Source organism: Marinomonas sp. GJ51-14 (genome assembly GCF_055808695.1).
This window is the reverse complement of sequence record NZ_CM147879.1, coordinates 3,031,787-3,089,457: the sequence shown is the minus strand read 5'-3', so window position 1 is coordinate 3,089,457 and position 57,671 is coordinate 3,031,787. Positions and strand designations below refer to the sequence as shown.

Genomic DNA, 57,671 nt, shown 5'->3' with positions numbered 1-57,671 from the left:
GCATATTATTTGGTGCTGTAACTAGCACAAGACCAGCGTCAAGTGTTCTTGCAATGGCTTTGTTTAATCTGGTTGCATAGGGGTGACCTGCTATTTGTGCTAGGCCTTCTACGATAACGGTTGAATCAGGCTCTACGCTAGCTTGGAAACGGCCGACGATTTCTTCCATCAATTCATCAATGTTGTCGTTGTAAAGGTAGCGTTCAGCTTCATGTAAAGGAATTGGTTCGGCAGGTGTTAGTGTAGAGCCCTGAGCGACCATGGCTGTTGATTTGTCTGGCCCTTTATCTCCCGGCTGAGGTTGAGCAATTGGCTTGAAAAAACTGGCTTTTAAACCTTGCTGTTCTAGCGCTCGAACTAGGCCGACTGAAACAGATGTCAAGCCAACACCGGGTCCTGTAGGGACAGTCATGAGTACATTAATTGACATATTTTATAAATCCTAAATTAGTCCGTTATAGGTTTTCAGTTTCGATTAATGTTGAATTAAGCTAATGGTGTCTAGGGCAATCATTAGCTCTTCGTTTGTTGGAATGATCCAAACATTTGTATTGCTGGTTGTTGCACTAATATTAGATATTACACCACGAGGTGCGCTTTCATTTAATGTCGCATCTATGTGAATATTAAATGCTTTCAAATTATTACAAATGACTTGGCGTAGATACTTAGAGTTTTCTCCGATACCGCCAGTAAAAACTAAATGATCAATACTTTCTAGTGTCGTCGCCACGCTAGCTAAATATTTAGCAGTACGAGCGGCAAACATATCAAGGGCTAGCTTGGCTCTTTGATCACCTGATGCCATTGCTTCTTCTAATGTACGACAATCATTTGAAATTTCAGATACGCCTAATAGCCCGCTTTTTTTAATTAAAATATCAAGGGCTTCGTCAGCTGAAATGTTTTCAGCTTGACTGATAAAGGATATTAAACTCGGATCTAAGCTGCCGGAACGGGTTCCCATCATTAGACCTTCTAATGGTGTAATTCCCATGCTGGTGTCAGATGATTGGCCTTTATTTATAGCACAAGTGCTTGCACCATTTCCTAAATGGGCAACAAGAACGCCTTGCTGATCACTATCTTTTGAAATCTCAGCTAAACGTTGGCTAATAAATCGATAGCTGGTGCCATGAAAGCCATATTTACGAAAATTATGATCTCTGTAGAGGCTCATTGGAATAGGGTACAGGAACTGTTCTGGAGCCAGAGTTTGATGAAATGCAGTATCAAAAATAGCGGCTTGAGGTAATCCTGGGAAAAGTTCGAAAGCCACTTCAATCCCTTTTATATGTGCTGGGTTGTGAAGAGGAGCAAATCTTGAACAATCTTTTATTCCTTCAAGTACTTCTTGGTTTATTAGGACTGATTCAGTAAATGTTTCTCCGCCATGTACAACTCTGTGGCCGATGCCAACTAAAGCATTTTCTATAGAAGGATGAGCACTTAGCCAATGTTTGATTTGATCAACAGCATTCTTGTGACTGCCATCGTCAAGTAGGATCTCTTGCTTTTTACCATCATATTTGAATGTAATGGTACTTTCAGTTGAGTTAGATCCAAGCCTATCTGCAATCCCTTCAACAAGTATTTCCTGTCCAGCATTGGCTAATATGGCAAACTTTAAAGAAGAGCTTCCGCAATTAATAACTAAGATACTATCTTTCATGAAATTTCCTGAGATACCCGTAAAGACAGGTCTATTGCTTGAATATGTTTTGTTAAAGCACCAATAGAGACAAAATCTACGCCTGTTTTAGCAACTCTTAATAGTTTTTCTTTGTCCATGTTGCCGGATGCTTCAAATTTCACTTGTCCTTTAAAATCTGAGACTGCTTTGGCCATATCTTCATAAGAAAAATTATCTAACATAATAATATCTGCGCCAGCGTTAACTGCCATAGCTACTTCGGCCAGGTTTTCAGTTTCAACTTCTATCGTTTTACCAGGAGCAATGCTTTGAGCCATTGAAACGGCGTTGGAAATTGATCCTGCTGCCATTATATGGTTTTCTTTTATTAAAAAAGCATCGTACAGACCCATTCGATGATTTTGTCCGCCGCCAATCGTGACTGCATATTTTTGAGCTTGACGCATTCCTGGTAAAGTTTTTCGTGTGTCAAGAATGGTTAATTGGGTACCTGCAACAATTTGACTATATTGATGAGTGATGGTGGCAGTATAGGATAGAGTTTGTAAGAAGTTTAAAGCAGTTCGTTCGCCCGTTAAAATAGTTCTTGCGTTGCCTTTAATAGTTAAAAAGGGCTTGTTAGGTTCTAGTGAGTCCCCTTCATTATTATGCCACTCAAGTTTTACTTGGCTGTCAAGTTGGGAAAAAACCTCATTGACCCAAGGTTGCCCGCATAAAATAGTTGGTTCACGACTGATCACCCGCGCGATAATTTCTTGATCTTGAGGGATTAGTTGAGCCGTTATGTCTCCAGCACCTAAGTCTTCTTCTAGTGCGAAAGCAACTTGTAATTTAATGTGCTCGATTAAAAGAGCGCTCAAAGGTGTCATGTACTATCCTATTTGCTACACAATAAAAGTCGCTATTGTAACGTTATATTATAGACTCGTCAGTGTTGTTTTTTTGATATTCATTGATTTACATTGTCCTTTTTGTGCTCTTTAGTTTCGGTTTTCAACTTTAATAGGACTGGGCGAAGGTAATGGATGTTATTAGGAAAGAAGGCTGAAGAGGCGTTTTCTCCCTCTTTGATTTGCTAAATAAAAGTATTTGGGGGGATGTATCTGACAATAATAGAAGTATAGTGTTTGATTTTTAATATTTAGGTTTTTAGCATTTTTTGATGGGGAAAAGCATTTTTTTGAAGAATTAATAGATTAAATTCTTCTTATTCTATAATTCATGAGATTTGTTGTTTTTTTACGATTCCCATCGTATTTCAATGGATGTACGTAGTTTTTTTACTGATTTTTAGATAGGATTCACGGCGTTTTAATATTTATGAAGTGTATACATCACTTCAAACTTGATGTGGATGGCTAGGCGATTCACTGATTAGGTGTTAATCTTACGCCCGAAATCGATGACTCTTAGGTGAAAATAAACCTTATTATTTGTAAGTGTTTTGTAAAAAAACACCAAGATTAGATTTAGAAAAAGATCGTTTTATATACATATAAACAAACAGTTTTGAATTTTTATGTGCAGTTGGTAACAGCAATTGCATGTAAAAACTTAATGTTGGGTTTGATGAACCAAACCCAAATTGGAAGCGAACCGACTAGATATATTAGTGGTCGATGCAATGGAAAAAATATAAAAACAACAAGAATTACCATTGGAACGGATAAAACGACGCTTTAAAAATGAATAGTAGGGTGTCGTTTTATCTTAGGTCGGCTGGAACTCATATGATTATGTATATGAGTTTCAGTGGTTCGTTTAAGTAGCCTCCAAGGCTTAAACACACGTAATGTCCTTGGTAGGTTAAGTATCTGTTCTAATAGCGGGAGTTATTAACACGATGACTGAGCAGCATATTCTCGAAGACATCGATCCAATTGAAACCAAAGAGTGGGTCGATGCGCTTGAGTCTGTCCTTCGCGAAGAAGGTCCTGATCGCGCGCAATACATTTTAAATCGTTTGACGAATGAAGCTTCAAAAGCTGGTACGTCAATGCCGTCGTCCATTACGACACCATACCGGAATACCATTGCTCCTGAAAATGAGAAGCCATTACCGGGTGATGTATTTATGGAGCGTCGTATACGTTCTATAATTCGTTGGAACGCATTGGCTATGGTAATGAAGGCGAACCGTGTTGACTCAACACTCGGTGGCCACATTACAAGCTTTTCTTCTGCAGCAACGCTTTATGATATCGGTTTCAACCACTTTTTTCGTGGTAATGATGGTAAACAACAAGCTGATATGGTTTTTTTCCAAGGCCATATTTCTCCAGGTATTTACGCTCGTTCATATATTGAAGGTCGTTTGACTGAAGAGCAGTTAGATAACTTCCGTCGTGAAGTAGATGGTAAAGGTATCTCATCTTACCCACATCCTTGGTTAATGCCTGATTACTGGCAGTTCCCAACGGTATCTATGGGGTTAGGCCCGTTACAAGCTATCTATCAAGCACATGTAATGAAATACCAGCATAGCCGTGGTCTTATTGATCAAGGTGATCGTAAGGTATGGGCGTTCCTTGGTGATGGTGAGTGTGATGAGCCAGAATCTTTAGGCGCCATTGCGCTTGCTGGACGTGAAAATCTTGATAACCTTATTTTCGTGATCAACTGTAACCTACAGCGCCTTGATGGTCCTGTGCGTGGTAATAGTAAAATTGTTCAGGAACTTGAAGGTGTATTCCGTGGTGCTGGCTGGAATGTAGTCAAATGTCTATGGGGTCGTCATTGGGATCCTCTTTTTGCGAAAGATCACAACGGTTTGCTTGTTAAACGTATGAACGAAGTTTGTGATGGTGAACTTCAGAACTACAAAGCAAACGGTGGTGCTTATACTCGTGAACATTTCTTTGGCAAATATCCAGAATTGCTAGAAATGGTTAAAGACATGACCGACGATGAGATTATGAATCTTAATCGTGGTGGACATGATCCTTATAAAGTTTACGCAGCGTATTCCGAAGCAACTTCTCATAAAGGTCAACCGACTGTTATCTTGGCGCAAACCGTTAAAGGTTACGGCATGTTTAAAGCGGCTGAAGCACAAAATACAGCGCACCAAACTAAGAAGTTAGATGAAGAGTCACTTGCTCAGTTCCGTGATAAATTTGGCATCCCTATTAGCGATGAAGAGCTAAAAGATTTGCCTTATTACAAACCAGCTGATGATAGTCCAGAAATGCAATATATGCGCTCACGTCGTAAAGAATTGCATGGAGCTTTTCCGATTCGGAATCACGATTGTGAAGCGCTTGAAGTTCCTTCTTTAGAAGCCTTTAAAGCTCAGATCGCTGGAACTAAAGGTCGCGAAATCTCTACTACTATGGCGTTCGTGCGTGCATTAAACGTGATGGTGAAAGATAAAAATATTGGTGAGCGCGTTGTACCGATTGTTGCTGATGAGGCTCGTACATTCGGTATGGAAGGCATGTTCCGTCAATTAGGTATTTACTCATCTGAAGGTCAGCGTTATACGCCTCATGACCATACTCAGATTATGTATTACAAAGAGTCTTCTGATGGTCAAATTCTTCAAGAAGGCATCAATGAGCCAGGTGCATTTTCTGCATGGTTAGCATTGGCTACATCTTATGCTAACAGTGCTCTCCCTATGATCCCTGTTTACATCTACTACTCAATGTTTGGTTTCCAGCGCATTGGTGACTTAGCTTGGGCTGCAGGTGACTCACAAGCACGCGGTTTCTTGATTGGTGCCACTGCTGGTCGTACTACGCTAAATGGTGAAGGCTTGCAACATGAGGATGGTCATTCTCATATTCAGGCTGGTCTTATCCCTAACTGTATATCTTATGATCCGACTTACTCTTATGAAGTAGCTGTTATTGTTCAAGATGGCTTGCGTCGTATGTATAAGGATAAAGAGAGCGTTTTCTATTACCTAACCGTAATGAATGAAAACTACACTCATGAAGATATGCCTGAAGGTGTTGAAGACGGCATCATTAAAGGGATGTATAAACTTAAATCTCATCAGAAGAAAACCAATAAGAAACAAGTTCAATTACTTGGTTCTGGCGTTATTCTTCGTGAAGTCGAAGCGGCTGCAGAGATTCTCTTTAATGACTATGGTGTGAATTCTGATATTTGGAGCGTCACATCGTTCAATGAGTTGCGCCGAGAAGGTCTTGATGCAAGTCGTTGGAGTATGCTTCACCCAGAACAAGAAGCTCGTCAATCTTATGTCGAGTCTTGTTTAGATGGCAAAGGCCCAGTGATTGCATCTACCGATCATATTAAATTGTTCGCAGATCAAATTCGTCCATTTGTAAAAGGTACTTATAACGTACTTGGTACTGATGGTTTTGGCCGCAGTGATACTCGAGCTCAACTACGTCACTTCTTTGAAGTTAACCGTTATTGGGTTGTGGTTTCTGCCTTGAATGCGCTGGCGAAAGACGGTGTGATCGATGCATCTGTAGTTAGTGGGGCGATTGCAAAGTTTGGTTTAGACCCTGAAAAACCAAATCCAGTTACTTGCTAATTACCTGACAAGCTAGGTATTTGGCTTGGGATTCCCTAAGCCAAATAAGTTTTTAAGTTTGATGCGTCTATACAACAAAGGAGATTTCTGTGAGTACTGAAATCATTCGAGTACCTGATATTGGTGGTGCGACTGATGTCGAAGTTATCGAGATCAGCATTAAGGTTGGCGACATTATTGAAGTTGACCAATCTGTTATTGTTCTAGAAACGGATAAAGCTTCCATGGATGTTCCATCTTCTATGGCAGGTAAAGTAAAAAGTATATCTGTTAAAGAAGGTGATAAGGTTTCTGAAGGTGACGAAGTTCTTGTCATTGAAGTGGAAGGTGTTGAAGCTTCTGCTCCTGAAGCGGTAAAAGAAACACCAGCAGTAGCTCCAGTTCCGGCTGCAGCACCTGTAGCTGCTACATCTTCTAGCGAAGCAAAAGTTTCTGTGCCTGATATTGGTGGCGCAACGGATGTAGAAGTCATTGAAATTTGTGTATCAGAAGGCGATATGGTTGAAGAGGGTGACTCTATAATCGTATTGGAAACTGATAAAGCTTCAATGGATATACCTTCTCCATTTACTGGTAAGATAGGTAAAATTTCTATCAAAGTTGGCGATACTGTTTCTGAGGGTGCAGACATCCTTATGATATCAACGGAATCGTCTGAAGTGCCTGCAACAGTAGAAACCACTGCTCATGTAGAGGCGGCTGCTCCAGCAGCTGAGCCTGTTGCGGCACCAGTTTCTGGTGGTGTTGAGTCTGTTAATGTTCCTGATATTGGTGGTGCTGAAGGTGTAGAAGTTATCGAAGTGGCTGTTGCTGCTGGCGATAAAGTGAAAGAGGGCGATTCTATTATCGTTCTTGAAACTGATAAAGCTTCTATGGAAATTCCTGCACCTAAGTCTGGGACAGTGAAATCTGTTTCGATTAATGTCGGTGATAAAGTTTCTGAAGGGCATCCTGTTCTTGAGCTTGAAGTTGAAGGCTCTGTTGCCGTAGCGGCACCTGTTGCTGAAAAAGCGGCGCCATCAGCATCTGCAGCGCCTCAAGCAAGTGTTGCGAAAGCAGCGGCGCCAGTTGATCAGTCGGCAGTATTGTCTACTCCATCAACGAAAGTTCATGCTGGGCCTGCAGTTCGTATGCTTGCTCGTGAACTAGGTGTGGGTCTTTCTCTTGTTCGTGCTACTGGTCCTCGTGGCCGTATTACAAAAGAAGATTTGCATGCTTATGTTAAAGCTGCTGTTCAAAAAGCAGAATCAACATCGCCAGGTGTTGGTGCTACTGGTGCTGGTTTACCAACAGTTCCTGATCAAGACTTTAGCAAGTTCGGTGATATCGAAGTTGTGAAAATGAGTAAGATTCAGCGACTAACTGCACAAAACATGGTTCGCAACGCACTTGTTGTGCCTCAAGTCACGCAGTTTGATAAAGCGGATATTTCTGATCTTGAAAGCTTCCGTAAAGGCTTGAAAGGAGAAATGGAGAAGCAGGGTATTAAGTTGACGCCTCTTCCTTTCCTAGTTAAAGCAGTTGCTCAAGCAATGGTTGCAAACCCTAGCTTTAACGTATCCCTAATGGCTGATGGCGAAAGCTATGTTCAGAAAGGTTATGTTCATATTGGTATTGCGGTGGATTCACCAATTGGTTTGGTTGTTCCTGTATTGCGTGATGCTGATAAAAAGTCAGTGGTTCAAATTGCTAAAGAAGCAAATGAATTGATTAAGAAGGCGCTTGACAAGCAACTTAAACCTGCAGATATGCAAGGCGGTTGTTTTACCATTTCTAGTTTGGGTGCAATTGGCGGTACAGGATTTACTCCTATCGTTAACTGTCCTGAGGTAGGGATTCTTGGTGTTTCTAAAGCAGACATTGAGCCTCGCTGGAATGGTAAAGAGTTTGAGCCTCGTACTATGTTGCCGTTATGTTTGTCTTATGACCATAGAGCGGTAAATGGTGGTGATGCAGGTCGTTTCATGACGTACTTGAACTCACTGCTAAGTGATGTGCGTCGCCTAACACTCTGATTCGTCTTTGTTAGTTCAATAAAAAAACCGCTTTTATAGCGGTTTTTTTTATTTATTTTCTGGGTGTGAAATCAATATTTGGAAGACTACTAGGTGATGAGGTGTGGGGGTGTGCTTATATAAAAAGGCGTAGTAAAGCAGGCTTCACTTATCTTTATGTGATGTGTGTCAGTTTTTATTGCCCTGCGCTGAGCTAGTATAAAACCAGAATTCCTTTGATGCTCAATGCGTAATTTCCTAGAATTTAAGGTGCTGTAATGAAAACTGCTGATATTCGGGTTATTCCTGGACTCATTTCTATTCTTATTATTCTATTATTCTGGTTTGTGATTCCAAATCCTAGTGGCGTAACTTCAAACGCATGGCATTTATTGTCATTATTTATCGGTACTGTTGTCGCTATTATCGGTAAAGCGATGCCAATAGGGGCTATTGCTATTTTAGCTATTACCTCGGTTGCACTTACTGGTGTTACAAATGATAGTCCGTCTGGCGCAATCAAAGATGCTCTGAGTGGTTTTTCTAATTCATTAATTTGGTTGATTGGCGTGGCAATCGTTATTTCACGTGGGTTGGTGAAAACAGGGTTAGGTAATCGAGTAGGGTATTACTTTATTTCTTTATTCGGACGAAAAACCATCGGTATCGGTTATGCTTTAGCTCTTTCTGAGTTGGTTATCGCGCCTGTAACACCAAGTAATACGGCTCGCGGTGGTGGTATTATTCATCCCATTATGAAATCTATCGCAACCAGTTTTGGTTCTTCTCCAGAAGATGGTACGTCTCGTAAAATTGGTCATTATTTAGCACTGGTTAATTATCATATTAATCCGATTACATCTGCGATGTTTATTACAGCAACGGCGCCCAACCCTCTAATAGTTAAGCTTATTGCGGATGCTACAGGCTCCAGTATTAGTATTACATGGGGGACTTGGGCGCTTGCAGCTTTTCTACCTGGTTTACTTTGTATCGCTCTTGTCCCTTTGGTTGTTTATGCGGTTTATCCGCCTGAAATTAAAAGTACACCGGATGCTAAAATTTATGCAGAGTCGAAGCTTCTTGAGATGGGAGTCATGACTTATGGTGAGAAGGTGATGGTTAGTGTTTTCGCCCTTTTGCTTATTCTTTGGGCGGGTGTTCCCGCAATGATATTTGGTGACGTTTATGTCGTTAATACAACAGCGGTTGCTTTTTTAGGCTTATCTATTTTATTAGTAAGTGGTGTTTTGAGTTGGGAGGATGTACTTAAAGAAAAGTCAGCATGGGATACAGTTGTATGGTTTTCTGCGCTAGTAATGATGGCAACTTTTTTAAATAAGTTGGGGTTAGTTGCTTGGTTTTCTAGTGTTGTTGAAAGCAATATTGAGCAATTAGGTTTTAGCTGGGCTGTTTCTGTAATCATATTGGTGGGGATCTATTTTTATGTTCATTACTTCTTTGCCAGCACAACGGCGCATATTACGGCAATGTTTGCGGCCTTTTATGCTGCCGGTTTAGCGTTAGGTGCGCCTCCTTTATATCTTGGTTTGCTCTTGGCTGGTGCGTCTTCTTTGATGATGTCGCTCACTCATTATGCTACAGGGACATCACCAATTATTTTCGGATCAGGTTATGTATCCATGGAGAACTGGTGGGTTATGGGGTTCATTATGAGTATTGTCAATTTAAGTGTTTGGGGGGTTGTTGGTGGGCTTTGGTGGAAGCTTCTAGGGTACTGGTAATTAGGTTATTTTTAAACGATGGAGTGAAAACTGTATTTGCTTAAACAGAAAGAGGAATCAAAAAAATGGTGCGGATGGAGAGACTCGAACTCTCACGCCGTGAAGCACTGGAACCTAAATCCAGCGTGTCTACCAATTCCACCACATCCGCATGTTGTCTTGACGAGCCGAAACCTTACCGATATTTGGCGTCTATGCAAGTCTTTTTTATCAAATGCTAATTATCTTATAATTTATAAAGAGCGTGAATTTTATAAGAGTAATCAGGGACATATAAAATTAAAAGTGATTTAATGAGGGCTTAATAAACTGTTATTGAAGCAGAGTTAAATTATGGAAAGTCGTTCGGTTTCTTTGTTGTTTAATGCGCTAGATCTTACTACTCTTTTTGTTTTTTTTGCATGCTGGTGGGGGTATGCTATTTATGCTCAGTATAATTCTCGCCGCCGTCCTTGTTTAGTCAGTGTTTTGCATCAGTTTAGATTGGCCTGGATGTCTCGTTTATTGCGTCGAGATAATCGAATTGCGGATGCTTCTGTAATGGCAAATTTAGAGCGAAGTAGCCTATTCTTTGCATCTAGTAGTTTGTTGATTATTGCTGGTTTGTTTACTGCTTTTAATTATTCTGAGAAAGCTCTAGGTATTCTTTCTGATTTTTATCTTCTTGCTCCCATGAGTCAGCAAGAATGGGAATTAAAAATTATCGTATTAGTTGTTATTTTCTCCTATGCTTTTTTTACCTTCACTTGGTCTGTTCGACAGTACAATTTTTGTTCAGTGTTGGTTGGTAGTGCACCTTTGGCAACTGAACGAGGAATAGAAGACAGTGAACGAGAAATGTACGCGAATCACATGGCGCAAATCTGTAGTTTGGCCGCTAATCAGTTTAACTATGGTTTGCGGGCGTATTATTTCGCGATGGCATTTTGTGGTTGGTTTCTTGGTCCGTATTTTTGTATGGCGGCGAGCTTTATGGTTGTCGCTGTTTTGTATCGTCGAGAATTCCGTTCAAAAACCTTTAAAACATTGAGCCGTGGACTCATTATGAAATCTCATGCTTCCTAATTTCCCTAAACCTTTACCAGAAGACGACAAGCCTGTTAATCGAACCGTTAAAGTTGATGATAGGCTGTATCAATACTTGGTGGATGTGTCCGTTCGTGAATCGGATTTGTTAAAAGCATTGCGTCGAGAAACGGCTCAGTACCATATGGCGCGAATGCAGTTATCTCCGGAAGTCGGTCAATTACTTGCTTTGCTCATTAAGCTTCAGTCACCTAAGAAACTTCTCGAAGTTGGTGTTTTTACGGGTTACAGCACTTTATCAATGGCAATGGCAATGTCAGGAGATGCTTCTTTAATTGCCATTGAAAAGAAACAAATGTGGTTGGATATTGCGACACGCTATTTAGACCAAGCTGGTGTGAGTAACAGAGTTAAAACATATTGTGATAAAGCATTACCTGTTATGGAGTCGTTTTTAGATCACCAAGCAGAGTCTTTTGACTTTATTTTTATTGACGCAGATAAACAAAATTTACTGGCTTATTATCATTTGAGTAAAAAACTGCTTCGTGCTGGAGGCTGTATTGTAATTGACAATACACTTTGGTGGGGGAATGTTGCTGATGAGGCGTTTACGGACAAGGATACTTGCATTGTTCGCGAATTGAATAAAACCATTTATCAAGATAATGAAATTGAAATGTCTTTGATACCGATTGGTGATGGCTTGACGATAATTCGTAAAAAATAGCTTATTTTTCTGTCTTTTTTGTAATACCTATAAATTTATTGTGACTTAGCCTCTTGAAATTGCTTCAAGAGGCTTTATTTATTGAGCACAAGCAAAAAGAAATACGTCTTTGAACTTGGTTCAAAGATTCATTCAAATAGGAGCAAGCTATAACATGGCAACTGATACTCAAAAAGAAACGTTAGGATTTCAAACGGAAGTGAAACAACTACTTCATTTGATGATCCATTCTTTGTACTCAAACAAAGAAATCTTTCTAAGAGAGCTTATTTCTAATGCGTCTGACGCAGTAGACAAGCTTCGCTTTGAGTCTGTCGCTAACGCAGACCTTCTCGCAGAAGATCCAAATCTCCGCGTTCGCATTGAATTTGATAAAAAAACAAATACCGTCATTATCGATGATAATGGTGTTGGTATGTCTCGTGAAGAAGCGATTACGAATTTAGGCACGATTGCCAAGTCTGGTACTTCTTCTTTCCTAGAGCAGTTAAGCGGCGACCAGAAAAAAGACAGCCAGTTGATCGGTCAATTTGGTGTGGGTTTCTATTCTGCTTTTATCGTTGCCGATAAAGTGACTGTTGAAACTCGTCGTGCAGGTTCTGCTGAAAATGAAGCGGTTCGGTGGGTGTCTGATGGTTCTGGTGAATTCACTATTGAAAACATCGACAAGGCTACTCGAGGTACTCGCATTACATTGCATTTAAAAGCTGATGAAAGTGAATTTGCTGACAACTTCCGTTTACGTACTTTGGTAACTAAATATTCAGATCACATTTCTATTCCTGTTGAAATGGAAAAGCCGGTTTATCCAGAAATGGACGAAGAGGGCAATCCTAAGCCTGTTGATGAAAGCAAAGCACCAGAATTCGAAGCGGTTAACTCTGCAAAAGCACTTTGGACTCGCCCTCGTAATGAAGTGACTGATGAAGAATATCAAGAATTTTATAAACATATTTCCCATGATTACCAAGAGCCTTTAAAGTGGTCGCACAACAAGGTGGAGGGTAAATTAGAATATGCTAGCTTGCTTTATATTCCTTCTGTTGCACCTTACGACCTTTGGAACCGTGAAATGCAACGTGGTCTAAAACTCTACGTTCAGCGTGTATTTATCATGGATGAAGCTGAGGCATTCTTGCCGCCTTACATGCGTTTCGTAAAAGGTGTAATTGATTCAAACGATTTATCTTTGAATGTTTCTCGTGAAATTTTGCAAAATGACCACGCTGTAGATTCTATGCGTGCGGCATTAACCAAGCGTGTTCTGGACATGTTGAGCAAAATGGCGAAGAACGAGCCAGAGAGCTACCAAAAATTCTGGGATCAGTTTGGTAATGTCATTAAAGAAGGCCCTGCTGATGACATGGGTAACAAAGATAAAATAGCAGCACTATTGCGTTTCAGTACAACCAATACTGATGCGGTAGAGCAAACTGTGTCTTTGGCTCAATACATCGAACGCATGAGCGAAGGTCAAGATAAGATTTACTACATCTATGCGGAAAGCCACAACACGGCGAAAAACAGCCCACATCTAGAAATTCTTCGTAAGAAAGGTTATGAGGTTTTATTGCTAAGTGATCGTATCGACGAATGGATGATGTCTTCTCTACAAGAGTTTGACGGCAAATCTTTCCAGGATGTTACGAAAGGTAAGCTAGATCTAACTGATCAAGAAAACGAAGAAGAGAAAAAAGAGAAAGAAGAAAAAGCTGAGCAAATCAAACCATTGCTTGATCGCATGAAAACAGTATTGTCAGAGAAAGTAGCGAGTGTAAACTCAACCAATCGTTTGACTAACTCACCAGCATGTTTGGTGGTTGGTGAAAATGATATGGGCTTACAGATGCGTCGTCTGCTTGAGCAAGCGGGACAACAACTTCCTGATTCTAAGCCGTCTCTAGAGGTGAATCCAGATCACCCAATTGTAGCTAAGATGAATGATGAATCTGATGAAGAGCGATTTTCAGATATGGCATGGTTGTTGTTTGAACAAGCAACTTTATCTGAAGGCGGTCAGCTAGAGGATCCAGCAACATTTGTTAGTCGTATGAATAAGTTGATTGTGCAGCTAAGCGAGTAATTTGCTAAAAAAACAATCTTGATAGATTGAATATAATAAGAGGCCCATGTCTATTAATAGATATGGGCCTTTTTTTGTTTTATCTTTTGTTCTGTTAGGATGATGTAACGGGGGAATTTACACGAAGCGATAATTGGCTTTGTAGTCTTTGATTGTATGATGCTATCAATTTAGAAGGGAGAAAACCTGATGCAAATGCTTTACATCAGGTTTTTATAGGGGGCTAGCTCTGTGTGATTTTTTGGTTTGCTGTTGCTAACAATGCTTGAATCGAAGCTGAGACAATATCATTATTGATCGCCACGCCGTTGAAACGGTCACCATTGATATTAGCTTGAACATAAGCAATCGCTTGTGAATCACTACCAACTGTCAAGGCATGCTCTTGATATTGGATAATATCAATACGCATATCAAAGTGTTTGCCTAATGCTTCACTAAAAGCAGATAAAGCGCCGTTGCCACTACCGGTAATACTGATTTTGTTGTTATTACTGATAAGCTGAGCATTTACCGTATCTACATCATCTTTGGTTAGGTCATATTTTCCTAACTGGAATGGCGTTGTTCCCGTCATGAAGCTTGCTTCAAATAGTTTCTTCATAGATTCAGCATCAACAACACCACCATCTTGTTCTGCATATTGTTGAACCATAGGGCTAAATTCCACCTGTAGCCAGCGTGGTAGTGCTAAGCCATATTCTTGCTCAAGAGTATAAGCAACACCGCCTTTGCCCGATTGGCTGTTCACACGAATAACTTCTTGGTAGCTACGGCCAACATCGCGAGGATCAATTGGCAAGTAAGCCACATCCCAAGGTTTGTCGTCTGTTTGGTTTGCCAAACATTTCTTAATGGCATCTTGGTGAGAGCCTGAGAAAGCGGTAAAGACCAATTCACCTGCGTATGGGTGGCGCGGATGAACTTGTAATAAGGTGCAGGCTTGAACAACACTGATAATGCGGTCCATGTCGCCTAATGCTAATTTTGGATCAATGCCTTGGCTATACATATTCATAGCGATAGTTACTACGTCCATGTTTCCGGTACGTTCGCCATTACCAAGCAAAGTGCCTTCGATACGATCAGCGCCAGCCATTAAGCCAAGCTCTGCTGCGGCAACACCACAACCACGGTCATTGTGTGTGTGTAAGCTGATAATCATGCTGTCGCGTTGTTTTACATTACGGCAGAAGTATTCGATTTGATCGGCAAAACGATTTGGAGTAGCGACTTCAACGGTAGCTGGCAAGTTAATGATGATTTTGTTGTCAGGTGTTGGTTGCCAAACATCAGCGACAGCGTCCACGACTTCAACAGCGTAATCGATCTCTGTGCCAGTAAAGCTTTCTGGTGAATATTGGAAAACCCATTCTGTTTCAGGGTGTTTTGCTGCATGTTCTTTTACGCATTTTGCACCTTTTATTGCAATGTCTTTAATGCCATCTTTGTCTAGGCGAAAAACTTGTTCGCGCTGTGTTTTAGATGTTGAGTTATAAACATGAACGATGGCTTTTTTTGCCCCCTTCAATGACTCATAAGTACGTGCGATCAATTCTGGACGAGCCTGAGTTAAGACTTGAATGTAAACATCATCTGGCACCTGGTCTTCTTCGATCAACCAACGTACAAAATCAAAATCCAGCTGAGATGCAGCAGGGAAGCCGACTTCAATTTCTTTAAAGCCAACATCTACTAGTAGGGCGAAGAATTGTTTCTTTTGTTCAACTGTCATTGGCTCAACTAAAGCTTGGTTGCCATCACGCAGATCCACACTAGACCAGATGGGGGCCTTAGTAATTTCTTGGTCTGGCCAAGTTCGATTCTTAATATCGACAGATTTAAATGGTGTGTACTTAGTGTGATCAAAAGATGTCATGATCCTTCCCTTTTTAGTATTGGAGCGGATAAGCTCGGTTTTCATTTTTAATGCACTTGGGTAAGTGCTTTGCTATGTCTCTATCATAACTAATTTTTTTGAGTAAAAAATTGCGTTTTTTATGAAAAAAACAATTTATGTGGCATTATATTGCGTAGTATTTACTTTTTGAGGTTGTTATGGGCTACATGTATGGGGTTTGATAAAATTGATTTAAATATATTGCGAGAATTGCAGCAAGATTCTAGCTTAACTAATCAAGAGTTAGCCGATCGTGTTGGGCTTTCTGCTTCGCCTTGCCTGCGGAGGGTTAAAGCATTAGAAGATAGTGGCGTGATTGATCGTCAGGTTACGATTTTGAAACGTTCTAGTCTGGGGTTAAAGCTAACTGCATTTCTTCAAATTAGTATGGATAGACATACACCAGATCGGTTTAGTGTTTTTGAAGACGAGGTGAATGAGTTTCCAGAAGTCAGAAACTGCAATTTAGTGACAGGTCAAAATTGTGACTACTTATTAGAAGTTGTGGTGGAAGATATGGAAACTTATCATGACTTTCTATTGGGAAAGTTGACTCGTATACCTGGTGTGACTGGTGTGCAATCTAGTTTTTTATTGCGGAGTGTAAAAGAAAGTACGGCTTTACCATTGAAGCATTTACTCTGAAATAAATGTTATATTATAACTAGCCATTGAATTATGATTTTATGACCTAATTAATGGACGATCGATTAAATACAAATCCCTATAAAGAGAAATGGTATGAGTGATTTAACAATAAAGCGTCGAGTAATGATTCCCGTGAGGGCGGGAGACGTAATGGCTGAATTTATTTCCTTCAATGGTGATGATTCAGGCAAAGAACATATAGGGATTTACTTTAAAGGTGAAGAATTTAAGGATGAAGAGCGAAAGCAGCCTAAAGTAGAGCAAAGGATACCATTAGTACGATTGCATTCAGAATGTTTGACGGGCGATGTGTTTGGCTCTGGTCGTTGTGATTGTGGTGAGCAATTAGACGAAGCTATTGACCGAATTAATGAAGAGGGTGGTTACATTCTTTATTTGCGTCAAGAAGGTCGTGGTATAGGTTTGTATGCGAAATTAGAGGCCTATGCTTTACAAGATCAAGGCTATGACACTTATCAAGCCAATGAAATGCTTCATTTACCGGAAGATGACCGAGATTTTGGTATCGCTGCAGATATGTTAAAAGCCTTAGGTGTGACTCGTATTCGATTGCTTACCAACAATCCTGATAAAGCAAAGCAGCTTGAAGAGCATGGCATCGATATTGATAAAGTCGTACCAACAAAAGTTCATGTTCATAAATACAATAGGCAATATTTGGAAACAAAGGCGAAACGTAAGTTTCATACTATGACGTTTGATTTAGTGAAAGACTAGATGTTTAGTTAGATTATAAAAATATTAAAAAAGGCGCTTTAGTTTATATTAAAGCGCCTTTTTTAATTGTGACATTAAGTTAAGTGTTGAGGTTATTTCTTTGCTGCTGCTTTTTTCGTTTTGATAGCGCTTGAGATGGTTTTTTTGTCTACTGGTTTTTTCTTTTTGGTTTTCTTAGCGCTCGGTGAGCGTGCTTTCGTTTTCGCTTCTAGACCTTCAATTCGACCAAATTTAATGTTGGCTTGCATAAAACGTTGAATTTTCTCGATCATCGGAAGATCGTTGACATCAATTAACGAGATGCAATCGCCCGGAGCGCCTTCACGAGACGCACGGCCAGCACGGTGAATATAAGAATCTGCTTTGCGAGGTAGGCGTAAATTAATTACTGTGTTGATTTCAGGTAAATCGATACCACGGGACGCGACATCGGTTGCGACAAGTACTTGTAAGCGACCACGTTTCATTTGCTTCATGTGCTCGCTGCGGTCACCTTGTTTCATTTCGCCATGTAAACCATCACACATCAGGTTCATGTTACGAACACGTTGTACCCAAACATCCACGTGCTCACGGTTAGAAACAAATAATACCGCTTGTTGAACACGTTCTTGAGTCAATAGATGCTTTAATACGGCTTCTTTGTGCTCTTCGCTGTCTACACGGTAGGCGACTTGGCGAATTTGGCTTGGCACAGTACGAGACGATTCACCGAGACGAATTTGTTGTGTTTCACTGTTTAATAAAGCACTCGCAAAACGGCCCATTTTCTCGCCTTCTAACGTAGCGGAAAACATAAGTGTTTGATGTTCTTTGGGTAATTCATTTGCTAGATGATTGATGGCACTTACAAAACCCATATCCAGCATGCGATCGGCTTCATCAATGACGAAGTAGGAAACATCGGTTAAATCCAACCATTGTTTTTGATCCAATTCAACGAGTCGACCAGGAGTGGCAACAAGAATGTCGCAGTCTTCACTGAGTTGCTGTTGTTGCATACCGTAAGGCGTGCCACCAATGATTAATTGCGATTGAATACGAGTGTGTTTGGTTAGTTGTTCAACCACATTGAAAATTTGGCGAGCCAGCTCTCGACTCGGTGCCAAAATAAGAACTTTCGGTGCTGTTGTTGATTGCTCGTCACGGTCGAGAATATGCTGAATAGCCGGTGCGCAAAACGCAATGGTTTTTCCTGTGCCAGTTGGCGCTGTTGCGAGAAGGTCTGAACCATCTAAAGCGATTGGAATGGCTTGTTCTTGGATTTCTGTCGCAGTTTCAAAACCAAGGTCACTAATGGCTTGTTCTATGGTGAAATCCAGATCTAAATCGGCAAATGACATGTAAACTCTCTGTAGCGGAATAAATGGTGTGACCAATTAGGGATTTAACGCTCTTGAATTGGCCAGCTAACCACTGTAAATGACTGTATTACAGGCATGATACCTTGTTTTCAGTGGTTTCGAAATCGAAACATCAGATGATAGTGGGATAAGTTAGACCCTGTGTTCGCTTTGCTCTAAAATACCGGAAAATATTGATAAGAAGACTTGTTATGTTGTTATCGGATGAATTGGTGACTATTCAAACAATGAAGTGGGTAAAAGACTTCATTGTTGGGTTCAATGTTTGCCCTTTTGCCAAGCGTGAAGTGGAAAAAGAAAGCGTTCGCGTCGTGGTGTTACGCTCTAAGAAAATAGATGTAGCGTTAGAAGAGTTGATGACAGAAGTTCAATGGTTGGATGAACAACCTGAGACGGAAACCACCTTGCTTGTTTTTCCTACCTTGTTTAATGATTTTCACCGTTATTTGGATTTTGTCGATATGGCGGAAAATCTTATGTTTGAACAAGGTTGTGAAGGTGTTTATCAATTGGCCACGTTTCATCCTGATTATTGTTTTTCAGGTGCAGAGCCTGATGACGTATCGAATTACACAAACCGATCACCTTACCCAATGCTGCATTTATTAAGAGAAGCCAGTGTCGAGAAGGCTATCGAGTTTTATGGTGATACATCAGACATACCAAATGAGAATATTGAAAAAATGGAAACGCTTGGAAGAGCGAAATTAGACGATATGTTTGCTACCTGTATGAAAGCAAATACCGACTAGTTAGTGATTTCTAAGTATCAACGTTGCGCTTATAAATGAAGTGCGTATAGTTCGAAAAAAATTGCTTGCCGGAGAATCCATGGCTACTCAAATTGGGCGCTTAAATACATTAAGAGTCGTAAAAGAAAAAGATTTTGGCGTGTATTTAGACGCTGATGAATTGGGTGAAATTTTATTACCTAAACGTTATGTGCCAGAAGGTCTAACCGTAGATCAAGATGTGGAAGTATTCGTTTATTTAGACTCAGACGATAAATTGATTGCGACAACGGATCTTCCTAAAGCGCAAGTCGGTGAATTTGCTGCGTTAACAGCTATTGCCGTCAATCAGGTCGGTGCTTTTTTTGATTGGGGGCTTCCAAAAGATTTGTTAGTGCCTTTTAGTCAGCAAAAGAACCGTGTAGAAGAGGGCGAAACTCATTTGCTTTTTATCTACTTAGACAATATTACTAATCGTATTGTGGCGACAACGCGAGTTGATGCGCTTTTAAATCGCGAAGAAGCACCTTATAAAGTCGGCGAAAAAGTCTCTATCATTATTGGTGATAAAACCAATATCGGTTTCAAATGCGTTATTGATAATCGCTTTTGGGGGTTTTGTTTTTCGAAGACGCTTTTAGACAGCTTCGTAAAGGCGAGAAAACCGTCGGTTTCATTAAGCAGATGCGTGAAGATGGAAAAATTGATTTAAGTCTTCAAGAAGTTGGCTATAAAAAAGTCCGTAATATCCTAGATGATATTCTTGATTATTTAGATGCTCATGGTGGTGAAACACCATTAACAGATAAGGCGTCACCAGAAGCTATTTATGCTGTTTTTAAAGTGAGTAAAGCGACCTACAAAAAAGCGTTAGGTGCACTTTATAAAGATAAGAAAATATCGCTGACAAAAGAAAAAGTAACGAAGTTATAAACTGACTTAGCTTCGTTACAAAGAGCACTAAAAAGCTGCTAGGTGATACTTAGCAGCTTTTTTTGGTTTCTTCACGATGCTCTGAAAAAGCCACACCTTCATACAGTAAGCGTTGAATAGGAAGTTCTATTGGGCTGTTTTTTAGAAGGAATCCAGATATAAATTCATTTTCAGTTTGTCTTTGAAGTTTGATGTCTTCATACATTGAGGATCGATTCAATCGGGTTAGTTGAGCAATGGTGTTGACTCGGTTTTTAAGGTTGTCTTGTGTGAGGTGTTTGCTCTGTTCAATGTAACTGAATTTCGGGTGAGTAAATACACTTTCTAATTCGGCCAGAGTTGCATCAATCAGAGGCTTAAAGTCTTCATCAAGGATGTCTCCATTGTGAATGTTAAAGATAGCTGTGATAGGGTTGATGACAGCATTAACTGCCAATTTTTCGATTACTCTTTGATGAATGTTAGTTACGGTTAGGTTATCAATTGGAAATTCGCGATTAGACTCTGTTTGTAGCCATCGCCCGAAGTAAGTATCCCCTAAACCTGTATGTTTTATGTGGTTCTTATCAATTTTTAAAACACCCTCACTCGTAATTGCCGCCCATAAAATTTGTGTATCTAATAAAACACTTTGAAGTTCTTCTTGTGCGCCTACACCATTACATAGACAAGCAATTGTTGCATCTTCTGTTACTCGTTCAGATATTTGTAAAAATGCGTCTTTTAAATCAAAGGATTTTGTACAAAGTAACACCTTATCGTATTGTTCTGTTAGCTCAGATGCCATGAAGCTTTTTATCTTGTGCTTAGTTGAAGTGCTTTGCTGTTGACCATTCTCATCTATGAGTGAATCTAGTGTGATTTTCTTCCCTGGGCTTTCTGATCTATATACAAGATGGACAGAATGACCGAGCGTTTGTAGCTTACAAGACCAAAATAGGCCAATCGCTCCAGCGCCAATTACTAGCCAAGGCGTGTTATTCATAATAGGTTTCCTATTAGGTGTTTTATTTCAATACCTGTTATTATCGCGCCAAAATACATTATTGAAAATGCAAAGGAGCAGAAAATGCCATCATTTGATGTAGTATCTGAACTAGATTGGCACGAAGTTAGTAACGCAGTCGACCAAGCTAACCGAGAAATTACAACTCGTTATGACTTTAAAGGCGTAAAAGCAAGTTACGAGATTAAAGATAAAACGAATGTTGTCATGGAAGCTGAGGCAGAACCTCAACTTCGTCAGATGTCCGATATTTTAAATCAAAAATTGGTCAGCCGTGGCATTGATTTGAAAAGTTTAGAAAAAGAATCGATTGTAAAAGGAAATATGCGAGCTTCACAGGCGGTTAAAATGAAAGAAGGCCTTGAAACTGACGAAGCGAAAAAGATTGTGAAAATAATCAAAGAGAGCAAAATCAAGGTTCAGGCGCAAATTCAAGGTGATCAGCTTCGAGTAACAGGTAAAAAGCGTGATGAGTTACAACAAGTAATGGCTTTGTTGCGTGGAGCAGATTTATCTCAGCCAGTTCAATTTACAAATTTTAGGGACTAATATTGAAAGCACAAAAAAATGTGTTTTCAATACAAGACTTAAGATGTAGGTTGTTCGGTGTGAGCCAAATCACAGCAAAGAACACGAAAAGTAGATGTCATAAAACGAACCCAATAGGGTTTATATAAAAAGGGAGGCTGTTTAGTGTTTACTGACGTCTCCCTTTGTTGTTACTGACTTTCGTTTATTGTTAGTTTAGTGCCAACTATGACCCAGCCTTCTTGTTCTAGCTTTTCTTTTTGCCTGAGATAGGCGTCTGTATTTTCTGCGAAGCTTATTCTTCGCTGAGAGTTAACAACTCGATACCAAGGTAATTTTGTATCTTTAGGTAAAAATTTCATTAAACGACCTACTTGTCGTGCATAGCCAGGAAAGCCTGCAAGCTTGGCAAGTTCGCCATATGCAATGCATTCTCCTTGTGGAATTTCGTTTAAAATAAGAAACACTTGAGATTTAAAGTGGTCCATCGCTTGATTAGTCATGGGATCGCCCATAGATATATGTCATTAGTTGAATTCAAGTATAAAACAAAAGAAGGTTACCATGAGATTTGCTCTTTTACTTTTTATCCTAGTGCCCATTATAGAAATGACTGTCCTCATTCAGGTTGGCAGTGAAATTGGAGCGCTAGCAACCGTTGCTTTGGTATTCCTTACCGCTATTGTTGGTGTCACGCTTATTCGTAAGCAAGGTTTGGAAACGTCCTTAAAAGCCCAAGAGAAAATGCGTCGTGGTGAATTGCCCGCTTCGGAAGTTGCTGAAGGCATAATGTTGATGTTTGCTGGTTTGTGCTTGTTGATTCCTGGTTTTGTTACTGATGCGATGGGGGCCTTACTATTGGTGCCACCATTAAGGAAATTATTTGCTGCAGGTCTAATCGTTAAGTTTATTAGCTCGATGATGGCTCGAGGCTCTCAATGGCGTGGTGGGCAGAATTATACCTCACAAGAAAGCGGAGAAATCATTGAGGGTGAATATGTGAATGAAGAAAATGACTTAATTGATAAAAAATAATTTTTTTTCTGGGTTGAAATACAAATTACTAACCGTATATAAAAGCTCGATAGAGATTCTCGTTGATAAACGAGATAAGTCCTGCCAGGGGATTCCTGGTATTGTTTTAAATTGGAGAAAATGATTGATGAATATTCGTCCTTTGCACGATCGTGTCGTTGTTCGCCGTAAAGAAGAAGAGACAACAACCGCATCTGGTATCGTTCTACCTGGATCTGCAACAGAAAAACCTACGCAAGGCGAGGTTTTGGCTGTAGGCACTGGTCGTATTCAATCCAACGGTGACGTAAGAGCTCTTGCTGTTAACGTTGGTGACACCGTGTTGTTTGGTCAGTACTCAGGTCAAACAGTGAAGATCAATGGTGAAGAGCTACTTATTATGAAAGAAGAAGAAATCTACGGCATCGTTGAAGCCTAGTTCATCTTTGTAGTTCATATTTGATTTGTAACATTTTAAAACAGTTAAAAGGTATTACAAAATGTCATCTAAAGAAGTTAAATTTGGAGATAGCGCTCGTCAGCAAATGCTGCGAGGTGTTAATGTTCTAGCAGACGCCGTCAAGGTTACTCTTGGGCCAAAAGGCCGTAACGTTGTTATTGAAAAATCTTTTGGTTCACCATTAGTGACAAAAGATGGCGTAACCGTTGCCAAAGAAATTGAACTAGAGAATAAGTTCGAAAATATGGGCGCGCAAATGGTTAAAGAAGTTGCCTCTCAAGCAAATGATGTTGCTGGTGATGGTACTACAACAGCAACTGTTTTGGCTCAAGCTTTAGTAACAGAAGGTCTTAAATCTGTTGCTGCTGGTCGTAATCCAATGGATCTTAAACGTGGTATCGATCAAGCTGCAGCAGCAGTTGTAAAAGAGCTTGCCGCGTTATCTACACCTTGTACAGATACAAAAGCCATTGAGCAAGTTGGTACTATTTCTGCTAACTCTGATGCATCTGTTGGTCAAATTATTGCGGAAGCAATGGAACGTGTTGGTAAAGAAGGTGTAATCACAGTTGAAGAAGGTTCAGGTTTTGATGATGAACTTGCTGTAGTTGAAGGAATGCAATTTGACCGCGGTTATTTGTCTCCTTATTTCATCAACAACCAGGAAACAATGAGCGCGGAATTAGAAAACCCATTCATTCTTCTTGTTGATAAAAAAATCACTAACATCCGTGATTTGCTACCGGTATTGGAAGGTGTTGCAAAAGCTTCTCGTCCTTTGTTGATTATCGCTGAAGATGTTGAAGGCGAAGCCTTGGCAACTTTAGTTGTAAACAGCATGCGCGGTATTGTTAAAGTAGCAGCGGCTAAAGCGCCAGGTTTTGGTGATCGTCGTAAAGCAATGTTGGAAGATATTGCTGTATTGACTGGTGCCACTGTTATTTCTGAAGAAGTTGGTTTGAGCCTTGATACAACAACTTTAGAGCAACTTGGTACAGCTAAGCGTGTTACCCTTACGAAAGAGAGTACAACGATTGTTGATGGTGCAGGTGTTGCTGCGAACATTACAAGTCGTGTTGATCAAATTCGTGCAGAAATTGCTAATTCTTCTTCTGACTACGATAAAGAAAAACTTCAAGAGCGTGTTGCTAAATTGGCAGGCGGTGTTGCAGTTATTAAGATTGGTGCAGCAACTGAAGTTGCCATGAAAGAGAAAAAAGCTCGTGTAGATGATGCACTTCACGCTACTCGTGCTGCTGTTGAAGAAGGTGTTGTCGCTGGTGGTGGTGTTGCACTGGTTCGCGCTTTGACTAAAGTTGTTGGTCTTGTTGGTGACAACGAAGATCAAAATGTTGGTATTGCTTTGGCTCTACGAGCTATGGAAGCGCCAATGCGTCAAATCGTAGAAAACGCGGGTGATGAAGCTTCTGTTGTCGTTGATAAAGTTAAGCAGGGTGAAGGTAACTACGGTTACAACGCTGCAACTGGTGAATACGGCGATATGTTGGAAATGGGTATCCTAGATCCAGCGAAAGTAACGCGCTCTGCACTTCAAGCAGCGGCCTCTGTTGCAGGTCTTATGATTACAACAGAAGCAATGATTGCTGAATTGCCAAAAGAAGATGCTGGCATGCCTGATATGGGTGGCATGGGCGGAATGGGTGGCATGGGCGGAATGATGTGATGCCTCTCTAACCCTGCGTTAGTAAAAAAGCCTCGTTAAAATAGCGAGGCTTTTTTTATGCTTATTTGTTTTGATATGTAATCTTAAAAAAATTGTAGTGTTGGTTTTTGGCTGGGTTCATAGTGAAGGGAGTATTTTAGGTTGTTTTATAAGAGAGTTTCAATCTTGGTCAAATTATCTAATTTATGATTTGTGTAAATATGACTCTTTTTGTGGTTATTTTTTGAGCGGTTTTGGCTTTAAAGGGCATTTTTTTTATTTCTCTTGCGCTAACTGCAAACCATTGATTCTAAAGCTATTGATAAATCATCACCTGTGTAAGATACTTGGTTATATATTCGCGTCCATATTTTGTAAATAAAGGGAAGATTATGCTCAGAAAAACCCTCATTAGTATTGCTGTATCAGGTGCACTTTATGTATCCAGCAGTTACGCATTGGAACTGGGTGAGTTAACCTCTCAATCAAATTTGGATGAGCCTTATCGCGGAAAGATTGAAATCTCCGATGTGGGCACATTAACAACAGACGATATATTAATTCGTTTGGGTAGTGAGAGTGAATTTCGCCAAGCAGGTTTGACTCCAACAAGAGTTTTATCTCAACTGAAATTTGATGTGACCCGTGAAAATGGAGAATTGATTGTTGCTGTAACTTCCAATGAACCATTGGTAGCAGATGAATTGCATTTTATTTTGGCGGCTCGTTGGCCAAGTGGTCAAGTGGTTAGAGAGTACCAGTCGCCACTTAATCAATCTGCACTTGTGGAAAAGTCTCAAAAAGAAGTGGTTCAATCGGCACCAATAACTTCGGATGTTTCAGCTACAACCACGTCCTCCTCAACGGGGTCTGTTTTTAGACAAGCAACCTCATCCGCAGAGACTATGTCAGTTAAAGGCCAAATGAATGTCGTAAAAGGCAACACTCTTTGGTCTATCGCAGGGCAAAACCGTCCGACGAATCAATTAACTATCTATCAAACAATGATGGCGATCCAAGCGCTTAATAAAGAAGCGTTTTATTCAGATAATATTAATCTTCTAAAAGAAGGTGCTGTTTTACGTTTACCAACACAAGATCAAATTGCACTTTTTAATAAAACAATTTCCCAAGAGGAATTTAAACGCCAACATGATGCCTGGATGGCCCTTAAAGGTTCTAAAGGCTCATCAAATGTTGAAAAAGCACAGTTAAATACACAAGCAAAAGCAAAAGATGCAGAAAGTTCACCTGCAACTAATACAGATAAATTAACTCTATCTTCTGGTCAAAGCCTCTTACCTGAAAGTAGTGCGAGCTCAAATACTGGAGAGGATAGCAGCGCGGCTCTAAATACTTTGCAAACTGAGTTGTCCGCATCCCAAGAATTACTTGATAAAGAGCAGCGTGAAAAAGCAGAGCTTTCAGTACAGTTAGGTGATTTGAATAAACAACTTGAAACACTTGAGCAATTAATTAGCCTGAAAGATAAGCAGTTGGCTGATTTGCAGCAGCAGTTTGTTAATGCTCAACAAACTTTACAAGAACAAAAAAACACTGTTGATCAGTTGTTAGAAGCGGATCAAATTCGTAGAGAAAAGGAGCAAGCTGAAGCGGATTCTTTAGTTAATAAGATTTTTGGTAACCCAATTATTGTCTCTATGGGGGCCGTGGTTATTTTATTACTGGGCTTCTTAATCGGTTTGATTATGCGCCGATCTGGAAAAAACCAAGGAGATGAACTATTAAAAAAGGATGAATTTGACCTTTCATCAACAGCTCCAGCTGCTGTTGCAATAGATTATGCTCAGGATGAAGAATTTAAGGTCAAAGAAGAGCTTCAGGAGGAAGATCCTTTCGCATTCGATTTTGATACAGATGAAGACCCGGAAGACATGGAGCATTTTGATTCCTTTGATTCTGGCATTACTCCAATCGATGAGCCAGATACAATTGTCGATGATATGGATTTTTTGGAAGATCCTGAAACTGAACTAGAAAGCGCAATTGAAGAAGAAACGGATTTGGATGAAGACTTTTCTTCTTTTGATGAGGCGGATGACCTTCCAGAGCCAGAAATAAATTTAGATGCTGATGATTTTGAGGAATTTGTCGAAGACGATATTCCAACCATGACGCCGGAAACAGTTGAGACAGAAAACTCTGAACTTGAACCCGAGTTGGAAAGCGCAGAGCCTGAATCAAATGTAAGTTCTGAAGCAGAAAAAGAAGAGGAGTCTTTTGTTTCTAGTCTGTTGAATGATGTTGATCAGGAAGATGTTGATGAGTCGGCTATTTTTAACGGTATAGCGGATGACTCAATTGCAAGTACTATTGAAGAAACTCTTGCTGAAGCACAAGAAAGTGAAGAAGAGTTTGATGTTCCTGCATTTGGTGAGGCAGAAGCCGCAGTAGATGAAGAGGGAAGTGATGACGAAGAGGAGTTCGACTTTTTTGATGCTAGTGGTGATGAAGTGGCAACTAAATTAGATTTGGCAAGAGCTTATATGGATATGGGTGATGAAGAAGGTGCTCGAGTTATCTTAGAGGATGTTGTTCAATCAGGTAATGAGAAGCAAATTTCTGAAGCGCAGAATATGATAGAGCGAATGTTCCCAAGTGACTAAAAAAGTTGTACTAGTTGTTGAATATAATGGCTCTGCATACAAGGGCTGGCAAGCACAAAAATTTGGTGTTCCAAGTGTTCAAGAAAGTTTAGAAAAAGCATTGGCCGTGATCGCAAACCATCCTGTTAAGGTGGTTTGTGCTGGTCGAACAGATTCTGGTGTCCATGCCAGTGCGCAGGTTGTTCATTTTGAAACTGAAGTTGAGCGTAGTGAAAGAGCTTGGACATTAGGTGTCAACACCTACCTTCCTGTTGATATTTCCGTTGTTGCAGCTCGTCATGTTTCAGAAAACTTCCATGCACGTTTTAGTGCACTAAGTCGTCGTTATCGTTATGTGATTTACCAGTCGGAATTACGCCCAGCTATATTGGCAAAAGGGGTAACTTGGACTTATAAAAACCTTGATGTCGAAGCAATGAAAGATGCAGCTAAAGCATTTGTTGGTACTCATGATTTCACGTCTTTTCGAGCTGTTGGTTGTCAGGCCAACTCGCCAATTCGTACTATTCTTTATTTTGATGTTCAGCAATTAGGTCAATATATTGTTTTGGATGTTAGAGCTAACGCATTTTTGCATCACATGATTCGAAACTTTGCTGGTGTTCTGATGAGCATTGGTGCAGGTGAAAAGCCTGTTACTTGGTCAAAAAAAGTTTTGGATGCGAAAGATCGTAGTAAAGGCGGAATTACCGCACCGCCTGATGGTTTGTATTTTGTTGACGCTCAGTACCCTGATATTTTTAATGTGCCGGTCTGCAAGTTAGGGCCTCATTTTTTACCTTATGTAGACGAGCCTTCGTATGAACTGTCGAGTTAAAATCTGTGGAATAACAAATATCGAAGATGCACTGATGGCGTGTCGTCATGGTGCTGATGCATTGGGGTTTGTTTTTTATAAAAAGAGCCCTAGATACGTCTCTCCTCAAGTAGCCAACTCAATCGTTGCTCAGTTGCCGCCCTTTGTAACCCCTGTAGCTTTATTTGTTGACGCTGATGAGGTTATTGTTCGGACTGTTATTGATGGCAGCTCTCGTTGGATGATTCAATTTCATGGTGCAGAACTTGAAACCGAATGTTTGTCTTATCAACGACCTTACATGAAAGCACTAAGAGTAAAAAGAGGCGATGATGTTGCTGCCTTAGTTGGTCAATACCCTACAGCGAGTGCCGTTTTATTAGACGCGTATAAAGCTGGTGTTCCAGGTGGAACCGGAGAGGTGTTTGATTGGTCATTGATTCCAAAAAAATTAACTAGGCCCGTTGTATTGGCGGGAGGCCTGACGCCTGGAAATATCAAAGACGCGATAAAGCAAGTCGAACCTTACGCTGTAGATGTGAGTGGCGGTGTTGAATTATCGAAAGGCATTAAGAGTGAGCCTAAGGTTCAAGAATTTATTAGTGGAGCAAAATGTGGATAACAAAGATATTAATCTAGATTTACCGGATTCTCATGGTCGCTTTGGTCAATATGGCGGTGTGTTTGTTTCTGAAACCTTGATGTCTGCTTTAGATGATTTGACAAAGATGTATGAGAAATTATCTAAAGATAGTACGTTTCAAGCAGCCTTTGATTATGATTTGGCTCACTATGTTGGCCGTCCTTCTCCGCTTTATTTTGCGGAACGGTTAACGGAAAAGGCTGGCGGTGCGAAAATTTATTTGAAACGAGAAGATCTTAATCATACTGGAGCCCATAAAATCAACAATACTATTGGTCAGGCTTTACTGGCTAAACATATGGGTAAGCCAAACATTATTGCTGAGACAGGTGCAGGGCAGCATGGTGTTGCTTCTGCCACAGTTGCGGCTCGATTAGGACTGAAATGTAAAGTGTTCATGGGGGCGGAAGATATTCGCCGTCAATCATTGAATGTTTATCGAATGAAGTTACTTGGCGCAGAAGTGATTTCTGTAGAGTCAGGGACTAAGACACTAAAAGATGCGCTTAATGAAGCAATGCGTTATTGGGTTGGTAATGTAGATGATACTTTTTACATTATAGGTACCGCTGCAGGCCCACATCCATATCCAAAACTAGTTCGTGATTTTCAAGCTGTGATTGGGCGCGAAACGAAAGCTCAGTGTTTGGCTCAAGAAGGTCGCTTGCCTGATGCTCTTGTAGCCTGTGTTGGCGGTGGTTCAAATGCAATAGGTATGTTTCATCCTTTTATTAAAGATGAAGGTGTTGCTATGTATGGTGTTGAGGCTGGAGGTGATGGTATAGAAACAGGCCGTCATGCGGCGCCATTAACAGCTGGCCGACCTGGTGTTCTGCATGGAAATCGTACTTATGTTATGGCCGATGATGATGGTCAGATTATTGGAACTCACTCCATTTCAGCTGGTTTGGATTACCCTGGTGTTGGGCCAGAGCACGCTTGGTTGAAAGATATTGGTCGCGCAAACTATGTTGCGATTAATGATGATGAGGCAATGGATGGTTTTAGAGATCTAACTCGTTTAGAGGGTATTATGCCTGCGTTAGAATCAAGCCATGCGGTCGCTTATGGCATGAAATTAGCGGCAACGATGGAAAAAGATAAAATTGTCGTTATTAATCTTTCAGGTCGTGGTGACAAAGATATTCTTACTGTTGCTGAATTAGATGGGATAGAAGTATGAGTCGCATTAAACAATGTTTTGAAAATTTAGAAAAATCTGGTAAAAAAGCGCTCATTCCGTATATTACCGCAGGTGATCCATTACCTGATTATACAGTAACCATGATGCACGCTTTGGTATCAGCAGGAGCGGATGTAATAGAGATTGGCATGCCTTTTTCGGATCCAATGGCTGATGGCCCAGTGATTCAGCTGGCTTGTGAGCGCAGTTTGGCTGCGGGCACTAATGTTAAGAAAGTGCTGAAAATGATTAATGAGTTTCGTCAAACAAACACGGAAACGCCTGTGGTTTTGATGGGATATTTGAATCCGATAGAATTCTTTGGTTATCAGGCATTTTCGGATGCAGCGAAAGAAGCTGGTGTGGATGGTATTTTATTAGTAGATCTGACTCCAGAAGAGGCGACAGATGTAGTAGAATGCTTCAAACAAAACAATATTGATCTTATTTATTTATTGTCACCAACGACAACGCCTGAACGTGCTAAGAAAATATGCGACTTCGCATCAGGGTATGTTTATTACGTTTCAGTAAAAGGTGTGACAGGATCGGCTGAATTAGATGTCGATAGTGTTAAGAAACACGTCGATACATTGCGAACCATTACTTCTTTACCTATCGGTGTTGGGTTTGGGATTCGTGACGCTAAAACAGCGGCAGCAGTAAGTAAATGTGCTGATGGTGTTATTGTTGGTAGTGTGTTGGTGAATGCCATTGCGGAAAACAAAGATCGTCAAAAAGAATATGTAGCTGACGCTTTAGGGACTATTTTGTCCCCAATGCGTAGTGAAATGGACGCTTAAGCGGCAGCAAACAAGAAATATGGAGAAGTAAATGAGTAGCTGGTTAGATAAATTTGTACCTTCCATTGTGCGTAGTGAATCAAGACGCAGTTCATCGGCTTCAGTACCTGAAGGTCTTTGGAAGAAATGTCCAAAATGTGAAAACGTTTTGTATCGTCCAGAGTTAGAAAAAAACTTAGATGTTTGTCCAAAGTGTGATCATCATCTTCGTGTTAGCGCTCGTCGCCGTCTAGATATTTTTCTAGACAAAGAAGGCCGTCATGAAATTGGCGCGCACCTTGAGCCTGAAGATAAATTGAAATTTAAAGACACCAAACGCTACAAGGATCGTATTGCTGATGCACAGAAAGCAACAGGTGAAAAAGATGCATTAGTTGCTATGCAAGGTGTATTAAATGGTATGCCTGTTGTGGCAGTTGCCTTTGAATTCAAGTTTATGGGTGGCTCTATGGGGGCAATTGTAGGTGAGCGATTCATTCAGGCAGTTAATGTTTGTTTAGAAAAACGTATCCCTCTTGTTTGTTTTTCTGCAAGTGGTGGTGCTCGTATGCAAGAAGCACTTATCTCTTTGATGCAAATGGCGAAAACCAGCGCAGGTTTAGAACGTATGAAGCAAGAAGGCATTCCGTACATTTCTGTTATGACAGATCCTGTATTTGGTGGCGTTTCTGCTTCTTTAGCAATGCTAGGTGATTTGAACGTTGCTGAGCCAAATGCCTTAATCGGTTTTGCCGGTCCTCGAGTTATAGAACAAACAGTTCGTGAAAAATTACCAGAAGGCTTTCAACGTAGCGAATTCTTGTTGGAGAAAGGCGCGTTGGACATGATTATCAAACGTGAAGATATGCGTGATCGTTTGCATAATATTTTGTCTATGCTTACCAATAAGGTTGCTTAAATAAATGACGCACAAGTCATTAGCGAGTTGGCTCTCATACATTGAGAGCCAACATCCCTCAGAAATAGAACTTGGTTTAGATAGAGGGAAAAAAGTTTTAGATAAATTGAATTTGTCTAAACCTAAGCACAAAGTCATTACAGTTGCAGGTACAAACGGAAAAGGTTCTACTTGTGCTATGTTAACTCAGTATCTTTGTGGTCAAAACTATTCTGTCGGCACCTACACCTCTCCTCATTTTCTTGCTTTCAATGAGCGTATTGCTTTAAACAATGTATCTTGTGACGATGATATTCTTTGTCGTGCATTTGAGGTAATTGAAACTGCGCGAGGAGACATCCCTTTAACCTATTTTGAATTCAGTACACTTGCTGCCTTATGGGTTTTCGATCAATCTAATTTAGATTATTGGGTCCTTGAAGTCGGGCTAGGTGGACGCTTAGATTCTGTAAATATGGTTGATACCGATGTTGCTGTTGTTACATCTATCTCTCGGGATCATGTTGACTGGTTAGGAGATAATCTCGATGTAATCGCACGGGAGAAAGCCGGAATAGCAAGGAAAGGGAAGTTGCTGATTAGTGGTGTTGTTAACCCGCCATTAACCATCGCCAAAAAAGCCTCAGAAATTGGTGCTCAGTTATACCAGAAAGGTCAAGATTTTATCTTTTCTTCTGACGATGAAGCTTCTACTTGGTCATGGTCTGGTTATGAAGAGAGCTTTTCTAATTTACCTATACCTTCACTTCCTCTTCAAAATGCAGCTACTGTTGTTGCTGTATTAATGTATATGGGCCTTGCGCCTAAACAAGAGGATCTTGTTTCTTTATTTCGTACGGCAGAATTAACTGGTCGTTTTCAAAAGGTATCTTCGGTTCCTGATGTGTTTATTGATGTTGCCCATAACCCTGAAGCTGCAATTGAGCTGGCACGTCGAGTGGATCATTTTATGCAGCCACCTATAGCAGTTTGTGGCATGTTAAAGGATAAAGACATTGGTAGTGTTATGATGCACCTTGCAAACAGTTTCTCTGATTGGTACTGCTGTGATTTGGCTGGGCCGAGAGGTGCTAAAGCAGTAGAGCTTGTTAATAATGTTTTGCTTAATTCACCAAACCTTTCTCAACGTGTGAACGCATTTGATTCAGTACAGAGCGCATTTACAGCGGCGTTTGTTAAAGCAAAAGAAGAGCAGCGTTCCATAATTGTATTTGGGTCCTTTATAACCGTCTCAGATTATTTGGCATTTAGTCAATAAAGAGTGATTTATGATAGATAGAACCATTACATATAGACTTATTGGTGCCAGTATTGTGGTACTTTCTGCGGCAATTGTTTTGCCTTTAATTTTAGATGGTGAACGACCTGCAGAGTTGGATATTCAAGTTCAAGTTACAAAACCACCAGCATTTCCAGTTGTAGAAATTGCACCTGTACAACCAGTGGATTCTTTAGCCGTTGAACCATCCTCCTCTGAAGATAAATCACCTAACGAGATTCGCTTAATTCCAGTACCTGGTTCTGCCAAGGATGTGAAAACGATTACTAAAACTGATTCAGAATTAAAGAAATCAGAAGTAAAAACGGTTACTAAAACGCCAGTTAAACCAACAACTATAGCAGCTGATAGGTGGGTTGTTCAGATTGCGACCTTTAAAAGTAGAGACAATGCAACTCGCTTAGTCGAAAAACTTAAAGGGGCAAAATATGATGCGTATAGCACAACAACAAATTCCCTTCATAAAGTATATGTTGGACCTGAGTTTAAGCGTGATACATCCGAAAAAATACGAAATGACATTAAGAGGAAATTCAACTTGGCGGGCATTGTCGTTAAATTTTCAGTTAATTAAAGCAGGTAGACTGATTCCTATATTTTGAATCGGTAAGCCATCTGTTAAACTTCGCGACAATTTTTAGAGGTATTCATGGAGCAAGCTAATTCGATGGCGACAGTAGATTGGTTAATTATTGCTGTTGTTGTTCTTTCTACTTTATTGAGTCTGAAACGAGGCTTTGTAAAAGAAGTTTTGTCCCTATTAACTTGGGTTGTTGCTTTTGTTGTTTCAATTAAATTTGCTGATCAAATGCAAGCGCTTCTAATTGAACAAGTACAAAATGACCAAATTCGTTATATTGTAGCTTTTGTTTCCTTGTTTATTGCTTCGCTTGTGGTCGGTGCCCTAGTGAGTTTTTTATTAGGTTCTTTGATTCAAGTAACGGGTTTATCAAGTACAGATCGAGTACTAGGTATGGTATTTGGTTTTGCTCGGGGTAGTTTAATTATTGTAGCTTTTATTTCTCTGCTGAGCTTAAGTCCAGCCATAGAGGAAACTGAGTTTTGGAAAACATCACAATTGATCCCTCAATTGGGACAATTGAATGACTGGACGCGAGATATGTTAGGCAAGAGTACGGATCTTATTGATTCCTCTCTCATTGATCGCGCCCTTGGTAATTAGTTGCTTAATGCAATATTTAAATAGGTAGAGAACCTTTTGCGGCATTTGTCGCAATTCCCCAACACGAGGATCTAGAACATGTGTGGTATCGTTGGTGTCGTAGGCACGTCTGTGGTTAACCAAGCTATTTTTGATGCGTTAACCGTTCTTCAGCATCGTGGACAAGATGCTGCGGGTATGGTAACTAGCCATAACGGACGATTATGTTTGCGCAAAGACAATGGTCCGGTGAGTGAAGTTTTTCGCACTCGTCATATGAAAAAACTCCAAGGTAACATAGGAATAGGGCATGTTCGCTATCCAACGGCTGGTACATCCAGTTCTGCAGAAGCACAGCCTTTTTATGTGAATTCTCCTTATGGTATTTCCCTTGCACACAATGGTAATTTGACTAATACAACTAAGCTTAAGCGAGAAGTATTTGAATCTGACTTACGTCATATCAATACAACCTCTGACTCTGAAGTGTTGGTTAATGTATTGGCGCACGAGCTGCATCAAGAGGGTAAATTCATTCCTACTCCAGAAGATATTTTTAATGCGCTTGAGCGAGTTTATAAGCGGATTGAAGGTGGTTATGCTGTCGTTACCTTGATTACTGGCTATGGTATTTTGGCTTTTCGTGATCCAGATGGTATTCGCCCACTTATCTATGGTTCTAAGCAAACGGATACTGGCCTTGAGCACATGGTGGCATCTGAAAGTGTTGCGCTTGATGCGGCAGGTTTTACCGTAGAGCGTGATATTCAACCAGGTGAAGCCATTTTTATAGATGTGAACCATAAGGTTCATATGCGTCAATGTACGCCTAAAAAAGTAGCGCGACCTTGTTTATTTGAATACGTGTATTTTGCTCGTCCTGACACTGTTATCGACAGCATTTCGGTCTATAAAGCCCGTATGAATATGGGGGACCGTTTGGCGGCAAAAATCGAACGTGAATGGAAAGATCATGATATTGATGTGGTTATTCCTATTCCCGACACCAGCCGTACTTCTGCATTGCAAATTGCTCAATCATTGAATATTCCATTTCGTGAAGGTTTGGTGAAAAACCGATACATCGGTCGTACTTTTATCATGCCCGGCCAAGAAATACGTAAGAAATCGGTTCGTCAGAAATTAAACCCAGTACCTTTTGAGTTTAAAGACAAAACCGTTTTATTGGTCGATGACTCCATTGTTCGTGGTACGACAAGTAAAGAAATTATCGAAATGGCCCGTGATGCAGGTGCTAAAAAAGTATACATAGCTTCTGCCGCCCCTGAGGTTCGTTATCCAAACGTGTATGGGATCGATATGCCCGCTGTGACTGAGTTAATTGCGCATAATCGAAATGTTGATGAAATCTGTGAAATCATAGGTGCAGACAAATTAATCTTCCAAGATCTGAATGATTTGATTGAAGCTTGTATCGATGAAAAACACTCAGACGTTCGAGAATTTGATACGTCAGTTTTTAATGGCACTTATATAACAGGTAATATTGATAAGGCTTACTTAGAAGGTCTTGAGGGGGCTCGTAATGATTCAAATAAAGCCTCTATTGAAGATATGCAAAGTAGCGACATGATGCATCCAATGTAACATTGCCGCTTATCAAGTGATTGATAAAAAACGGACTGAGAAAACTTCTAAGTCCGTTTTTTTTGCTTATAAACTAGTTATTAGATGACTCTGGCTATTTATGTAGAGTGTCTTGATCATCTATAAGTGTTGCTTGGTTATTATTATCCGTTGGGGCCGCTTCTTTTTCCAATGCTTCAAGTTGCTTCCGTTCCTTTCTGCGGTAACCAAGTACTAATAAGCAAGGCGTCAGAATAAGTGTTAAAGGTGTCGCAAAGGTTAATCCACCAGCAATGGCTGTTGATAGTTGTGTCCACCATTGCGCTGATGGTGCGCCAACACTTAGGGATTGATGTGTTAAGTCAATGTTTAACTGAAAAACCATAGGGATTAGACCAAGAACGGTTGTTATAGTTGTCAGCATAACAGGCCTTAAACGCTGTACTCCAGTGCGAATTGCCGCCTCACGAACCATCATGCCTTGTTTACGTAAACCGTTGAAGGTATCAATCAAAACGATGTTGTTGTTCACCACTATTCCGGCTAGTGCAATAACGCCAACACCGCTCATGACGACACCGAATGGTTGACCCTTCATCATCAAGCCAATAAAGACACCCATGGTCGAAAAGATAACGGCACTTAGAATCAATAAGCATTGAAAGAAATTATTAAACTGAGTAACCAGAATGATTGCCATGATAAAGAAGGCAACCCCAAAGGCCTTCATTAAAAAGATCATAGATTTCTGTTGTTCTTCAGTATTTCCGCGGAACTCATAACTGACCGTTTTATCAATGTTGGCATTGTTAAGTTCAACTTTAATTGCTTTGATCACTTCATCAACAACTAAACCATCTAAAACGTCAGCATCAATTTGAACTGCTTTTTTACCATCCGTTCGGTTAATTACACCTTGTTTAGGTGCAGCATAACGAGTGATAAAGTTACTAGCAGGAATGCTCCCTTGATTTGTTGGAATTTGTAGTTGGTCAAGTTGATCTAAACTACGTTGGTTAACAGGGTAACGTAAGATAATATCTATCTTGTCGTCTGCACCTTCTGGTAAGAAGTCACTTAATGTAATTCCTGTTGTGACGAGCTTAATGACATTACCAAGACTATTTACATCTACACCGTAGCGACTGGCTTCGGCACGGTTAATATCAATACGCCACTCTATACCAGATAAAGATCTATCATCGTTTACTGTAATGATTTCATCTCTTTCAAGTAGCTTTTTACTAATTTCATCCGCTGTTAAATATAGAGCTTCAGAATAATTAGAAGTAAGCTGTAATTGAATATCTGCGCCAGATTGAGGGCCACCTTGTTCTTTTTCTGCACTGACTTCAATGCCAGGAATTTGTTTGGTTTTATCACGGATACGCTCCAAGATGATACTTGCAGGTTCTCGTTTATACCAATCAATAAATTCCATGCTGATAGAGCCAATGCTATCTGGTGAAGCATTATTTCCTGGTGTCGCATATGAGGTTGTTACGATGCTTTTTAGCTCAGGTGTACCGATAAGCTGCAATTCAACTTGTTTGACCAATGCATCTTTTTCATCAAGAGATAAATCACCACGGGCGCGAATCTCCAAGTTAGCCGACTCAGGCTCAATATTAGGAAAGAACTCAACCCCTTTACCAAACTGACCGTAAATCATGAAAACACTGATGAGTAGGGTAATGGTAAATATTAATACCCAGATTGGACGCTCTACTAAACGCGTTAACATTCTTCCGTAAAAGCCTGTTGGGCCTCTAAGTTCAGTTAAGTCACCGCTTTCGGTAATGCGCAAAGCGTGTAAGGTTTTTTCATTGTAAGCGCCTTTTTTACCTATCATAGAGCCAATAGTAGGCAGCACAATCAATGCCATCACTAAAGAAGATGATAAGGTCGCAATAATGGTGATAGGCATGAATTTCATGAATTCACCAACGATATCTGGCCAAAACAGCAATGGCATAAACACAGCAAGTGTCGTCGCCGTGGAGGCGGTAATGGGCCATGCCATACGTTTTGCTGCTTCACTGTATGCTTGGCGTTTAGAGGCACCCTCTGCCAGTTTTCTATCTGCATATTCAGTAACAACAATGGCACCATCAACCAACATGCCGACACTTAGAATCAAGGCAAAAAGTACCACCATATTAATGGTGTAACCTTGTAAGTCTAAAATCAAAATGCCTGATAAAAACGCGCCGGGAATAGCCAAACCAACCAATAAGGCACTACGAATGCCAAGGGCCCAAACAATGACAATCATCACTAATAATGTAGCAGCTAATACGTTATTAAATAGATCGTTTAGTGAGGTTTCTATGTCGGTAGATTTATCCCCAGTTAGATTATATTCAACATTCTCTGGCCATTGTTGGCTTTCAGCTTGAACGACCGCTTTTACCGCTTCAATGGTTTCAATTATGTTAACACCAACACGTTTGGAAACTGCTAAGGTGATACTGCGTTTACCTTCAACGCGGGCATAGCTACTTGGGTCTTCAAAGGTAAGTTCACCGGTTGCAATGTCTCCTAAAAGAACAACTTGATCACCTTCGGCTTTGATGGGTAAATTAAGAATATCTTCTTTTGTTTTTAGTAATCCTGGTACTTTTAGTGAGAAGCGACCTGCACCAGTATCTAGATTGCCAGCAGCAACCAGGCGGTTGTTACCAGACACAAAATTAGCTACGTCGGTAAGAGATAAATTATAAGATTCAAGTTGTTCTGGGCGAATAATAATCTGGGCTTGTTGATCACGATCACCACTAATCTTGGCTTCTAGCACACCGTCAACCGCTTCAATGGAGTCTTGAAGGTTCTTTGCTGTACGGCTTAGAGTGGCGAAATCCACGTTGCCAGATAAATTAACGCGAAGTACAGGAAAGGTAGATAAATTTATTTCGGTAACAGTTGGCTCATCAGCGTCATCAGGTAACTCACTTTTGGCTCTATCGACTTTATCTTTTGCGTCACTAATAGCTTGATCTATGTCCACGCCAGATTCGAATTCCAACATGATGGAAGCGTGACCTTCAGATGCTGTCGATTTGAGTTCTTTTAAACCTTCTAATCCTTTGAGTTCTTTTTCTAAAGGGTGAACCAATAAGCTATCAGCATCTTCTGGTGAAATACCTTCTAATGAAACCGAAACATATGCCATTGGGATAGTGATATCTGGATCACTTTCTTTAGCTATTTCAATGTAAGACACCACGCCCATAATAAGTATTAGGGCGAAAAACATCATTACAGTTCTGGAGCGAGCCAAGGCCGCCTCAATCAATGTTTGCATACTGAGACTCCTTAGTTTTGATAATGTGCGTCAATTTTATCACCAGCAGAAACAAAGCCTTGCCCTACAGTAATAATATTTACATTATCAGGTAGTCCACTGACCCAGACTTGATCTCGCTCGGATTTAACAATGCTTACAGGAGAAACTACAACTCTGTTATCAATGTCGATAGTTTTAACCGCTGTTGTTCCTGCGTCATCTAATGTGAGTAACGCTGGAGAAAAAGCATGTGCTTTTTGTTCATCGATAGTGAAGTCTACTGAAGCAGTTAAACCCGCTGGAATTAGGTTATCTGGATTTTCTACTTGTATTTCAACCGTAATGGTTCGGCTTGCTTCATTTGCAGTTGTATTTATATAAGAAACAAAACCTTCCGCTTCATAACCTGATTCAAGTTGAATGTTACCTGGCGTTCCTAATTTTATTTTTTGAATTTTGTTTTGGGGAATATTGACACTAACTTTTATTGGGTTCAAAGAAACTAAAGTGCCAATTGAGTCACCAGCAGAGATAACTTGGCCTTCTTGAACATCGAGCGTATTTAATATTCCAGAGAAGGGAGCAGTAATGGTCGCGTTTTCTAAGTCCACTAATAGTCGACGTTCCGCAGCTTTTGCTGCGGCTAGCTCTGTTTCTGCTTGGGCCAGGTTTACTTTTGAGGAAAAATTGTTGGCGGCTAACTTTTTAATGCCATCTAATTCTAGAGTTCTTTGTTTTACTAGAAGGCGAGCTTGTTCAATCTCTGTTTTAAGTGTGCGGGTGTCAATTTGTAAAATCGGCGTCCCTTTTTTTATAAAGGAACCTTTTTCTATAGGGAGCTTTGTAATTCGTCCAGGGTAGGTATTAATTAAAGAGAGAGTTTCATCTGCTTTAGTTGTACCACTTAAGGGTAAGTGCATTTCAATGGTCTTGGCCGCAAGTGTTTTGGCCTGTACTGAGTAAATTAATTTAGATTCTGCGGTTTGAGATGAAATGGTATTTTCTTTTGGGGTTGCTTCGGTAGGACTGACAGTGACACCGTTACCTCCAACTATCATCCAAGTTACCGCGATTGCCGTAACAACAACAGCGGTAATTGGTCCCACTTTACTTTTTAGCTCCATCGAATGCTCCACACATGAAAAATTAATGTCAATATTAAGTTAAGTATATTCTTAAATAATGACCAATGGCGCTCTTTTATTCAAGAATTGTGAAAATCATAGCAGGATTATAGTTTGCTCTTATGACGGATCTTGCTGATTTTTACATTATCATCCTTAAATCGTCTATTTTTGAACGGCCAAATATGGGTATTTACTGATTCTTTTACGAGAAGAGTGATACTATACCGCCACAAAATTTTTACATTATATGGATAGATATGAGTCTATTGTCGTTAGAACAGATCAGTGTTGCTTTTGGGCATAATCCACTGCTGTCAAAAATCAGTTTTTCAGCAGACGCCGGTGAGCGTGTTGCTATTATCGGCCGTAATGGTGCGGGTAAATCTACTTTCTTGAAGATTATTTCTGGAGAGCAAGTGCCAGATGAAGGCGTTGTTCGCATTGAAGGTGGCATGAAGGTGGCACAGCTACCTCAAGAATTACCTGAAGCGAATGAAAGAACGGTACGTGAAGTCGTTAGCGAAGGCGCAGGGCAAGCCCATGAATTAATGACACGTTACTTCAAATTATTAGAGGACTTTGAAAACGATCATTCGGATGAACTGGGTGATATTCAAACGGAACTAGATAAAATTCAAGGCTGGGACTTAGAGCAGCGAGTGAATCATATGATTCAACGCCTGGCTTTACCTGCGGACAAGTTAATGTCTGAACTTTCTGGTGGTTGGCGTCGTCGTGTTATTTTGGCGCAAGCCTTGATCTCTAACCCAGACGTTCTATTACTTGATGAGCCGACTAACCATTTGGATGTTCCGACGATCGAATGGATGGAACAGCAACTTCAACAATTCCGTGGTTTGATTCTCTTTATTACACATGACCGTCGCTTTCTTGAAAAACTGGCGAATCGAATTGTTGAATTAGATCGCGGCAACCTTATTTCTTTTAGCGGTAATATTAACGCCTTCCTGACGTTTAAAGAGAAGTTATTGGAAGAAGAAGAGCGAGCGAATGCGCTATTTGATAAGCGTCTTGCCGAAGAAGAAGTATGGATTCGTCAAGGTATTAAAGCCCGTCGTACCCGTAACGAAGGCCGAGTGCGTGCTTTGGAAGCGTTACGAGTAGAAAGATCCGAACGTATTGGCCGTCAGGGTAATGCGAAAATGGCGATTGAAACCAAAGAGAAATCAGGCAAATTGGTGGCAGAGTTCAACCAAGTCGGTCACTCTTTTGAAGATAAAGTTATTTTACGGCCAATGGATTTTGTTGTTAATCGCGGCGACCGTATTGGGCTCATTGGTCCGAATGGTTGTGGTAAGAGTACCTTCTTAAAGATTTTGCTTGGTGATCTTGAGCCGACAACGGGTGAGGTTCGTCAAGGAACGAAATTGAACGTCGCTTACTTTGACCAATTACGTGAACAACTGGATCCAGAACAAACGGTTGCAGAGAATGTAGGTGAAGGGAAAGACGTCATCGAAATCAATGGTCAAAACAAACATGTTATTGGCTACCTTGGTGATTTTTTATTTCCACCAGAACGTGCTCGTACGCCAATTAAAGCCTTATCTGGTGGTGAACGTAACCGTGTTTTATTAGCGAAATTGTTTACTCGTCCTGCCAATCTACTAATAATGGATGAACCGACAAACGATCTGGATGTAGAAACATTAGAGCTTTTAGAAGAACTTCTAATGAACTACGACGGCACCTTGTTATTGGTAAGCCATGACCGTTCATTCCTAGATAACGTTGTGACCAGTGTTATTGCGTTTGAAGGCGAAGGACACGTAAAAGAATACGTGGGTGGTTATCAGGATTGGATTCGTCAAGGGGGCAAATTCCCAACTGAATCTACATCACAAACAGATGAGCCGAAAAATAAAGCCAAAACTGCCGAAAAAATAGATACTTTAGCACCTGTCGCCGAAGCAAAAGAAACGAGTAAGCCAAAAGCGAAGTTAAGCTACAAAATGCAGCGTGAGTTTGATTTGATGCCAGAAACCATTGCTAAATTAGAAGCTGAAATAGCGTCTTTACATGCGATGACGGCCGCTGCTGATTTTTATGCTGGTGATGCCGAAAAAATACAAAACACTCTGGCAAAAGTAACTGAAAAAGAACAAGCACTTGAAGTAACAATGGAGCGTTGGCTTGAGCTTGAAGAAATGCAAAACGGGTAAATGATTACTTGAAGACTATGGCTCAATAATTATGACTAAGAACACGACGACTCAAAAAACTACAAACCAAGAAGTAAAGCCGATTTCTTTGATTCCACGCTTTATTGGCGCTTTTGGTCAGTTTTTCAAATACATGGGGAGTGGCGATTATGCCGCTCGCTGTCAACATGTTGAAAAAGGTGATGTATTTGCTTTTGAAGCAGAACCAACGCTCATTACAGAAACAGTAGAAACTATCCGTGAAATTGAAGTGGCAGCGCCTGTTTTAGATACTGTAAATGAAGACGGCGCACATCAACTGTTACAACTATTGCAGCAAGAAGCTCGTTTTATTGATTTCCTCCAAGAAAATATTAACGACTATGCCGATGCAGATATTGGTGCTGCGGCACGTCAGATTCACTCTGGTTGTGCAAAAGTGTTGAAGCAGAATTTTACTATTGATGTAGTGAACTCCGCCCCTGAAAACAGCCGAGTAGAAGTGCCTACTGGTTACGATGCTAAACAAATCAAACTAGAAGGTCGAGTCGAAGGTTCAGGCCCTTATACTGGAACCTTAATTCATCCTGGCTGGAAAGTGACGGATACGCGTCTACCTAAAGTGACGAGTACGGATAGTCTAACCGTTTTGGCGCCAGCTGAAGTCGAGGTATAACCAATGGGACATTATTTTATTGGTATCGATTTAGGTACCACCCATTCGGCTGTCTACTATTCTGAAGCTTCAGGAGAGCAAACTAAAGGTAAGATCCAACAGCTTACCATTCCACAATTTACAGCAGCAGGGCGGATCGACGAATTGCCATTGTTGCCTTCTTTTGTTTATTTTCCTCATCAAACAGAATTCCTAGACAGTGATTTACAACTTCCTTGGGGAAAAGCGACCTCTATTGTTGGGCAATTAGCACGTGAACTAGGTACTAAATCTTCCGGGCGATTGGTGCAAAGTGCAAAAAGCTGGTTATGCCATTCTCAAGTGAGTGCTGAAGAAGCTATATTACCTATTGATGCACTAGAAGAAGTTGAAAAAGTCTCCCCAGCAGAGATTACTCAAGCTTTGTTGACTCATCTCGTAAATGCTTGGAATACTTCATTTCCACATGCCTTAATTGCTGATCAAGACGTTGTCATTACTGTGCCTGCATCATTTGATCCTGCAGCGCGAGTCATTACAGAACAGGCTGCAGAAAAAGTTGGACTACGAGCTCGCCTAATTGAAGAACCATTAGCCGCTTTTTATGCTTGGTTGTCAGATCAGGCGTCTTGGACAGATAGTTTAGCAGTTAACGAACACATTCTGGTTATTGATGTGGGTGGTGGTACAACGGATTTATCCTTGATCAAAACTGTCGAGGAAGATGGAGAGCTTGGATTGGAGCGAATCGCTGTTGGCCGCCATATATTATTAGGCGGCGACAATATGGATATGACGCTGACTTACCATCTGGCAGGGCTACTGGCTCAGAAAGGAACAAATCTTGAACCGTGGCAAATTACAGGTTTGACTCAAGCTTGCCGTGAAGCCAAAGAGCGTCTGCTATCTAATCCAGAACTTTCTGATGTTAGTGTTGTCGTTCCTAGTCGCGGACGTAGCTTGTTTAATAACAGTATCAAAACCACGTTAACTCAAATTGATGTTAAGCAATTGCTTATTGATGGTTTTTTTCCTGAATCCATATTTGGTGAGCAAGCTCAAAAAATGTCTCGGAGCGGTTTTAGTACTATCAATTTGGACTACGAGAACGACCCAGCTATCACTCGTCATATTAGCGAGTTCCTTTCCCAACAAGATGTTAAGCCAACAAAAGTGCTATTGAATGGTGGTGTTTTTAACGCTGGATTGATTAGCACAACATTGGAAGCTCGCCTTAAAAGTTTATTAGATGACGTGAATCTCATCATGCTAACGCCATCTCATTTGGATTATGCCGTCGCGAAAGGTGCGACCTATTACGCACAAGTCCAAGCGCAAGGTGGTGTTAAAGTAAAAAGTGGTTTATCTGCCAATTACTATATTGGTGTGGCTAGCCCAATGCCTGCGATTCCAGGTATGGCACCACCAGTCGATGGGATTTGTGTTGCGCCTTTTGGTTTAGAAGAAGGTTCTGAGGAGCAAATGCTGCCGAATGAATTTTCTCTAATCGTTGGCGAAAGCGTTAATTTTCGTTTTTTTCAATCTAAGCATAATGACGTTGAAACCGTTGGTAAGGTGATTTCTTCGTTTTCACTGGGTTTGTTGAATGAATTGAACCCTTTGTCTATTCGCTTAGATGCAGGTCATTATCAAGCTGGTGATATGGTGCGAGTTTATTTAACAGCTCAAGTCACGGAATTAGGCTTATTGTTATTGCAAGCTCACGATACCAATTCGGATTTAAGTTGGACCATCGAGTTTCAAGTGAGGGAGGCTTAATTCATGGCACAACCTGCTTTTCGTATTGGAATCGATTTGGGGACAACCAACTGTGTTGTCTCTTATCTACCAGTAGACCGCGAAACGTCTTCTACACCGGCGTTATTGCCAATTCCACAAGTAATGGCTGATGGTTCTGTACAAGAGTTTACTTATTTACCCAGTGCAATTTATCTATTAGCTCATGATGAAATAGGGAAGTTTGAGCCAGTATTACCTTGGCGATATCAGGATAAAGAACGCATTGTTGGGGTAGGGGCTTTGTCATTAGGTCAACGCCGTGCAGGGCAATTAGTGCAGAGTGCAAAAAGCTGGTTAAGTCATAGGCAAGTGGATCGTCGTTCAGCAATTTTGCCGTGGGGGAGTGATGTTGCAAAAAAGCTAAGCCCACTGGAAGCCAGCCAAGTTCTACTCTCACATATCAAGCAAAGCTGGAACCATGCTTTTCCTGACTCTCCTATAGAAAAACAATCTGTTGCGCTAACTTTGCCAGCGTCTTTTGATGAAGAAGCTCGTTCGCTGACGCTTGAAGCCGCTAGGTTAGCTGGTTTAAACGACTTTTACCTATTAGAAGAGCCGCAAGCTGCTTGTTATCACTACATCAATAATGATGAAAGACTTGGTGCTTTGGCGGATAAAAAAATGCTGCTCGTTGTCGACATTGGCGGCGGAACTAGTGATTTCAGTTTGGTTGCTATTAATGCTTCTAAAACAGTGTCTAAAAATAGCATGAAAGGCGCGACTGTTTCGTTAAAGCGAGTTGCTGTGGGTGAACATCTCTTACTTGGCGGTGATAATTTAGACCAAGCCTTGGCTTTTCAACTTGATCCTAAACAAATATCTGCCTTATCTGCGTCTCGATTGGCTGCTTTGGTACAACAAACCCGGTTGGCAAAAGAAAGCTTATTAAGTGAAGGTGCACCGGAATTGTTAAGTATCACAGTGCTAGGTGGAGGAAGTCGTTTAATTGGTGGCTCACAGAAGTTTAATGTGTCACGAGATACCTTACTAGAACAGATTCAAACAGGTTTTTTCCCTTTAGTTGAAGCGGATTGCCCAGTCCAAAAGAACAATTACGCCATGCATACCTTGGGTTTGCCTTATGAGTCTGACCCAGCTTTCACTCGTCATTTAGCTGCCTTTCTAAATCAAAACGTATCTGACATTATAGCTGCCACAGGTACAAAAATGCCCGATGCGGTTTTATTTAATGGCGGATTATTTAACAGCTCAATTTTAAAGACGCGCTTATTAGAGCAATTAAATACTTGGTCAAAAGACTCTATTCTTGTTTGTTCTGCTGATGAGCCAAATGATGCTGTTGCGAAAGGCGCTGTTATGTACTTGAGTGCTTTGGCTGGCGAAAGCACTCGTATTGAAAGTGGTGTGGTCCATAGCTTGTATTTGAAGGTTGGTGAAGATCAATTTGTTGGTATTCTACCGAAAGGGACTTTAACAGGTGAAAATATCACGTTAGAGCAGGACTTCTTTGTCACGTTAGGGCAACAAGTGCAATTTCCCTTGTATCGTTCTGATGACCATATCGAATGTGTTGTTGGTAACCTTCGAGACTCAAGTGGTTTACATTACATTTCTAATTTAGCCACTGAATTAGATAGCTCACAAGACAGTGAAGAATTGCCAGTTACCTTGTCTGTGCAAATGACAGAAGTGGGAGTGTTACAAGTCTTATTAAATGGAAAAAATGGCCGAGACAAGTGGCAGCTCGATTTTTCCACTGAATCAAATGAAACCAAAGAATCCGACACTTCAGAAGGCACATTACACAGTAATATGGGCCAAGCGGAAGAGCACCTTACGCAATGTTTCTCTGCCGCAGGACAAAAGCAAAAACCAGACTTAGTGAAATCGCTTAAACAAGACCTCGACCAATGGTTGGGAAGACGAGAGGATTGGAATCTTGCTACTTCCCGTCGTTTGGTTGATAAGTTATTGAGCTTGAAATCAGGCCGAATCAAAAGTGCTCAGCATGAACGTCAGTGGTTGCAATTGATTGGGTATTGTTTGCGTCCAGGCTATGGTGCCACAGATGATTTGGCTAGAGTTCAGCAGGTTGTTAATGTCTCCAAAGCAGGAACTCAGTTTGATACTGCGCCTGTATGGGGACAATATTGGACCCTGTACCGTCGTATTGCTGGCGGATTGAATGTTGAACAACAACAAACTTTATTTAAACAGTTCAGCCAATATTATTCCCCAACAGGACAGCGTTCTCGAGAGAAAGTGAAAGCACTCGTGACCAAGTCGAGTGATGACCTGATTCGTCTTGTTGGTGCGTTAGAGAGCTTGCCAAGCGAAGATAAAGTGACAACGATTGATTGGCTTATGAAGCGGTTGTCGAAAAGCTCCGAGCCGGATACGGCTTGGTGGACCATTGGCAGGATCGCTTCCCGCCATCTTTTATTTGGGCATCAAGAAAACCGCATAGAAGAGAAAGTCCTTTTTTCTGCGTTAGATTTTGCTTTAAAAGAAGATTGGAAAAAGCGTAAGCAAGCCGGTCTTGCTGCTGTCTTGATGAGCCAAGTTAGCCTAGACGAATCAAATGAGCTAAAGGGCTATCGAAAAAAAGTGGCGAATAAACTCAAAAAAGACAAATGTCCTGCCCAATGGTTAGAACGTTTAGAAAGCCAAGTTGAAATCAGTAATGATGAATTGAATGCCTTACTTGGTGAAACTTTACCGATCGGTTTACGCTTATGATATTGGTTTCACGGAGGGTTTTTCTTTTTCGTCGTTCTTTTATAAACGTAGAAATAAAACAACGACAAGGAAAATATTATATTTTCAGTTAGTCGAAAGAGATCCCAAATAAACTGATGTTCATTTTGTAAGGAACTTCATTTGGTAATTTTACCTGTTCTTTAATCAAACCAAGATAAGTTGTCATTTTATGGGCGAATAGGTTTTTCTCGCTTGGAATGGCAGAGGCAAATTTAGTCGCTCTTAACATGCTTTTCACTCCATTTGTTTGGGCGTATTCATTATTGTCCATCAAAATAATCTCTTCCCCCATGTGCCAATAAATATCTAAGTCTTTAATTTGTAAAGGGCTGATCGGTGGTACTAAAGGAACTATGTCATTTAGTGTTACTACGCGGGTTAATGGCAAATCAGAAAACTGTTTGGCGCCTGTTACGTTCGTCACTTTCGGCTGGCCAAAAGTAATTACTTGAGATAAAGGGTAATTGTCTTGTTCTAAATACATGGCCAATATTACGGCAATGGCACCGCCTAAGCTGTGTCCAGTTGTTTGAATCGGCTGTTGTTTATCAAGATAGGGCTTTACATCGTCATAAACGGCTTTTGCAGCAGAAGCGAAACCTTGGTGTAACATGATATTCAGATCATCATCTGTTTGTAGTGACACATTTAAATCTAATAGGGCATTTTCTAAGTTTGCTGTTCCTCGTATCGAAATTGTCTGTATTCCATCATATTGACTAACAAAATAGCTGACTTGTGATTCAGGAATAGTGGTGTGATGGATAAGCTTTTGCCTAACGTCCTGTAATGCATTTTCCAGAGTCGGTTCAGTCATTACTTGAAGCTTAGTTTGAGTAGTCGATACTTTATTATTCTGTGCTTCTGTTTCTGATGTCTTTTTTTCTAAGTAGGCAGTGTCAGCCAATATGGCTAAAGATTGTATATTCGTAAAATCTTGTGCAGCTAACACGAGTTGAATTGGATTAAATACAATCAGAGTAGTGAAAATGATGAGTTTTTTTAACATGTTAAAAGTAATGGCTCAATGATGATAGAGCGATGAGAGTACTAAAAAACCACTTTTACGAATAGAGTTTTATTTCTCTTAGTTACTTAGGTGAGCTTACGTTTTTAAACAATAATGTGTCAATAAAGGATAAATTACTAAAATATTCGGATAAAGATGATTTTTATATATAAATTTGAAACACTGGTTCAGGTTTCAAACAAAAATAAATCAGGAGTATGTTTAGTGAGTAGTCAAAAAATAGATGCCGGAGCTGCTTTGCCTCAGTTTTCAGCAATATACGTTGAAACAGGTACTAAAATCGATATTGGTGCGGCTTCAGGTAAGTGGCAATTAATCGTAGTGTACCGTGGTAAACATTGCGGTCGTTGCAAAAAATACCTAAACACACTTCAAGAAATGCAAACCGCTTGGTATGACGCTGGTTTTGATATTATGACAGTATCAGCCGATTCAAGAGCAAAAGCACAGGCAGACATTGCTGAGTTCGGGTGGACATTCCCTGTCGCTTGCGAACTAAAAGAAAGTGAAATGAAAAAATTAGGCTTGTACATCAGTGAACCACTGAGCGCCAACGAAGCCGATGGTCGTTTTTCTGAGCCCGGCTTGTTTTGTGTACGCCCTGATGGTGCAGTTCAAATTGTTGCGATTTCAAATGGCCCAGCAGCGAGGCCGGATCTTGCTGAATTGTTAGACGGTATGATTTTCAACATCAAAAACGAACGTCCAGCACGTGGTACAGCGGCTTAATTTCGATAGAGTAAGCCTTCGATATTCAAATTTGAATATTCTTCTCAATAAAAATGCCCAATGAATTTACTCATTGGGCATTTTTATTGAGACAACATTGAATCTTGATGTTGGAAAAGGAATTTTAATGCTTAAAGAAATACCCAGTGCTAAGATTATCTGATTTTATCTGCAACTCGGCTTGTGTTGGGTTGCCGTTTATTTGTGAGTTAAAATGCCATTACAGCAAGCAAATCTTAGTTTCGTGACGATTCGTCGGCAATTTGATTTTCGCGGTATCGAAATGGGCCGCTGGGTCACACCGGAAGAAAGAGATCGCGCTGCGGTTCATTTTAACCAAGCATTGCACGATTTAATGGATGCTCTACAAGGACCTGAGCAGCTTATTTCTTTGCGAAGTACGCTTGGTCTTCAATTTGGCAAAGGTGGGCAGCGAGGAGTCGCAGCGCATTACATGCCAGCCACTCGGCAGTTAGCCTTGGCGAAGAACGCTGGAGCAGGGAGCTTGGCACACGAATGGTTTCACGCTTACGATCATTACATGGGCGATAAAATGTTTCATTTCGCCTCATCATCCAGCTTTGCTTCTAATAATTGGCTACAAGCCCCCGACTCAAGCAATATCAAATCTCACCCGTTAAACACGCTGCTAGGCGACTGTTTCAAAAGTATTCTACTCAGCCCAGACGGAAACGACACCAGCGAACTATTCCAAGCCTCTAAGCGCATCGATGAAAAACACAATATCTTCTACTACTCCAAACCAGAAGAAATGTGCGCCCGCGCCTTTGAGGCCTTCATAGAAGACGCCAAACCAGCGAGTCGATTCTTAGTAAAAGGCAGTAAATACTCAGAAGAAGCCAAAGTCGGGCTTTACCCTCAAGGACAGCAAAGGGCAGCTATCAACCAAGCTTTTCGGGATTATTTTTATGTATTGGGTAGGGCATTAAGTAAAGAGTAAGGCTAAATTCTTTGAAAATGTAGTTTTTGCATAAGCTGCCATTCCCGGTGGAAATAATTGCGTTGTTTAAGCTAATATAAAAAAACGAGCCATTTGGCTCGTTTTTAGTTTCAGCTTATAAAGTTTTAATCTTCATAACTGTCTATCGGTGGGCATTCGCAGAACAAGTTGCGGTCGCCGTAGACGTTGTCGATTCGGCCCACTGGTGGCCAATATTTACGCGCTTTGATCCATGGTAATGGGTAGGCGGCTTCTTTACGAGTGTAGCCATGTGTCCATTCAATATCCAAAAGGCTATCCGCTGTATGTGGTGCGTTAACGAGCGGGTTGTCTTCCAGTGTCCATTTTCCTGATTGAACTTTTTTGATTTCGTTACGAATCTGAATCATGGAATCACAGAAGCGATCTAGCTCCTCTATGTTCTCAGACTCTGTTGGTTCGATCATCAAGGTTCCTGCAACAGGGAATGACATAGTCGGCGCGTGGAAACCAAAATCCATCAGACGTTTTGCGATGTCTTCTTCACTGATGCCAGATTCCGCTTTTAGCGGGCGAATGTCGATAATACATTCGTGTGCCACTGTACCGTTTTTACCTGTGTAAAGTACTGGGTAATGATCTTCAAGGCGTTTAGCAATGTAGTTAGCATTCAAGATAGCCGTTAGAGTCGCATCACGCAGGCCTTTGTCGCCCATCATCTTGATGTACATCCAAGTAATCACCAGAATGCTTGCGCTGCCGTAAGGTGCTGCAGAAACCGCACCGTGTTGTTCGCTCATTCCCATTACTGGTGTGACTGCGTGACCCGGCAAGAAAGGCGCAAGGTGAGATTTAACACCAATCGGTCCCATACCTGGGCCGCCGCCGCCATGAGGAATACAGAATGTTTTGTGCAAGTTAAGGTGAGAAACATCACCGCCAAACTTACCTGGAGGCGCAACGCCAACCAATGCGTTTAGGTTGGCGCCATCGATGTAAACCTGTCCGCCAAATTTATGAACGATGTCACAGACTTCACGAATGTGTTCTTCAAATACACCGTGAGTCGATGGGTAGGTTGCCATGATGCAGCTTAGTGCGTCGGCGTGTTTCTCTGCTTTTTCAGCTAAATCAACCAAATCAATGTTGCCATCTTGGTCGCATTTGACGATGACCACTTTCATTCCAGCTAGAGCCGCAGAAGCTGGGTTTGTACCGTGCGCAGAGCTTGGAATCAAACAAATATTTCTGTCGTGATCGCCACGAGATTTGTGATATTTGTCTATCGCGATTAAACCAGCGTATTCGCCCTGTGCGCCCGAGTTTGGCTGCATTGACATGGTGTCGTAGCCTGTCGCTTTCGAAAGCATCTCAATCAAGTCTTGCAACAACGTATGATAGCCACTGACTTGGTTATTCGGTGCAAATGGGTGTATGCGACCAAATTCAGCCCAGGTCACAGGAATCATTTCTGATGCTGCGTTTAGCTTCATTGTGCAAGAACCAAGCGGAATCATACTTTGGTTTAAGGCGATGTCTTTTACTTCTAATTGGTGCATGTAGCGCATCAATTCGGTTTCGCTGTGATGACTGTTGAAAACAGGGTGTGTCAATATGTCGTCTTGGCGTAGTAGGGAAGCGTCAAAACCGTAAGCCACATCAGAGCCAGTAACGTCTTCTAACGTCAGTTTGGCGCCAAAGCATTCCGCCAAATCGATTAGATCGTTTGGTGTGATGGTTTCATTTAAGGAAACAGAAATTTGTGTGTCAGACACTTTATAGAAGTTCATTAACTTGGCTTCGCCTTTCGCCATGATAGCGTCAGTTTGCGTACCTGAGTTGATGATAACCGTATCAAAGTAACTGGCGTTAGTGGTTAAGCCTTGTGCTTGAACGGCTTTAGCAAAACAATCTGTTAGAGCGGCAACACGGTTTGCGATTTTTTTCAGGCCAGTAGGGCCATGATAAACCGCGTAGAATCCTGCCATCATGGCAAGTAAGGCTTGAGCAGTACAAATGTTCGACGTGGCTTTTTCACGACGAATATGTTGCTCACGTGTTTGCATCGCCATACGTAGTGCTGGTTTGCCGTGGCTGTCTTTAGAAACACCAATAACACGACCTGGCATAGAACGTTTGAATGCGTCTTTTGTTGCTAAGAATGCCGCGTGTGGCCCACCGAATCCCATTGGTACGCCAAAGCGTTGTGCACTACCGAAAACAATATCTGCGCCCATATCCCCTGGTGATTTCAACAAGACTAAAGATAATAGATCAACAGCAATACTCACCAATGCACCTTGTTCGTGTGCTTTGGCAATCACAGGCGTTAAATCACTTACGCTGCCATCAATACCTGGGTATTGGAAAATCGCACCGAACACATCATGATTTTCAAGATTATTGATATCGTCAACAATAACGTTAATGTCCAATAATTCGGCACGGGTTTTAATGACGTCAATGGTTTGAGGTAGGCAATGGTTGGCAACAAAAAGAGAATCACTCTTTTTCCTATTCGAGCGTTTCATCAAGGTCATTGCTTCTGCAGCAGAGGTTGCTTCATCTAATAATGACGCATTGGAAATTTCCATACCAGTTAGATCGATGATGACTTGTTGGAAGTTAAGCAGTGCTTCCAATCGACCTTGTGATATTTCTGGCTGGTAAGGTGTGTACGCTGTGTACCAACCTGGGTTTTCTAGTAGATTTCTTAAAATAGGTGAAGGGACGTGTGTATCGTGATAACCCATACCAATAAAAGAACGCGCCACTTTGTTTTGGCTGGCAATTTTCTTTAATTGAATGAGTGCATCGCTTTCACTAACTGGTTCAGCAGATAGGTCTAGATTTGCTTGACGAATGGCTTCAGGAACTGTTTTGTCAATCAGCTCGGGAAGCGAGTTAGCGCCGATAGTTGCTAGCATTTTTGCTTGTTCAGAAGCATCAGGGCCGATATGGCGAGCCATGAATTCGTCGTTGTTTAGCAAATCGCGGATGAACGATGTCATAGTGTGATCACCTATTTAAGAAGCTATTTTAAAAAACGGAAAAGATAAGCTCTCTTGCGAGAAGGCAAGAGAGCAAATTTAGATATTATTCGATGGAAGCTGAGTAGCTTGCTGCATCCAGTAGTTTATCAAGATCAGCGCTGTCGCTTAGCTTGATTTTTGCAATCCAAGCTGATTCAAAAGGCGATTCGTTAATCAACTCTGGGGAATCGTTTAATGCTTCATTTACTTCAATCACTTCACCGTTGATAGGAGCATAAATATCTGATGCAGCCTTTACTGATTCAACCAATGAAAACTGTTCTGTGGCCGTTACTTCTGAACCAACTTCAGGTAGTTCAATATAAACAACATCACCTAGTAGATCCTGTGCATGATCTGTAATACCAACGGTAACAGTACCATCGCCATTATCTAGAACCCATTCATGGGAATCTGCGTATTTTAGATTTTCTGGAATAGTGCTCATTTAATTTATGCCTCTTTAAAAAAACGCCTAAGAGCAGTCACTCTTAGGCATATGATTTTAGCGATAAAGTGGGAAACGTGCGCAAAGCTCTTTTACTTCGGAAAGTACACGGGCTTCAACTTCTGGGTTACCTTCAGGCATCGCAACCAAACCGTCCAATACGTCATTGATTAAATGACCTACTTTACGGAATTCTTCTTCACCGAAACCGCGTGATGTCGCTGCAGGTGTACCAATACGGATGCCTGAGGTGATCATAGGTTTTTCAGTGTCGAATGGGATGCCGTTTTTGTTACAAGTAATACCAGCACGTTCTAATGCTTTGTCTGCCATATTGCCTTTTAAGCCTTTAGGACGAAGGTCAACTAGCATCAAGTGGTTGTCAGTACCACCGGTTACAATATCGCAGCCACGTTCGATCATTACTTCAGCCAATGCCTTCGCATTTTTTACTACTTGATCGATGTAAACTTTGAATTCAGGTTTTAATGCTTCACCGAAAGCGACTGCTTTGCCGGCAATAACGTGCATTAATGGTCCACCCTGGTAACCTGGGAAAACAGCTGAATTGATTTTTTTACCAAGATCAAGGTCATTGGAAAGAATCATACCGCCACGAGGGCCACGCAATGTTTTGTGTGTTGTTGTAGTAACAACGTGAGCATGAGGAAGCGGCGAAGGGTGCTCGCCAGTTGCCACAAGCCCTGCAATGTGTGCCATATCAACAAACAGGTAAGCACCAACTTTATCAGCGATTTCACGGAAACGTTTGAAATCGATAACGCGTGGAATAGCTGAACCGCCAGCAATGATCATTTTTGGTTTGCATTCTAATGCTTGAGCTTCAATGGCATCATAATCAATCAATAATGTTTCAGGGTGTACTTGATATTGAACGGCGTTAAACCATTTACCAGACTGTGCTGGTGGCGCGCCGTGAGTCAAGTGACCGCCAGCATCCAATGACATACCTAAAATAGTGTCACCAGGTTGTAGCAGGGCAAGCATCACTGCGCCATTAGCTTGAGCACCGGAGTGAGGTTGTACGTTTACAAATTCACAGTTAAACAGTTGCTTAGCACGATCAATGGCAAGCTGCTCTGTAACATCAACGGCTTCACAACCACCATAGTAACGGCGGTTTGGGTAACCTTCTGCATATTTATTGGTTAGAACTGAGCCTTGAGCTTCTAAAACAGCTTTTGATGTGATGTTTTCTGAAGCAATCAATTCGATGCCAATTTCTTGGCGCTCTTGTTCTTCAACAATTGTTGCAAAAAGCTCTGGGTCTCTTTCAGCTAGGGTTTGGCTGAAAAAAGCGTCGGTGTTAGCCATGGAGAATTTCCTCTTAAATAAACATGTATGCCCAAAAGACAATGAGTCTTGCGTATAATAACACTAAGGCAGTCTAAGATGATGAAAAAAGATCATCTTTCCAAGAGCGTCAATCATTGTTCGGTTTACGTCATTTTCATCTTATCATAATCAAAAAGTTTCCAATTGGAAACAATAAGTCGAGATGAATTTCAAACTTTCTGTCTGTAGTAAGTTGACCGATTGATCAGTTTTTTCCTTTGTTGGTATAGGCTTTTTATAATAATTTAGTCAAATAAATGCACGTTAGTACTTGTCATATCCTGTTAGTTTTAGATACTCTGTTTCCTATTGGAAACAAGCTTTGTCAATATTTTAATTAAGGTTTTCCCTATGAAACGTACCGCTTTATATGATCAACACATTGTCTCAAGTGCCAGAATGGTTGAATTTGCTGGTTATGAAATGCCTGTTCAATACCCTTTGGGGGTTATGAAAGAGCACTTGTGGGTTCGCGAAAATGCTGGCTTATTTGATGTCTCACATATGGGACAGGTGATATTAAGAGGCAGAGATGTGAAAACATCTCTTGAAGCAATTTTGCCTGTTGATGTGTTGGATTTACCTGTCAATATGCAACGTTATGGTATGTTTACAACGCCAGAAGGCGGTATCTCAGATGATCTTATGTTCGCCAATTGGGGGGATGATGTGTTCATGGTTGTCAATGCTGCTTGTAAAGAACAGGATATTGCTTATTTGAAAGCATCTTTGGTTGATTGTGATGTTGAGGTTATCGAAGATAGAGCATTACTTGCGGTTCAAGGACCAAAAGCACGTGAAGTATTTTCTCGCCTTATTCCTGATGCTGCCAATATGGTGTTTATGGAAAGCCTTAAATTTGATTGGCAAGGTGTTGAAATTTGGGTGAGTTGTTCTGGCTACACAGGTGAAGATGGTTATGAAGTGTCTGTCCCTAACGAACAGGCAGAAAGCTTTGCTCGTGCCTTATTGATTTTTGATGAAGTTGAGTGGATTGGCTTAGGTGCTCGTGATTCTTTACGTCTTGAAGCTGGATTGTGCCTATATGGACATGATATCGATACAAATACAACACCAGTAGAGGCGTCCATTAATTGGGCAATTCAAAAAATCCGTCGTTTAGATGGCGAGCGCAGCTGGTGGTTTTCCAGGTGCCGATGTGATTCTTCCTCAATTTACTAATAAACCAGACAAAAAACGTGTTGGTTATTTGGTTGAAGGTCGTGCGCCAGTTCGTGAAGGTGTTGAAATAGTCGATGCCGCTGGTGAAGTTCAAGGTGTTGTTACTAGTGGTGGTTTTTCGCCGACTTTGTCACAGCCGATTGTTATGGCTTATGTCTCTACTGAGAGTTTAGCCGCTGACAAACCATTGTTTGCAAGCGTTCGAGGTAAAAGTATCCCTTTAAAACAAACTGCAATGCCGTTTGTGCCTTCTCGTTACTTTAGGGGGTAAGAGTTTTAGAGAGTAAAAAATATTGGTCGTTAATTAAGCTCGAAGTTAAATATTTTTAGTAAAAGCTTAAATCTAAAATGCGTCATGTAGAGTGGGATACTTTGCATGGCGCATTTTTGTTTCTTGTGTGATAATTCTTTACATTTTGGAGTCCGTCTTTGGTAAGCGCAAAACAGCTCGAAGAGGTTTTCAATGCCTTATTTCTTTCAAGCTTTAATACTCGTCTTCTTGGTGGGGCCGAAGAGCCTCTTTACCTACCGGCTACATTGGATTGTCCTGCGACGGTTTATTTTCGCTTTGATTATCCTTCTAGTGCTTTACATGAGGTCAGCCATTGGTGTATTGCAGGTGAAGAGCGCCGTTTGTTAGAAGACTACGGTTATTGGTATGAATCTGATTCACGGGATTTACAAACACAAAAAGAGTTTGAGCGTGTGGAGGTAAAACCTCAAGCTGTCGAATGTGTATTACATTGGGCGGCCGGTTTACCATTTTGTGTGAGTGTGGATAATTTAGCTTTCCCTGATTATGATGCTTCACATTTTAAACAAGCTGTTATGGCTCAGGTTAAGAAAAATCTTGTTTCCGGATTACCAAAAAGAGCCGAAACTTTTTCTAAGTATTTATTAGCACAGCGTTTTCCTGACGTTGTATTTGATGAGTTTATAAAACAGCAATATGAAAATTATAGCCGATGAAAATATGCCAAATGCGCAAGCTTTGTTTTCGCATTTGGGAGAGGTGGAGCTGGTCAATGGTCGTACGCTCTCTAGGGAGCAGATAAAAGACGCAAATGTTCTTTTGGTACGTTCTGTTACTAAAGTATCAAAGGAGCTTCTTGAAGGAAGCTCCGTTGATTTTGTAGGGAGTGCTACAATTGGTGTGGATCATATTGATTTAGACTACCTGAAAAGTGCTGACATTGCCTTTAGTAGTGCTCCAGGCTGTAATGCAGAGGCTGTTGCTGATTACGTATTTAGTGGCTTAAGCTACCTGTATATGACTAAGCAACTTCAATGGTTAGATAAAAAAATTGGCATTATTGGTTATGGTAATGTTGGCAAAACTGTATATGCACGCTTTGCTGAAATGGGTTGTCATGTTTGTGTCTATGACCCATTGAAAGAAAGTGATGCTTTATCGGCCAACTTTGTTTCATTAGAAGAGATATTAACTTGTGATGTTATTTCCCTGCATGCTCCTCTGACTAAGGATGGGGATTACCCA

At 40.8% G+C, this 57,671-nt stretch carries 46 protein-coding genes, 1 tRNA gene and 1 pseudogene (2 of these 48 running past the window's edge); 34 read left to right on the top strand and 14 right to left on the bottom strand.

Annotated features, from left to right (window positions below; translation table 11 throughout):
* The 3 genes in view from pta to nadC are tightly spaced (at most 45 nt apart) and all read right to left on the bottom strand, a layout consistent with a single transcriptional unit that may run on beyond the window.
* On the bottom strand, window positions 1–430 hold the 5' portion of the coding sequence (gene pta / locus AC0L3Y_RS14770) for a phosphate acetyltransferase (protein WP_473465403.1). The gene continues 1,670 nt to the left of window position 1, outside the view; 430 of the gene's 2,100 nt are visible here — the first part of the coding sequence; the start codon lies at window positions 428–430; its stop codon lies off the left edge, out of view.
* A gap of 45 nt (window positions 431–475) precedes the next feature.
* On the bottom strand, window positions 476–1,672 hold the full coding sequence (locus tag AC0L3Y_RS14765) for an acetate/propionate family kinase (RefSeq protein ID WP_473465399.1): 1,197 nt from the start codon (window positions 1,670–1,672) through the stop codon (window positions 476–478).
* Complete coding sequence (nadC, locus tag AC0L3Y_RS14760) at window positions 1,669–2,523, bottom strand: carboxylating nicotinate-nucleotide diphosphorylase (RefSeq protein WP_473465395.1); 855 nt, start codon at window positions 2,521–2,523, stop codon at window positions 1,669–1,671. Before nadC ends, AC0L3Y_RS14765 begins: the two co-directional genes overlap by 4 nt.
* Before the next feature lie 974 nt (window positions 2,524–3,497).
* Between nadC and aceE the strand changes: the two genes are divergently transcribed.
* The 3 genes from aceE (at window position 3,498) to AC0L3Y_RS14745 (ending at window position 9,903) form a co-directional block, all read left to right on the top strand.
* Window positions 3,498–6,164, top strand: coding sequence for a pyruvate dehydrogenase (acetyl-transferring), homodimeric type (aceE, locus tag AC0L3Y_RS14755; RefSeq protein WP_473465392.1), 2,667 nt, complete (start codon window positions 3,498–3,500; stop codon window positions 6,162–6,164).
* A gap of 89 nt (window positions 6,165–6,253) precedes the next feature.
* Window positions 6,254–8,179: a dihydrolipoyllysine-residue acetyltransferase gene (gene aceF, locus AC0L3Y_RS14750; RefSeq protein WP_473465389.1), complete on the top strand. Its 1,926-nt coding sequence runs from the start codon at window positions 6,254–6,256 to the stop codon at window positions 8,177–8,179.
* Window positions 8,180–8,436: 257 nt separating this feature from the next.
* On the top strand, window positions 8,437–9,903 hold the full coding sequence (locus tag AC0L3Y_RS14745; RefSeq protein ID WP_473465386.1) for an anion permease: 1,467 nt from the start codon (window positions 8,437–8,439) through the stop codon (window positions 9,901–9,903).
* A 66-nt stretch (window positions 9,904–9,969) separates the two neighbouring features.
* Here the strand turns inward: AC0L3Y_RS14745 and AC0L3Y_RS14740 are convergent.
* Window positions 9,970–10,054 (bottom strand) — tRNA-Leu (locus tag AC0L3Y_RS14740).
* Window positions 10,055–10,236: 182 nt separating this feature from the next.
* Here AC0L3Y_RS14740 and AC0L3Y_RS14735 point away from each other — a divergent pair.
* The 3 genes from AC0L3Y_RS14735 (at window position 10,237) to htpG (ending at window position 13,742) form a co-directional block, all read left to right on the top strand.
* Complete coding sequence (locus AC0L3Y_RS14735) at window positions 10,237–10,968, top strand: DUF599 domain-containing protein (protein WP_473465384.1); 732 nt, start codon at window positions 10,237–10,239, stop codon at window positions 10,966–10,968.
* Window positions 10,958–11,659 (top strand): O-methyltransferase, encoded by a 702-nt coding sequence (locus AC0L3Y_RS14730; protein ID WP_473465381.1) that lies wholly within the window; start codon window positions 10,958–10,960, stop codon window positions 11,657–11,659. The genes AC0L3Y_RS14735 and AC0L3Y_RS14730 overlap by 11 nt, the downstream gene beginning before the upstream one ends.
* Before the next feature lie 154 nt (window positions 11,660–11,813).
* Entirely contained in the window at window positions 11,814–13,742 is a 1,929-nt protein-coding gene (gene htpG / locus AC0L3Y_RS14725; protein WP_473465378.1) for a molecular chaperone HtpG, read from the top strand.
* Between the two features lie 223 nt (window positions 13,743–13,965).
* Here htpG and leuA read toward each other — a convergent pair whose 3' ends face one another.
* On the bottom strand, window positions 13,966–15,621 hold the full coding sequence (gene leuA / locus AC0L3Y_RS14720; RefSeq protein WP_473465375.1) for a 2-isopropylmalate synthase: 1,656 nt from the start codon (window positions 15,619–15,621) through the stop codon (window positions 13,966–13,968).
* Between the two features lie 192 nt (window positions 15,622–15,813).
* Here leuA and AC0L3Y_RS14715 point away from each other — a divergent pair, with 192 nt between their 5' ends.
* Both AC0L3Y_RS14715 and AC0L3Y_RS14710 read left to right on the top strand, forming a co-directional pair.
* On the top strand, window positions 15,814–16,287 hold the full coding sequence (locus AC0L3Y_RS14715; RefSeq protein ID WP_473465371.1) for an Lrp/AsnC family transcriptional regulator: 474 nt from the start codon (window positions 15,814–15,816) through the stop codon (window positions 16,285–16,287).
* A gap of 96 nt (window positions 16,288–16,383) precedes the next feature.
* Window positions 16,384–17,028, top strand: a complete 645-nt coding sequence (locus AC0L3Y_RS14710; RefSeq protein WP_473465368.1) for a GTP cyclohydrolase II — start codon at window positions 16,384–16,386, stop codon at window positions 17,026–17,028.
* A 92-nt stretch (window positions 17,029–17,120) separates the two neighbouring features.
* Here the strand turns inward: AC0L3Y_RS14710 and AC0L3Y_RS14705 are convergent, their stop codons facing one another.
* Window positions 17,121–18,371: a DEAD/DEAH box helicase gene (locus AC0L3Y_RS14705; protein ID WP_473465365.1), complete on the bottom strand. Its 1,251-nt coding sequence runs from the start codon at window positions 18,369–18,371 to the stop codon at window positions 17,121–17,123.
* A gap of 212 nt (window positions 18,372–18,583) precedes the next feature.
* Between AC0L3Y_RS14705 and AC0L3Y_RS14700 the strand changes: the two genes are divergently transcribed.
* The 3 genes from AC0L3Y_RS14700 (at window position 18,584) to AC0L3Y_RS14690 (ending at window position 20,056) form a co-directional block, all read left to right on the top strand.
* Complete coding sequence (locus AC0L3Y_RS14700; protein ID WP_473465360.1) at window positions 18,584–19,144, top strand: DUF1415 domain-containing protein; 561 nt, start codon at window positions 18,584–18,586, stop codon at window positions 19,142–19,144.
* Window positions 19,145–19,223: 79 nt separating this feature from the next.
* Window positions 19,224–19,835 (top strand): CvfB family protein, encoded by a 612-nt coding sequence (locus AC0L3Y_RS14695; RefSeq protein ID WP_473465356.1) that lies wholly within the window; start codon window positions 19,224–19,226, stop codon window positions 19,833–19,835.
* Window positions 19,808–20,056, top strand: coding sequence for a hypothetical protein (locus tag AC0L3Y_RS14690; protein ID WP_473465351.1), 249 nt, complete (start codon window positions 19,808–19,810; stop codon window positions 20,054–20,056). The genes AC0L3Y_RS14695 and AC0L3Y_RS14690 overlap by 28 nt, the downstream gene beginning before the upstream one ends.
* Window positions 20,057–20,105: 49 nt before the next feature.
* On the opposite strand, the gene AC0L3Y_RS14685 is transcribed toward AC0L3Y_RS14690, so the two are convergent.
* A complete protein-coding gene (locus AC0L3Y_RS14685; protein WP_473465348.1) occupies window positions 20,106–21,041 on the bottom strand; it encodes a ketopantoate reductase family protein in 936 nt (311 codons plus the stop codon).
* 84 nt (window positions 21,042–21,125) lie between these two features.
* Between AC0L3Y_RS14685 and AC0L3Y_RS14680 the strand changes: the two genes are divergently transcribed.
* A complete protein-coding gene (locus AC0L3Y_RS14680) occupies window positions 21,126–21,611 on the top strand; it encodes a YajQ family cyclic di-GMP-binding protein (protein WP_473465344.1) in 486 nt (161 codons plus the stop codon).
* Between the two features lie 170 nt (window positions 21,612–21,781).
* Here AC0L3Y_RS14680 and AC0L3Y_RS14675 read toward each other — a convergent pair whose 3' ends face one another.
* Window positions 21,782–22,093 carry an MGMT family protein gene (locus AC0L3Y_RS14675; RefSeq protein WP_473465341.1) on the bottom strand — a complete coding sequence of 104 codons (312 nt, stop codon included), beginning with the start codon at window positions 22,091–22,093 and terminating at the stop codon, window positions 21,782–21,784.
* Between the two features lie 61 nt (window positions 22,094–22,154).
* On the opposite strand from AC0L3Y_RS14675, the gene AC0L3Y_RS14670 reads away from it, so the two are divergent.
* From AC0L3Y_RS14670 to purF, 13 genes are all read left to right on the top strand, one after another.
* The gene (locus AC0L3Y_RS14670) at window positions 22,155–22,625 is read left to right on the top strand and encodes an FxsA family protein (RefSeq protein WP_473465338.1); all 471 of its coding nucleotides are present in this window, start codon (window positions 22,155–22,157) and stop codon (window positions 22,623–22,625) included.
* A 127-nt stretch (window positions 22,626–22,752) separates the two neighbouring features.
* The gene (locus tag AC0L3Y_RS14665; protein WP_317005984.1) at window positions 22,753–23,043 is read left to right on the top strand and encodes a co-chaperone GroES; all 291 of its coding nucleotides are present in this window, start codon (window positions 22,753–22,755) and stop codon (window positions 23,041–23,043) included.
* Window positions 23,044–23,104: 61 nt separating this feature from the next.
* Complete coding sequence (gene groL / locus AC0L3Y_RS14660; protein ID WP_473465334.1) at window positions 23,105–24,748, top strand: chaperonin GroEL; 1,644 nt, start codon at window positions 23,105–23,107, stop codon at window positions 24,746–24,748.
* A gap of 371 nt (window positions 24,749–25,119) precedes the next feature.
* Window positions 25,120–27,354, top strand: coding sequence for a FimV/HubP family polar landmark protein (locus tag AC0L3Y_RS14655; RefSeq protein ID WP_473465329.1), 2,235 nt, complete (start codon window positions 25,120–25,122; stop codon window positions 27,352–27,354).
* Entirely contained in the window at window positions 27,347–28,171 is an 825-nt protein-coding gene (truA, locus tag AC0L3Y_RS14650) for a tRNA pseudouridine(38-40) synthase TruA (RefSeq protein ID WP_473465326.1), read from the top strand. Before AC0L3Y_RS14655 ends, truA begins: the two co-directional genes overlap by 8 nt.
* Window positions 28,155–28,772: a phosphoribosylanthranilate isomerase gene (locus AC0L3Y_RS14645; protein ID WP_473465323.1), complete on the top strand. Its 618-nt coding sequence runs from the start codon at window positions 28,155–28,157 to the stop codon at window positions 28,770–28,772. The genes truA and AC0L3Y_RS14645 overlap by 17 nt, the downstream gene beginning before the upstream one ends.
* The gene (gene trpB / locus AC0L3Y_RS14640) at window positions 28,765–29,976 is read left to right on the top strand and encodes a tryptophan synthase subunit beta (RefSeq protein WP_473465320.1); all 1,212 of its coding nucleotides are present in this window, start codon (window positions 28,765–28,767) and stop codon (window positions 29,974–29,976) included. Before AC0L3Y_RS14645 ends, trpB begins: the two co-directional genes overlap by 8 nt.
* On the top strand, window positions 29,973–30,779 hold the full coding sequence (trpA, locus tag AC0L3Y_RS14635) for a tryptophan synthase subunit alpha (protein ID WP_473465315.1): 807 nt from the start codon (window positions 29,973–29,975) through the stop codon (window positions 30,777–30,779). The genes trpB and trpA overlap by 4 nt, the downstream gene beginning before the upstream one ends.
* Before the next feature lie 31 nt (window positions 30,780–30,810).
* Window positions 30,811–31,677, top strand: coding sequence for an acetyl-CoA carboxylase, carboxyltransferase subunit beta (accD, locus tag AC0L3Y_RS14630; RefSeq protein ID WP_473465311.1), 867 nt, complete (start codon window positions 30,811–30,813; stop codon window positions 31,675–31,677).
* Between the two features lie 4 nt (window positions 31,678–31,681).
* Window positions 31,682–32,935: a bifunctional tetrahydrofolate synthase/dihydrofolate synthase gene (gene folC / locus AC0L3Y_RS14625; protein ID WP_473465307.1), complete on the top strand. Its 1,254-nt coding sequence runs from the start codon at window positions 31,682–31,684 to the stop codon at window positions 32,933–32,935.
* 10 nt (window positions 32,936–32,945) lie between these two features.
* Window positions 32,946–33,530, top strand: coding sequence for an SPOR domain-containing protein (locus tag AC0L3Y_RS14620; RefSeq protein ID WP_473465304.1), 585 nt, complete (start codon window positions 32,946–32,948; stop codon window positions 33,528–33,530).
* A 75-nt stretch (window positions 33,531–33,605) separates the two neighbouring features.
* A complete protein-coding gene (locus AC0L3Y_RS14615) occupies window positions 33,606–34,139 on the top strand; it encodes a CvpA family protein (protein WP_473465301.1) in 534 nt (177 codons plus the stop codon).
* A 78-nt stretch (window positions 34,140–34,217) separates the two neighbouring features.
* Window positions 34,218–35,726 (top strand): amidophosphoribosyltransferase, encoded by a 1,509-nt coding sequence (gene purF / locus AC0L3Y_RS14610; protein WP_473465297.1) that lies wholly within the window; start codon window positions 34,218–34,220, stop codon window positions 35,724–35,726.
* A 94-nt stretch (window positions 35,727–35,820) separates the two neighbouring features.
* On the opposite strand, the gene AC0L3Y_RS14605 is transcribed toward purF, so the two are convergent.
* Both AC0L3Y_RS14605 and AC0L3Y_RS14600 read right to left on the bottom strand, forming a co-directional pair.
* On the bottom strand, window positions 35,821–39,009 hold the full coding sequence (locus AC0L3Y_RS14605; RefSeq protein ID WP_473465294.1) for an efflux RND transporter permease subunit: 3,189 nt from the start codon (window positions 39,007–39,009) through the stop codon (window positions 35,821–35,823).
* An 11-nt stretch (window positions 39,010–39,020) separates the two neighbouring features.
* A complete protein-coding gene (locus AC0L3Y_RS14600) occupies window positions 39,021–40,115 on the bottom strand; it encodes an efflux RND transporter periplasmic adaptor subunit (RefSeq protein WP_473465291.1) in 1,095 nt (364 codons plus the stop codon).
* A 260-nt stretch (window positions 40,116–40,375) separates the two neighbouring features.
* Here AC0L3Y_RS14600 and AC0L3Y_RS14595 point away from each other — a divergent pair, with 260 nt between their 5' ends.
* From AC0L3Y_RS14595 to AC0L3Y_RS14580, 4 genes are read left to right on the top strand one after another with little or no spacing between them, the layout of a single operon-like run.
* On the top strand, window positions 40,376–42,301 hold the full coding sequence (locus tag AC0L3Y_RS14595; protein WP_473465287.1) for an ATP-binding cassette domain-containing protein: 1,926 nt from the start codon (window positions 40,376–40,378) through the stop codon (window positions 42,299–42,301).
* Window positions 42,302–42,332: 31 nt separating this feature from the next.
* Window positions 42,333–42,956, top strand: coding sequence for a DUF2760 domain-containing protein (locus tag AC0L3Y_RS14590; protein WP_473465284.1), 624 nt, complete (start codon window positions 42,333–42,335; stop codon window positions 42,954–42,956).
* 3 nt (window positions 42,957–42,959) lie between these two features.
* Window positions 42,960–44,714 (top strand): Hsp70 family protein, encoded by a 1,755-nt coding sequence (locus AC0L3Y_RS14585; protein ID WP_473465281.1) that lies wholly within the window; start codon window positions 42,960–42,962, stop codon window positions 44,712–44,714.
* Window positions 44,715–44,717: 3 nt separating this feature from the next.
* On the top strand, window positions 44,718–47,435 hold the full coding sequence (locus AC0L3Y_RS14580; RefSeq protein ID WP_473465279.1) for an Hsp70 family protein: 2,718 nt from the start codon (window positions 44,718–44,720) through the stop codon (window positions 47,433–47,435).
* Between the two features lie 88 nt (window positions 47,436–47,523).
* Here the strand turns inward: AC0L3Y_RS14580 and AC0L3Y_RS14575 are convergent, their stop codons facing one another.
* Window positions 47,524–48,465 (bottom strand): lipase family protein, encoded by a 942-nt coding sequence (locus AC0L3Y_RS14575; protein ID WP_473465276.1) that lies wholly within the window; start codon window positions 48,463–48,465, stop codon window positions 47,524–47,526.
* A gap of 225 nt (window positions 48,466–48,690) precedes the next feature.
* Here AC0L3Y_RS14575 and AC0L3Y_RS14570 point away from each other — a divergent pair, with 225 nt between their 5' ends.
* Both AC0L3Y_RS14570 and AC0L3Y_RS14565 read left to right on the top strand, forming a co-directional pair.
* Window positions 48,691–49,215, top strand: a complete 525-nt coding sequence (locus tag AC0L3Y_RS14570; protein ID WP_473465272.1) for a redoxin domain-containing protein — start codon at window positions 48,691–48,693, stop codon at window positions 49,213–49,215.
* Window positions 49,216–49,429: 214 nt separating this feature from the next.
* Window positions 49,430–50,176 (top strand): CLCA_X family protein, encoded by a 747-nt coding sequence (locus AC0L3Y_RS14565; RefSeq protein WP_473465269.1) that lies wholly within the window; start codon window positions 49,430–49,432, stop codon window positions 50,174–50,176.
* Between the two features lie 125 nt (window positions 50,177–50,301).
* On the opposite strand, the gene gcvP is transcribed toward AC0L3Y_RS14565, so the two are convergent.
* From gcvP to glyA, 3 genes are all read right to left on the bottom strand, one after another.
* On the bottom strand, window positions 50,302–53,166 hold the full coding sequence (gene gcvP, locus AC0L3Y_RS14560) for an aminomethyl-transferring glycine dehydrogenase (RefSeq protein ID WP_473465266.1): 2,865 nt from the start codon (window positions 53,164–53,166) through the stop codon (window positions 50,302–50,304).
* An 85-nt stretch (window positions 53,167–53,251) separates the two neighbouring features.
* A complete protein-coding gene (gcvH, locus tag AC0L3Y_RS14555; RefSeq protein ID WP_473465262.1) occupies window positions 53,252–53,635 on the bottom strand; it encodes a glycine cleavage system protein GcvH in 384 nt (127 codons plus the stop codon).
* Window positions 53,636–53,692: 57 nt separating this feature from the next.
* The gene (glyA, locus tag AC0L3Y_RS14550; RefSeq protein WP_473465260.1) at window positions 53,693–54,970 is read right to left on the bottom strand and encodes a serine hydroxymethyltransferase; all 1,278 of its coding nucleotides are present in this window, start codon (window positions 54,968–54,970) and stop codon (window positions 53,693–53,695) included.
* A 372-nt stretch (window positions 54,971–55,342) separates the two neighbouring features.
* On the opposite strand from glyA, the pseudogene gcvT reads away from it, so the two are divergent.
* The 3 genes and pseudogenes from gcvT to AC0L3Y_RS14535 form a co-directional block, all read left to right on the top strand.
* Window positions 55,343–56,444 (top strand): annotated as a pseudogene (gene gcvT, locus AC0L3Y_RS14545) (glycine cleavage system aminomethyltransferase GcvT).
* A gap of 158 nt (window positions 56,445–56,602) precedes the next feature.
* Window positions 56,603–57,142 carry an elongation factor P hydroxylase gene (locus AC0L3Y_RS14540; RefSeq protein ID WP_473465258.1) on the top strand — a complete coding sequence of 180 codons (540 nt, stop codon included), beginning with the start codon at window positions 56,603–56,605 and terminating at the stop codon, window positions 57,140–57,142.
* Window positions 57,123–57,671 carry the start of a 4-phosphoerythronate dehydrogenase gene (locus AC0L3Y_RS14535; RefSeq protein WP_473465254.1) on the top strand. The gene runs 600 nt beyond the window's last position, so the window shows 549 of its 1,149 coding nt (coding positions 1–549); it begins with the start codon at window positions 57,123–57,125; its stop codon lies off the right edge, out of view. The genes AC0L3Y_RS14540 and AC0L3Y_RS14535 overlap by 20 nt, the downstream gene beginning before the upstream one ends.

Bases quoted from the DNA above. Each gene is read 5' to 3' on its own strand.
- AC0L3Y_RS14765 (WP_473465399.1), bottom strand. From the start codon at position 1,672: ATGAAAGATAGTATCTTAGTTATTAATTGCGGAAGCTCTTCTTTAAAG.
- nadC (WP_473465395.1), bottom strand. From the start codon at position 2,523: ATGACACCTTTGAGCGCTCTTTTAATCGAGCACATTAAATTACAAGTT.
- aceE (WP_473465392.1), top strand. From the start codon at position 3,498: ATGACTGAGCAGCATATTCTCGAAGACATCGATCCAATTGAAACCAAA.
- AC0L3Y_RS14745 (WP_473465386.1), top strand. From the start codon at position 8,437: ATGAAAACTGCTGATATTCGGGTTATTCCTGGACTCATTTCTATTCTT.
- AC0L3Y_RS14735 (WP_473465384.1), top strand. From the start codon at position 10,237: ATGGAAAGTCGTTCGGTTTCTTTGTTGTTTAATGCGCTAGATCTTACT.
- AC0L3Y_RS14730 (WP_473465381.1), top strand. From the start codon at position 10,958: ATGCTTCCTAATTTCCCTAAACCTTTACCAGAAGACGACAAGCCTGTT.
- htpG (WP_473465378.1), top strand. From the start codon at position 11,814: ATGGCAACTGATACTCAAAAAGAAACGTTAGGATTTCAAACGGAAGTG.
- leuA (WP_473465375.1), bottom strand. From the start codon at position 15,621: ATGACATCTTTTGATCACACTAAGTACACACCATTTAAATCTGTCGAT.
- AC0L3Y_RS14715 (WP_473465371.1), top strand. From the start codon at position 15,814: ATGGGGTTTGATAAAATTGATTTAAATATATTGCGAGAATTGCAGCAA.
- AC0L3Y_RS14710 (WP_473465368.1), top strand. From the start codon at position 16,384: ATGAGTGATTTAACAATAAAGCGTCGAGTAATGATTCCCGTGAGGGCG.
- AC0L3Y_RS14705 (WP_473465365.1), bottom strand. From the start codon at position 18,371: ATGTCATTTGCCGATTTAGATCTGGATTTCACCATAGAACAAGCCATT.
- AC0L3Y_RS14700 (WP_473465360.1), top strand. From the start codon at position 18,584: ATGTTGTTATCGGATGAATTGGTGACTATTCAAACAATGAAGTGGGTA.
- AC0L3Y_RS14695 (WP_473465356.1), top strand. From the start codon at position 19,224: ATGGCTACTCAAATTGGGCGCTTAAATACATTAAGAGTCGTAAAAGAA.
- AC0L3Y_RS14690 (WP_473465351.1), top strand. From the start codon at position 19,808: ATGCGTGAAGATGGAAAAATTGATTTAAGTCTTCAAGAAGTTGGCTAT.
- AC0L3Y_RS14685 (WP_473465348.1), bottom strand. From the start codon at position 21,041: ATGAATAACACGCCTTGGCTAGTAATTGGCGCTGGAGCGATTGGCCTA.
- AC0L3Y_RS14680 (WP_473465344.1), top strand. From the start codon at position 21,126: ATGCCATCATTTGATGTAGTATCTGAACTAGATTGGCACGAAGTTAGT.
- AC0L3Y_RS14675 (WP_473465341.1), bottom strand. From the start codon at position 22,093: ATGACTAATCAAGCGATGGACCACTTTAAATCTCAAGTGTTTCTTATT.
- AC0L3Y_RS14670 (WP_473465338.1), top strand. From the start codon at position 22,155: ATGAGATTTGCTCTTTTACTTTTTATCCTAGTGCCCATTATAGAAATG.
- AC0L3Y_RS14665 (WP_317005984.1), top strand. From the start codon at position 22,753: ATGAATATTCGTCCTTTGCACGATCGTGTCGTTGTTCGCCGTAAAGAA.
- groL (WP_473465334.1), top strand. From the start codon at position 23,105: ATGTCATCTAAAGAAGTTAAATTTGGAGATAGCGCTCGTCAGCAAATG.
- AC0L3Y_RS14655 (WP_473465329.1), top strand. From the start codon at position 25,120: ATGCTCAGAAAAACCCTCATTAGTATTGCTGTATCAGGTGCACTTTAT.
- AC0L3Y_RS14645 (WP_473465323.1), top strand. From the start codon at position 28,155: ATGAACTGTCGAGTTAAAATCTGTGGAATAACAAATATCGAAGATGCA.
- trpA (WP_473465315.1), top strand. From the start codon at position 29,973: ATGAGTCGCATTAAACAATGTTTTGAAAATTTAGAAAAATCTGGTAAA.
- accD (WP_473465311.1), top strand. From the start codon at position 30,811: ATGAGTAGCTGGTTAGATAAATTTGTACCTTCCATTGTGCGTAGTGAA.
- folC (WP_473465307.1), top strand. From the start codon at position 31,682: ATGACGCACAAGTCATTAGCGAGTTGGCTCTCATACATTGAGAGCCAA.
- AC0L3Y_RS14620 (WP_473465304.1), top strand. From the start codon at position 32,946: ATGATAGATAGAACCATTACATATAGACTTATTGGTGCCAGTATTGTG.
- AC0L3Y_RS14615 (WP_473465301.1), top strand. From the start codon at position 33,606: ATGGAGCAAGCTAATTCGATGGCGACAGTAGATTGGTTAATTATTGCT.
- purF (WP_473465297.1), top strand. From the start codon at position 34,218: ATGTGTGGTATCGTTGGTGTCGTAGGCACGTCTGTGGTTAACCAAGCT.
- AC0L3Y_RS14605 (WP_473465294.1), bottom strand. From the start codon at position 39,009: ATGCAAACATTGATTGAGGCGGCCTTGGCTCGCTCCAGAACTGTAATG.
- AC0L3Y_RS14600 (WP_473465291.1), bottom strand. From the start codon at position 40,115: ATGGAGCTAAAAAGTAAAGTGGGACCAATTACCGCTGTTGTTGTTACG.
- AC0L3Y_RS14595 (WP_473465287.1), top strand. From the start codon at position 40,376: ATGAGTCTATTGTCGTTAGAACAGATCAGTGTTGCTTTTGGGCATAAT.
- AC0L3Y_RS14590 (WP_473465284.1), top strand. From the start codon at position 42,333: ATGACTAAGAACACGACGACTCAAAAAACTACAAACCAAGAAGTAAAG.
- AC0L3Y_RS14585 (WP_473465281.1), top strand. From the start codon at position 42,960: ATGGGACATTATTTTATTGGTATCGATTTAGGTACCACCCATTCGGCT.
- AC0L3Y_RS14580 (WP_473465279.1), top strand. From the start codon at position 44,718: ATGGCACAACCTGCTTTTCGTATTGGAATCGATTTGGGGACAACCAAC.
- AC0L3Y_RS14575 (WP_473465276.1), bottom strand. From the start codon at position 48,465: ATGTTAAAAAAACTCATCATTTTCACTACTCTGATTGTATTTAATCCA.
- AC0L3Y_RS14565 (WP_473465269.1), top strand. From the start codon at position 49,430: ATGCCATTACAGCAAGCAAATCTTAGTTTCGTGACGATTCGTCGGCAA.
- gcvP (WP_473465266.1), bottom strand. From the start codon at position 53,166: ATGACATCGTTCATCCGCGATTTGCTAAACAACGACGAATTCATGGCT.
- gcvH (WP_473465262.1), bottom strand. From the start codon at position 53,635: ATGAGCACTATTCCAGAAAATCTAAAATACGCAGATTCCCATGAATGG.
- glyA (WP_473465260.1), bottom strand. From the start codon at position 54,970: ATGGCTAACACCGACGCTTTTTTCAGCCAAACCCTAGCTGAAAGAGAC.